This is a genomic window from Leptolyngbya sp. FACHB-321, from assembly GCF_014695975.1.
GTDB lineage: Bacteria > Cyanobacteriota > Cyanobacteriia > Leptolyngbyales > Leptolyngbyaceae > Stenomitos.
The window spans coordinates 1-57671 of the sequence record NZ_JACJPI010000012.1; the positions used below are offsets into that span (position 1 = coordinate 1).

General features: G+C 49.6%; 48 protein-coding genes, 1 tRNA gene and 1 CRISPR repeat array (1 of these 50 running past the window's edge). Of the genes, 18 read left to right on the forward strand and 31 right to left on the reverse strand.

Translation table 11 applies throughout. The features are described 5' to 3' along the window. Both H6F76_RS00875 and H6F76_RS00880 read right to left on the reverse strand, forming a co-directional pair. On the reverse strand, positions 1–3337 hold a 3337-nt coding region (locus H6F76_RS00875), incomplete at its 3' end, for a caspase family protein (RefSeq protein ID WP_190505129.1). Between the two features lie 91 nt (positions 3338–3428). Further along, the gene (locus H6F76_RS00880) at positions 3429–4766 is read right to left on the reverse strand and encodes a hypothetical protein (protein WP_190505131.1); all 1338 of its coding nucleotides are present in this window, start codon (positions 4764–4766) and stop codon (positions 3429–3431) included. 547 nt (positions 4767–5313) lie between these two features. On the opposite strand from H6F76_RS00880, the gene H6F76_RS30805 reads away from it, so the two are divergent. The 4 genes from H6F76_RS30805 (at position 5314) to H6F76_RS00895 (ending at position 8816) form a co-directional block, all read left to right on the forward strand. Further along, entirely contained in the window at positions 5314–5445 is a 132-nt protein-coding gene (locus H6F76_RS30805; RefSeq protein WP_277881164.1) for a hypothetical protein, read from the forward strand. 313 nt (positions 5446–5758) lie between these two features. Next, on the forward strand, positions 5759–7480 hold the full coding sequence (locus tag H6F76_RS00885; RefSeq protein WP_199321842.1) for a Mu transposase C-terminal domain-containing protein: 1722 nt from the start codon (positions 5759–5761) through the stop codon (positions 7478–7480). A gap of 2 nt (positions 7481–7482) precedes the next feature. Then, positions 7483–8313: a TniB family NTP-binding protein gene (locus H6F76_RS00890; RefSeq protein ID WP_190505133.1), complete on the forward strand. Its 831-nt coding sequence runs from the start codon at positions 7483–7485 to the stop codon at positions 8311–8313. A 14-nt stretch (positions 8314–8327) separates the two neighbouring features. Beyond that, positions 8328–8816: a TniQ family protein gene (locus H6F76_RS00895; RefSeq protein WP_242036460.1), complete on the forward strand. Its 489-nt coding sequence runs from the start codon at positions 8328–8330 to the stop codon at positions 8814–8816. Positions 8817–9184: 368 nt separating this feature from the next. Here the strand turns inward: H6F76_RS00895 and H6F76_RS31275 are convergent, their stop codons facing one another. From H6F76_RS31275 to H6F76_RS00910, 3 genes are read right to left on the reverse strand one after another with little or no spacing between them, the layout of a single operon-like run. Further along, on the reverse strand, positions 9185–10054 hold the full coding sequence (locus tag H6F76_RS31275; protein WP_190505136.1) for a DUF2400 family protein: 870 nt from the start codon (positions 10052–10054) through the stop codon (positions 9185–9187). Between the two features lie 13 nt (positions 10055–10067). Continuing rightward, complete coding sequence (locus H6F76_RS00905) at positions 10068–10514, reverse strand: DUF6884 domain-containing protein (RefSeq protein ID WP_347275964.1); 447 nt, start codon at positions 10512–10514, stop codon at positions 10068–10070. Next, the gene (locus tag H6F76_RS00910) at positions 10514–11179 is read right to left on the reverse strand and encodes a hypothetical protein (RefSeq protein ID WP_190505141.1); all 666 of its coding nucleotides are present in this window, start codon (positions 11177–11179) and stop codon (positions 10514–10516) included. The genes H6F76_RS00905 and H6F76_RS00910 overlap by 1 nt, the downstream gene beginning before the upstream one ends. A 318-nt stretch (positions 11180–11497) precedes the next feature. On the opposite strand from H6F76_RS00910, the gene H6F76_RS00915 reads away from it, so the two are divergent. After that, a complete protein-coding gene (locus H6F76_RS00915) occupies positions 11498–11668 on the forward strand; it encodes a hypothetical protein (RefSeq protein WP_190505143.1) in 171 nt (56 codons plus the stop codon). 55 nt (positions 11669–11723) lie between these two features. On the opposite strand, the gene H6F76_RS00920 is transcribed toward H6F76_RS00915, so the two are convergent. The 4 genes from H6F76_RS00920 to H6F76_RS00935 form a co-directional block, all read right to left on the reverse strand. Then, the gene (locus H6F76_RS00920) at positions 11724–12002 is read right to left on the reverse strand and encodes a DUF2584 family protein (RefSeq protein WP_190505145.1); all 279 of its coding nucleotides are present in this window, start codon (positions 12000–12002) and stop codon (positions 11724–11726) included. Between the two features lie 263 nt (positions 12003–12265). Next, complete coding sequence (locus H6F76_RS00925; RefSeq protein ID WP_190505147.1) at positions 12266–13315, reverse strand: PD-(D/E)XK nuclease family protein; 1050 nt, start codon at positions 13313–13315, stop codon at positions 12266–12268. Between the two features lie 17 nt (positions 13316–13332). Continuing rightward, positions 13333–14115 carry a hypothetical protein gene (locus tag H6F76_RS00930; RefSeq protein WP_206754309.1) on the reverse strand — a complete coding sequence of 261 codons (783 nt, stop codon included), beginning with the start codon at positions 14113–14115 and terminating at the stop codon, positions 13333–13335. Positions 14116–14159: 44 nt separating this feature from the next. After that, the gene (locus H6F76_RS00935) at positions 14160–15902 is read right to left on the reverse strand and encodes a restriction endonuclease subunit S (protein WP_190505151.1); all 1743 of its coding nucleotides are present in this window, start codon (positions 15900–15902) and stop codon (positions 14160–14162) included. A gap of 22 nt (positions 15903–15924) precedes the next feature. Between H6F76_RS00935 and H6F76_RS00940 the strand changes: the two genes are divergently transcribed. Continuing rightward, complete coding sequence (locus tag H6F76_RS00940; protein ID WP_190505153.1) at positions 15925–16140, forward strand: hypothetical protein; 216 nt, start codon at positions 15925–15927, stop codon at positions 16138–16140. Positions 16141–16189: 49 nt separating this feature from the next. Here the strand turns inward: H6F76_RS00940 and H6F76_RS00945 are convergent, their stop codons facing one another. The 5 genes from H6F76_RS00945 to H6F76_RS00965 form a co-directional block, all read right to left on the reverse strand. Then, positions 16190–17632 carry a class I SAM-dependent DNA methyltransferase gene (locus H6F76_RS00945; RefSeq protein ID WP_190505155.1) on the reverse strand — a complete coding sequence of 481 codons (1443 nt, stop codon included), beginning with the start codon at positions 17630–17632 and terminating at the stop codon, positions 16190–16192. Between the two features lie 307 nt (positions 17633–17939). Continuing rightward, on the reverse strand, positions 17940–18869 hold the full coding sequence (locus H6F76_RS00950; protein WP_190505157.1) for a DUF4435 domain-containing protein: 930 nt from the start codon (positions 18867–18869) through the stop codon (positions 17940–17942). A 2-nt stretch (positions 18870–18871) separates the two neighbouring features. Further along, on the reverse strand, positions 18872–20311 hold the full coding sequence (locus H6F76_RS00955; RefSeq protein ID WP_190505159.1) for an AAA family ATPase: 1440 nt from the start codon (positions 20309–20311) through the stop codon (positions 18872–18874). 74 nt (positions 20312–20385) lie between these two features. After that, positions 20386–22722 (reverse strand): DEAD/DEAH box helicase family protein, encoded by a 2337-nt coding sequence (locus H6F76_RS00960; RefSeq protein ID WP_190505161.1) that lies wholly within the window; start codon positions 22720–22722, stop codon positions 20386–20388. A gap of 174 nt (positions 22723–22896) precedes the next feature. Beyond that, a complete protein-coding gene (locus H6F76_RS00965; protein ID WP_206754310.1) occupies positions 22897–23385 on the reverse strand; it encodes a MerR family transcriptional regulator in 489 nt (162 codons plus the stop codon). Positions 23386–23448: 63 nt separating this feature from the next. Here H6F76_RS00965 and cas12k point away from each other — a divergent pair, with 63 nt between their 5' ends. Then, positions 23449–25347 carry a type V CRISPR-associated protein Cas12k gene (gene cas12k / locus H6F76_RS00970; RefSeq protein WP_190505165.1) on the forward strand — a complete coding sequence of 633 codons (1899 nt, stop codon included), beginning with the start codon at positions 23449–23451 and terminating at the stop codon, positions 25345–25347. A gap of 515 nt (positions 25348–25862) precedes the next feature. Further along, positions 25863–26548: direct repeats of the CRISPR family, unit length 36 nt; unit sequence TCGCAATCACCTGTCCTTTCTGAGGCAGGTTGAAAG. Between the two features lie 210 nt (positions 26549–26758). Here the strand turns inward: cas12k and H6F76_RS00975 are convergent. Both H6F76_RS00975 and H6F76_RS00980 read right to left on the reverse strand, forming a co-directional pair. Continuing rightward, a tRNA-Gly gene (locus H6F76_RS00975) sits at positions 26759–26829 on the reverse strand. A 118-nt stretch (positions 26830–26947) separates the two neighbouring features. Then, entirely contained in the window at positions 26948–27946 is a 999-nt protein-coding gene (locus tag H6F76_RS00980) for a hypothetical protein (RefSeq protein ID WP_190505167.1), read from the reverse strand. Positions 27947–28274: 328 nt separating this feature from the next. Here H6F76_RS00980 and H6F76_RS00985 point away from each other — a divergent pair, with 328 nt between their 5' ends. Further along, entirely contained in the window at positions 28275–29162 is an 888-nt protein-coding gene (locus H6F76_RS00985; RefSeq protein WP_190505169.1) for a glycoside hydrolase family 19 protein, read from the forward strand. 130 nt (positions 29163–29292) lie between these two features. Here H6F76_RS00985 and H6F76_RS00990 read toward each other — a convergent pair whose 3' ends face one another. Then, positions 29293–30408, reverse strand: a complete 1116-nt coding sequence (locus H6F76_RS00990; protein ID WP_190505171.1) for a DUF3747 domain-containing protein — start codon at positions 30406–30408, stop codon at positions 29293–29295. Positions 30409–30778: 370 nt separating this feature from the next. On the opposite strand from H6F76_RS00990, the gene H6F76_RS00995 reads away from it, so the two are divergent. Continuing rightward, positions 30779–32020, forward strand: a complete 1242-nt coding sequence (locus H6F76_RS00995) for an NAD(P)/FAD-dependent oxidoreductase (RefSeq protein WP_190505172.1) — start codon at positions 30779–30781, stop codon at positions 32018–32020. Here the strand turns inward: H6F76_RS00995 and H6F76_RS01000 are convergent. Further along, on the reverse strand, positions 32009–32152 hold the full coding sequence (locus tag H6F76_RS01000) for a DUF3096 domain-containing protein (protein ID WP_190446582.1): 144 nt from the start codon (positions 32150–32152) through the stop codon (positions 32009–32011). The genes H6F76_RS00995 and H6F76_RS01000 overlap by 12 nt on opposite strands. Positions 32153–32625: 473 nt before the next feature. Between H6F76_RS01000 and H6F76_RS01005 the strand changes: the two genes are divergently transcribed. From H6F76_RS01005 to H6F76_RS01015, 3 genes are all read left to right on the forward strand, one after another. After that, positions 32626–34080: an efflux RND transporter periplasmic adaptor subunit gene (locus H6F76_RS01005; RefSeq protein ID WP_190505173.1), complete on the forward strand. Its 1455-nt coding sequence runs from the start codon at positions 32626–32628 to the stop codon at positions 34078–34080. A 175-nt stretch (positions 34081–34255) separates the two neighbouring features. Beyond that, positions 34256–37675, forward strand: a complete 3420-nt coding sequence (locus H6F76_RS01010; RefSeq protein WP_190505174.1) for an efflux RND transporter permease subunit — start codon at positions 34256–34258, stop codon at positions 37673–37675. A gap of 404 nt (positions 37676–38079) precedes the next feature. Next, a complete protein-coding gene (locus tag H6F76_RS01015; protein ID WP_190505175.1) occupies positions 38080–39018 on the forward strand; it encodes a hypothetical protein in 939 nt (312 codons plus the stop codon). On the opposite strand, the gene H6F76_RS01020 is transcribed toward H6F76_RS01015, so the two are convergent. The 3 genes from H6F76_RS01020 to serA form a co-directional block, all read right to left on the reverse strand. Then, entirely contained in the window at positions 39019–40680 is a 1662-nt protein-coding gene (locus H6F76_RS01020; RefSeq protein WP_190505176.1) for a B12-binding domain-containing radical SAM protein, read from the reverse strand. A 285-nt stretch (positions 40681–40965) separates the two neighbouring features. Next, a complete protein-coding gene (gene prmA, locus H6F76_RS01025) occupies positions 40966–41856 on the reverse strand; it encodes a 50S ribosomal protein L11 methyltransferase (RefSeq protein ID WP_190505177.1) in 891 nt (296 codons plus the stop codon). Positions 41857–41950: 94 nt separating this feature from the next. Further along, the gene (gene serA, locus H6F76_RS01030) at positions 41951–43531 is read right to left on the reverse strand and encodes a phosphoglycerate dehydrogenase (RefSeq protein WP_190446552.1); all 1581 of its coding nucleotides are present in this window, start codon (positions 43529–43531) and stop codon (positions 41951–41953) included. Between the two features lie 270 nt (positions 43532–43801). Here serA and H6F76_RS01035 point away from each other — a divergent pair, with 270 nt between their 5' ends. Next, a complete protein-coding gene (locus H6F76_RS01035; RefSeq protein ID WP_190446551.1) occupies positions 43802–44317 on the forward strand; it encodes a hypothetical protein in 516 nt (171 codons plus the stop codon). A 248-nt stretch (positions 44318–44565) separates the two neighbouring features. Here H6F76_RS01035 and H6F76_RS01040 read toward each other — a convergent pair whose 3' ends face one another. The 7 genes from H6F76_RS01040 to H6F76_RS01070 form a co-directional block, all read right to left on the reverse strand. Next, on the reverse strand, positions 44566–44751 hold the full coding sequence (locus H6F76_RS01040) for a chlorophyll a/b-binding protein (RefSeq protein WP_190446550.1): 186 nt from the start codon (positions 44749–44751) through the stop codon (positions 44566–44568). Positions 44752–44985: 234 nt separating this feature from the next. Further along, positions 44986–45900, reverse strand: coding sequence for a DMT family transporter (locus H6F76_RS01045; protein ID WP_190505178.1), 915 nt, complete (start codon positions 45898–45900; stop codon positions 44986–44988). A gap of 48 nt (positions 45901–45948) precedes the next feature. After that, positions 45949–47382, reverse strand: coding sequence for an FAD-binding domain-containing protein (locus tag H6F76_RS01050; protein ID WP_190505179.1), 1434 nt, complete (start codon positions 47380–47382; stop codon positions 45949–45951). An 81-nt stretch (positions 47383–47463) separates the two neighbouring features. After that, positions 47464–48009 carry an NUDIX hydrolase gene (locus H6F76_RS01055; protein ID WP_190505180.1) on the reverse strand — a complete coding sequence of 182 codons (546 nt, stop codon included), beginning with the start codon at positions 48007–48009 and terminating at the stop codon, positions 47464–47466. A gap of 158 nt (positions 48010–48167) precedes the next feature. Continuing rightward, complete coding sequence (gene folK / locus H6F76_RS01060) at positions 48168–48671, reverse strand: 2-amino-4-hydroxy-6-hydroxymethyldihydropteridine diphosphokinase (protein ID WP_190505181.1); 504 nt, start codon at positions 48669–48671, stop codon at positions 48168–48170. 48 nt (positions 48672–48719) lie between these two features. Further along, a complete protein-coding gene (locus tag H6F76_RS01065) occupies positions 48720–48890 on the reverse strand; it encodes a hypothetical protein (RefSeq protein ID WP_190505305.1) in 171 nt (56 codons plus the stop codon). Positions 48891–48894: 4 nt separating this feature from the next. Continuing rightward, positions 48895–49095, reverse strand: coding sequence for a hypothetical protein (locus H6F76_RS01070; RefSeq protein WP_190446544.1), 201 nt, complete (start codon positions 49093–49095; stop codon positions 48895–48897). Positions 49096–49371: 276 nt separating this feature from the next. Here H6F76_RS01070 and H6F76_RS01075 point away from each other — a divergent pair, with 276 nt between their 5' ends. Then, positions 49372–49956 (forward strand): Crp/Fnr family transcriptional regulator, encoded by a 585-nt coding sequence (locus H6F76_RS01075; RefSeq protein WP_190446543.1) that lies wholly within the window; start codon positions 49372–49374, stop codon positions 49954–49956. A gap of 111 nt (positions 49957–50067) precedes the next feature. On the opposite strand, the gene H6F76_RS01080 is transcribed toward H6F76_RS01075, so the two are convergent. Beyond that, positions 50068–51384 (reverse strand): S-layer homology domain-containing protein, encoded by a 1317-nt coding sequence (locus H6F76_RS01080; RefSeq protein ID WP_190505182.1) that lies wholly within the window; start codon positions 51382–51384, stop codon positions 50068–50070. 367 nt (positions 51385–51751) lie between these two features. On the opposite strand from H6F76_RS01080, the gene H6F76_RS01085 reads away from it, so the two are divergent. Continuing rightward, on the forward strand, positions 51752–52579 hold the full coding sequence (locus tag H6F76_RS01085; RefSeq protein WP_190505183.1) for a M90 family metallopeptidase: 828 nt from the start codon (positions 51752–51754) through the stop codon (positions 52577–52579). 13 nt (positions 52580–52592) lie between these two features. Here H6F76_RS01085 and H6F76_RS01090 read toward each other — a convergent pair whose 3' ends face one another. After that, positions 52593–52997 carry a universal stress protein gene (locus H6F76_RS01090; RefSeq protein WP_190446540.1) on the reverse strand — a complete coding sequence of 135 codons (405 nt, stop codon included), beginning with the start codon at positions 52995–52997 and terminating at the stop codon, positions 52593–52595. Positions 52998–53064: 67 nt separating this feature from the next. Here H6F76_RS01090 and H6F76_RS01095 point away from each other — a divergent pair, with 67 nt between their 5' ends. Continuing rightward, complete coding sequence (locus H6F76_RS01095; protein WP_190446539.1) at positions 53065–54285, forward strand: phosphoglycerate kinase; 1221 nt, start codon at positions 53065–53067, stop codon at positions 54283–54285. Between the two features lie 235 nt (positions 54286–54520). On the opposite strand, the gene H6F76_RS01100 is transcribed toward H6F76_RS01095, so the two are convergent. Beyond that, positions 54521–55015 (reverse strand): hypothetical protein, encoded by a 495-nt coding sequence (locus tag H6F76_RS01100; protein ID WP_190505184.1) that lies wholly within the window; start codon positions 55013–55015, stop codon positions 54521–54523. Between the two features lie 442 nt (positions 55016–55457). Between H6F76_RS01100 and H6F76_RS01105 the strand changes: the two genes are divergently transcribed. Beyond that, positions 55458–56591, forward strand: a complete 1134-nt coding sequence (locus H6F76_RS01105; RefSeq protein WP_206754311.1) for a hypothetical protein — start codon at positions 55458–55460, stop codon at positions 56589–56591. 584 nt (positions 56592–57175) lie between these two features. Next, positions 57176–57671 carry the 5' portion of a hypothetical protein gene (locus H6F76_RS01110; protein ID WP_190446536.1) on the forward strand. Its footprint extends 284 nt past the window's final position, so only the first 496 of its 780 coding nucleotides appear in the window; its start codon is at positions 57176–57178; its stop codon lies off the right edge, out of view.

A 57671-nucleotide genomic window follows, 5' to 3' on the forward strand; every position in this document is an offset into this window, starting at 1 on the left:
CGGTATGACCCTCAAGGGTGCGCAGGAGGGTGCCGTCCAGGCTCCACACCCGGACCGTGTTGTCCCCACTACCGCTGATGATGGTCTGACCATCGCCGCTGAGCCCCACCGAGTAGACAGCGCCGGTATGACCCTCAAGGATGCGCAGGAGGGTGCCGTCCAGGCTCCACACCCGCACCGTCTCGTCCCCACTACCGCTGACGATGGTCTGACCATCGCCGCTGAGCCCCACCGATAAGACAGCGTCGGTATGACCCTCAAGGGTGTGCAGGAGGGTACCGTCCAGGCTCCACACCCGCACCGTTTTGTCCCCACTACCGCTGATGATGGTCTGACCATCGCCGCTGAGCCCCACCGCGTGGACAGCGCCGGTATGACCCTCAAGGGTGCGCAGGAGGGTGCCGTCCACGCTCCACACCCGCACCGTGTTGTCCACACTGCCGCTGACGATGGTCTGACCATCGCCGCTGAGCCCCACCGAGTAGACAGCGTCGGTATGACCCTCAAGGGTGCGCAGGAGGGTGCCGTCCAGGCTCCACACCCGGACCGTGTTGTCCCCACTACCGCTGATGATGGTCTGACCATCGCCGCTGAGCCCCACCGAGGAGACAGCGCCGGTATGACCCTCAAGGGTGCGCAGGAGGGTGCCATCCAGGCTCCACGCCCGCACCGTGTCGTCATGACTGCCGCTGATGATGGTCTGACCATCGCCGCTGAGCGCCACCGATAAGACAGCGTCGGTATGGCCTCCCAACAAGCGTATTTCGGGATCAGGATAATCATGAGCTACACATTTCCCCAACGCTTGCTGCACAGGTCCCAGTAGTTTCTGGGGTAAGCGCTCGCGGTTCTGACCCATGGCTCCGATCGCAAGTGTTAGGGCTTCTGTTTTGCGGCCTAATGACAGCTTTGTCTCGATATCGTTTACCTTAAGCCGTAGCTGAGCTTCGGTTAGCGCCTGCTGAAGTTCAACTGCTCGCTGCTTTTCAGCAGCATCTTGCTCATCAGCGTAGGCTTTGCTCCGGGTGTAAAACTCTACATCTTTAGTACTGCGGATATAGGGACATAAAACTTCCCAGCCAGCAGTCTCGACCTGAGCTAGCAACCCGCGCGTCAGATAATGGCGCTCATCCTTGCTTTCTGCTTCCCAAAGTTTACGCTGGTCTTCTATCCGTGCCCTCAGCCGCAACAGGTTTTGCGCCTCTTTGCGCCAAGCTCGAAAGAGCCCCCAACCCTCAATCAACGTCTCATGGGCCAAGTCTACAACCTGATTGTCTTCAACCCATTGCTGACGCTGGCCTTCACTTCGAGTCTCGAGTTGCTCTGCCGTTGGGCTTCGTTCGGGTGTCCCTGTTACTAAGAGTCGAGCATTGACCAGATCTCTAATTAGCTTGTCCAACTGCTTGCGTTCGGTAGCATGGGTCTCAGCCTTACCGGCAATCTCGAGCAAGCTGGCTTTGGGCTGCCGTTGCCGGGTGTCACTGATGCCTTCTCCGGGGCGAATCAGCCGCAAAAAGATCTGCTTGATCCATAGCCGTTCTTCATGAGAGCGCTCGTCAGTTTTAGCTGACCAATCTGAAAAGCGATACACCGCGTTAGCGTGACTATTGAGCGCGCGTTGCAAACCGCTCGTAGCTTTCGCTGACGTGCCAGTTTGAGTATCAGTAGTGGAGCCATCCGGCTCAGCCTCATCAAGGGTGTTGTAAGCTTCCAACGTCAACAGCTTGTTGTCGTCATCGTCCTCCTGCCGCTTTCCCCACAGTTGGGTGAGGGCAAACTCCAGTAGCGGCAACGCTCCAGGTTCGTTGCTGACCTCTAGCTCTAGCTGGTCAATCAGAGCTGGCTCAACGTCAAAGCCCTGCCGTACGGCTGGTTTTAGAATGGCAGCACGCAGCGCTTGCCCTCGTAAGGGCGGCATGTAGTAGGCATAGTCCTGGATTAGGTCTCGTAAGACCGGCTCGTTGAGGCAAGGCTCCAGGAAGTCAGCGCGTAGGGTGACGACTACATGCAGCAGGCTTCTTGCTGTAGTAATAATGTCAAGGAACGTTCTCTGGTTTTCCAGAGCCTTCTTCTGTAGAAGCGGGTTCTCAATTTGGCTGGTTAGGGTAAAGGTTTCTTCAAATTGGTCAATTAAGAGTAGGAACTTTTTAGCTTGAGGCAACTGTTCAAGCAACTGAGCGAAGTTTTCCTGGGTAGGGTCAAGCTCAAATAGTTGCAGCGACTCTTTTACCTGAGTCGCTTTTAAGTAAAGCTCAAGCTCTTTGGCAAGCAGGCTTTTAAGCGTACTCAGCGGATCGGCTCCTGGCTTCATACTCATCAGTATCCAATGGCTGTCTTGAGCTAATAGCCTTGGGAAAAGCCCTGCTTTGACTACTGAAGATTTGCCACTGCCAGAGGCACCAATGACGGAAACAAAAGCTGATTGCTTAAACAGAGCAATGACGTCGCTAACTACTGCTTCGCGACCAAAAAAGAACTCATGCGTGCTTTCGTCAAAGGCGTCTAACCCTTGATAGGGATCTTTTAATTTTGTTTTAAATGAATCAGTGTAAATTGGTTTCTGAACGTTTTTCTTCCCATCAGTAGAGGGATAATCCATCAGTACAATAGGCTGATAACGCTCTGAAATAATAATAGGATGCTGTGCATAACGGCTTTGATTCAACTTCTTTGAGATATGGTTGAATAGGTCATCAGCAGTTATTGTTCCAGAGTTACGATCGCTAAGTTTTTCGATTAGTGCGGCAGTAAATACTCCTTGTCCAACCCTGCCATCTACCTTCGATTCCTGATTTTGAAGCGAAGATGCAATGATGTAGTAGTTAAAGCCAGATTTCAACTGAAAGCTTGTCTTTAGGATTGCTTCGCTAACCGCATAGCCACTATGACAAGTATCCAACAGAAGTACTAGGCTACTGAGGTGGTTAGCATTAGCAATTAGATTGCCAAGCTCAGTAAAAGAAAGGCCATCCTCTTGACCAACTAGCTTTTCTTTCCTACTAAAAACCAGTTCGGAATTTGAAGTTGCAATGTAGCCTTTCTTATTTTCTTCCTCTGTTACTTGGTAGCCATGTCCAGAGAAGTAAAGGAGAACATCTTTATATTGCTCAGTAGATAGAAATCTTTTTAGCTGGGATTTAAGCGTATCTTTTGTGACGCTTCCAGTTAGCTGATCTTGGTCATCTACTTTATATTGGCTGTCTTCAAAGTCGGCAAAAAGGCTTTTAAGAGCCGCGACATCGTTACTTGATGCTGAATGATCAAAATTTGGCAGCATCTTATCGTCATAGTGATCGATGCCTACCAAAAAAGCTGCCCCTTTACCGCGTTCCACCATAACAGTTGCCTTAGCTTGAATACTATATGATTGCGATCGCTTGCTGTACCAACAGGTTGGGGGCTTTCAACCAGGCAAGCTGAATTCTTACTTAGATACCCATTGCTGCAACCCACACAGCATGAGCTACTTCTGGCTCATCAAATTCTCCATGCGCTCCTCCTAGTCCGGCTTCCTTCGGCTTCTTCCAGATATAGCGGCTACTTTCCAAGTTGTAGATTTGACCTGCCTCAAAGCTGTACTCCTGGTCACAGGGCAACATCTTCATTGGGTTTAGCGGAATGCCATCTCCCTGAATACCGAAGGCCCCAATGGCTCCATACTTGGGGAAGCCGTCAAAAGCTGCGGTTTTCATGGCTAGTCCGCTAGCCAAGGGGTATAACTTGCCTACAGCTGTGTCGTGCTCTGATAACGTGACCACAATAGGACCTGCCACTTTACCGTCTCGGATCACTGGATAGAAATAACCCGCATGTCCCCGCTCTTTCGGAATATCGGCACAATAGGTCCACATCGATACCGCTCCCTGAATCAGACAAAGGGAATTGACCGGTCGTGGCAGTACGCCCTGAGCTTTTGGACCCGCCAGAGTCGCTGACATCACAATACAGCCGAAGCTATGCCCCACCAGATGAAACCGCACCTGTTCAGAAGTAGCCTGCTGGAGCCGGGTCAGAAATTCAAAACCGGTACTCTCTCCAAACTTCCGAGCTAGGGCCTTCATCTTCCAGTACGACAAGGCCCGCAGCGGGGAAAACACTCGGCTGAGGATGAAACCACCGCCATTCAAAAGTCCGAAATCTGCACTATCGCCAATGATTTCAGTTTCAAGCTCGCTTTCCTCATAAATGCTCTCTGGGTTAAAGGGCTCCCGGTCATCTCCGGGAGCCGCGACAAGGCCTTCGCTGCCCAGATCGGTTTCTTGATCCAAGACTTTATAGGCTTCTACGGTTGCCTCTGAGAGTTCGTCAGGCTCCATATCATCCAGCGCCTCTGAAAAGATTGTCTTCAGCGCCTCTTGTGCTGGTTGGCTATCAGCAACATGCTCTGCATAGTGCGACACCATCAATTCGATAGCCGCTTCCTCAGTGGTTGCTTCAATCGATTCATCGCCCCAAGGTAAGCTCGGCCAGTGCAGACCGATGAGTAAGGGCTTAAACCCTGGTCGCAATTGCTTTATTCTCTCGATGTCAGCCGTATTGGCTGCCATGGCTTTAATCCAGCGATTGTACTGGTTGCGGGCCGCCGGAATATCGCCTTGCCAGCCGTGACTGAAGATGAAGACATCAGTTATAGGTTCCTGAGCTAGCACTTCCAGCACAGTCTGACTGAGTTTAGTGCCATCAGGCTCGTTACGTTCTTGACCTAAGGCATCAAAGTTGATCAGGTAGTAACGGAGCGAGGTATCAGGAACTAATTCAAACGGCATAGGTAAGACTCTAACAATTGGGGCACTGTGTCAAGCACACTGAGGTGAGCTAAAGGCGTGCTGGTTAATGATGCTCACAACTTCTGGCTCTTCCAATAAGTTTGGTGAAAGGAAGTGTGAGTGCTCACAGATATAGCTTCCCAAATAGGACACCATTGAGGAGGTTATAGGTATTCTCTCTGTTCTACGCTACTCAGAGGGAAAAATCTGGAATTTTTTTTGCGGAGTTGCAAACCTGGCGGCTTTTTGGGGGTCTGTAGAATCAGGTGCTTTGGGCTTTTGTGGTCATACATCATCACGATTCTGCATTACACCCTTAGTCCTTAAGCGATTCGTCAAACAAGCTTGCTGAGCCAACCACTCGCACAACCCAAAGGTTCCGTTAGAGAGGCGAACTAAACTAAGAACGCTTATTGCCAGGGCAGCCGCAAGGTAGGAGGTGGTGCGATCGACGTGCAAAACAGAATCATCTCTGGCCGCCCTAGTGAGTAAAGCGGCTGCCTTGGCCTTGGTCAAACAATTAGAGGCTAAGACTCAAGCATCAGAGATGTTGTCCCAATCAAAGGCTGAACTACAGGCGGTATTGGCGATCGTCCATGAGGAAGCGGTTTCAGAGTGGATCCAAACCATTAACGGCTGGCTTCAGGAGCACACGACACAGCAAGAGACTTCTTTTTGAGCTGACTCATTACCTGAAGCTGCCGTGGAGCCATTTATGTCTGGGAGTGCTGCTGGGAGGGTTTGAGGTGGAGCAACGTGGAGACTTTTATAGCCAGGATATTTGGGTAAAGTTTTCACTAGAGCCGTTCCCAAAGCTGGTGGACTAACCGGGTGGTTAATTGTGTTTTCTGCCGCCGTGAAGACGCTCCGTCCTTCTGTGGGCTAGCACGTGAAGATTGACCACTCAAACGCAAATTGATTGACACATTAGCTGTCACTTTTCCTGTCGTTGTGGTAAATTACTACAAACAAAACAGTACGTCAGTACTTCTATGCTGCATTACTCTACCCAAAGTGATCCGTTAGCAGAGATTACCGCTGCCCCTTCTCAACAAACAGTTGAATCAGCAACATCAAACACCATTGTCAGCGAACTGAATGCTGAGGCTCAACTGAAGTTAGTGGTGATCCAAAGTCTTATTGCACCGTGCGATCGCGCCACCTATGGACAAAAGCTGAGGGATGCGGCTGAAAAATTGGGCGTTTCCATGCGATCAGTTCAACGGCTAGTGAAACGGTGGGAGCAGGAAGGGCTGGCAGGCATCGCCCAAGATTCCAGAGCGGACAAAGGTAACTACCGCATTGGAGACTTCTGGGAGGGCTTTATCATCAAGACCTACAAGGAAGGCAACAAGGGCAGCAAGCGCACGACACCTAAGCAAGTAGCTGTGAGGGTACAGGCGAAAGCGCGTGAGATTGGCGATGAGAAGCCGCCTCACTACCGCACAGTACTGCGGGTACTTAAACCGATCATGGAGAGACAGGAGCGAGCCAACAGCCTTCGTAGCCCAGGCTGGAAAGGCTCCACCCTCTCGGTAAAGACCCGTGAAGGCAAGGATATTGCGATTGAGTACAGCAATCACGTTTGGCAATGCGACCATACACGGGCAGATGTCTTGCTGGTAGACCAGTATGGCGCACTGCTAGGTCGCCCCTGGCTAACTACAGTCATTGATTCTTACTCTCGCTGCATTATGGGAATCAACCTGGGTTTTGATGCCCCTAGTTCCCAGATTGTGGCTTTAGCGCTGCGCCACGCGATTCAGCCTAAAAAATATGGGGCAGAGTACAAGCTGCACTGTGAATGGGGCACCTACGGCAAACCGCAACACTTTTATACTGATGGCGGGAAAGATTTTCGTTCCAACCATGTGCAGCAAATTGGGACTGATTTAGGTTTTGCCTGCCATTTGCGCGACCGCCCCTCTGAGGGCGGCATTGTTGAGCGTCCCTTCCGCACTTTGAATGACCAACTATTTTCGACGTTACCTGGCTACGTTGGCTCGAATGTACAGGAACGGCCAAAGGAGGCTGAAAAAGATGCCAGCTTGATGCTGCGCCAGCTAGAGCAGTTGATTGTGCGGTTTCTTTGCGATCAGTACAACCAGAGTATTGATGCTCGGATGGGTGACCAAACCCGCTTTCAACGTTGGGAAGCTGGTCTAGTGGATGTTCCTGATGTCATTGATGAGCGGCATCTGGACACTTGCCTGATGAAGGCATCAAGACGCACCATCCAGCGAGGTGGCTACTTACAGTTTGAGAACCTAATGTATCGCGGCGAATACTTGGCTGGCTATGGTGGGGAAAATGTATCACTACGCTTCGATCCGACAGACATTACAACCGTTTTGGTCTATCGGCAGGAAAACCAGCGAGAAGTTTTCCTGGCGCGTGCCCATGCTCAGGGGTTAGAAGCTGAGCACCTCTCCCTAGAAGAGGCAAAAGCGAGTAGTCGTCGCTTGCGCGAAGCAGGGAAGACGCTGAGCAATGAAGCGATTTTTTACAATGCTTTGGAGGAGGATGCCTCTGTCAAAAAGAAAAGCCGTAAAGAGCGCCAGCAGGAAGAACAGAAGCAAGCGCGCTCGCAACCCGGAAAATCTGTTGAACAGACGACACTTCAACCACCAGAGCCTCAACCGGAGATCGCGATCGATTTAGGTTTGGCAGACTTTACGCCCATTGATTTCGATGACCTCAAAGGAGAGTGGTAAACATGGTGCAGGCAAAGGAGTGGGCAGAAGTCTTGGGTGAGTTTCAGCCCACCGAAGCTCAATTAAAAGTTGAAACTGATCGTCTCCGCAAAAAGACCATCATGCCCTTGGAACAGGTCAGTCGATTGCACAACTGGTTGGATGGCAAGCGCAAGTCGAGGCAGTCCTGCCGGGTCGTAGGCGAGTCCAGAACAGGTAAATCAGTGGCCTGTGAAGCCTACTTCTATCGCCATAGACCGCAGCAAGAACCGGGCAAAAAACCGCTTGTTCCAGTTGTTTATATCCAGCCCCCTCAAAAATGTGGGGCGAAGGATTTGTTTAAGGAAATTATTGAGTTCTTAAAGCACCGGGCAACGAAAGGAACCATATCAGACTTTCGGGGCAGAGCAATGGAAATATTGCAAGCTTGTGAGGTAGAAATCCTGATTATTGATGAAGCTGATCGCCTCAAACCCGAAACCTTTGCTGACGTAAGAGACATTTACGACAAACTTGCAATTTCAGTGGTTTTGGTCGGCACTGATCGTCTGGATGCGGTCATCAAGTGTGATGAGCAAGTCTATAACCGTTTTCGTGCTTGTCACCGTTTTGGCAAGCTATCCGGTGAGGAATTCGCCAAAACGGTTGCTATCTGGGAACAGCAAATCCTGAAGCTGCCAGTTGCCTCCAACTTAACCAGTAAGGAGATGCTACGCATTGTAACCACAGGGACGGAAGGCTATATCGGGCGCATGGATGAAATTCTGCGAGAGGCTGCTATTCGATCGCTTTCAGCAGGTTTCAAGAAGGTGGAGAAGAAAATCCTTGAGGAGGTCGCCAAAGAGTACAAGTAATGGTGGAAGCTGACATGCAACCTTGGCTCTTCCAGATTGAACCCTACGAAGGGGAAAGTTTGAGCCACTTCTTAGGCCGCTTCCGCCGACCCAATCACCTGACTCCTAGTGGATTAGGACAGTTGGCAGGGATTGGGGCAGTTGTTGCTCGATGGGAACGATTCCATTTAAACCCGCCTCCAAGCCAGAAGGAATTAGAGGCGTTAGCGAAAGTTGTTGGGGTTAGTGCAGATCGATTAGCAGAAATGCTGCCACCAAAGGGAATTGGGATGCAGTGGGCACCCCTTCGGCTCTGTGGGGCTTGCTATGGCGAAGCGCCCTGCCATCAGATGGAGTGGCAGTATAAATCAGTTTGGAAGTGCGATCGCCACCATTTAAAACTTCTCTGCAAATGTTCTAAGTGTGAGGCTCCCTTCAAAATGCCTGCACTGTGGGAGGATGGCAACTGCCATCGTTGCCTAACACCCTTTTCTGCAATGGCCTTACACCAAAAAGCTGTGTGAGCGGTGCTTGCCTCTATCTACTCGCTGTGAATTGTAGGGTGAGAGAGGTTTGAGACGCCTACCGGAGCAAAAGGTTTAGAGGCATTAGCGCAGGAATTAGGGTTCCGTTCCAAGAGTGAACTGGTTGATCACATTGGTCGCCGTCTCCTTGCAGTTTCTCCTGTCGGGTTGACCTAGGAGGATAGGCATGAGATATCCAAAAGTCCTCAATCAGCAAATAGCCTTTGCCGGAGATGAACTCGCAGGACAGAAAGTTTATGAGGGGAGACAGAGAGCGATCGTCGCCTTGAGCTAGAGCAACAGCTTGAGATTTGGCAGTCTTTAAGAGCAAGGAGAGAGCTGTTTCCCAGTCAGCCAACGAGTAAGCATCAGGTCTTGCCCGGACAGTTCATCAGTTCTTTGATAGGACATTGATAGCAGCCTACGATTTTCCAGCAGCGGTGCCTATCTTCTCCTCGCCCAAATCGTCTGCCATAGCAAAATAAAGCGTAATCAACACGAGCAGGATCATCTGGAAATAGCCAGCGAGCGATCGCAGTTACGCTTTCGACATTACTAGCAGTCGAAGCTAGGGCATCTCCTTCCTTCTCGAACTCGATTCCTTTCGCCTTAATCCTTGCCAGCAAGGGCGTTTTTTTATACAAATCTAAAAATGCCTTGCCCGTATTCACGTCCAAAGGAACTCGCAAATCTGCTGTATTTAAGGGAGGATTCCAGATGCCAATGTCGGGATAGGGGCGCACCATCCAGCGCATAAACATCCATGCTTTTTTACGGGCACCTGTAGGCTTGTTTCCCATCCAAGCGATGTTTGTTGCCAACTTCTCAACAGCAGCAACAGTATCTGTTTGCTGGCGGCCCCGATGGACTAAGCCACCATGTCGTTGGGTTACCTGAATTAGTTGAGTGACTGAGTTCAAAATTTGAGGCAATTCCGAACTGATTTTCCAATTGCTTGGTTTCGGAAGTGCTAGAGCCTGTGCCTTCCTATCATGAGGTAAGTCGCAAAAGCGCAGCAAATCGTCGCCCAGTATCTCGTGAAGACTGCGAACAAAATCGCGTACACCCTCTGCTGCTGTTCCCTGATTGACACTGGCAACAATCAGAAGGTAGGCAATGCCTTCGTCACTATCAAGTGGGTATGGCACAGTATCAGGGTGCTCAAACTGCACATCGCGAATCTGGTTGAAATGACCGACAAATTCTCGCAGGTGATCAAGAGTCGTATCGATATTCACAGTAAGTGGCCTGTCAGGGGAGTTTATCTGTCGAATGGGATTTGAACCAAGCGAGCTGTTGACCAATTCCCAAACGGGCTAGCGGAGTGTTGAAGCTATAGCCAGCTGCTCGCAATCCTGGAAGTAAGTATTCGCGGTACTTTTGTCCTGCATAAATCTGGAAAACTGTGGTTTGATCGCAACCAAGTTCTGAGATTTGCCTTAGTACTCGTGAAGCCCATTCACGACGATCGCTGACAGGCATTTTGTTGAGTGTTTTTTCGTACGGTTGAATGAGCGCAGTGGGAGACAGTAAGCCATAGTTGGCTGAAAGAATGTACCAGTCCACCCCCTGTTGCTCAATGTATGACCTTGCCTTTCGGAACCAATCAGATGTATAAAGTTCTTTCGCAGAACTGAGCTGATTGCGCTTCTGTTTAACGCAGGATACGAGGGCAATACAGGATAAAGCTTTTTCCATTACTTGCGATTTACCCCTTCTTCATTCAGTAGAGAATCTGGGAATAGTTGGCTAGCGATCGCGATCAATTGGTATTCCAGAGAAGTGAGACGGGTTGCTCCCAAATCCTTCCAGATTCCAATGCAATCTGTTTTCCAAGCATGAATCCAAAAATAAGTCGATTGCTTGAGGAGCGGTTGAGTGGATGGAACAGTCTCAAACAAGCGTTTAGCCCATCTTTTGTATTTAGGACTCGCTTTTTCGGGTGGATGATCTGGGCAAACAGCAGCACTGAGATCGCCAATGTGATATGCATAAGCATCCCCCCACCGACAAAACTTGCCTTTATTGGAGGCAATTTGAGCGATGTTGGCAGACAGATTGTTACCTTGCTTGCCATATTTTTCCGATTTACCGATATAGAGGGGAATAGCTTGATGGTCATCGCGCCAAAACATCATGTAAATCAGCCCTTCGTACTCAGTGCTACCAACCTGAAAGTCTAGAAGAACTTTGTTCACTTCTTGAATAACCAGAGAGTCCATTTCGCTAGAGCGACAGAGTAGAAGGCGCTGGTTTTGGCCAAAAGCTGCTGTTTTAACGATCTGCCCCGATGTCTCAAACAGAGGAACACTGGATTCAAGAATTTGGTGTTCGGCACAGAATTCGTCCCATAGCTTCCTCATACATCTTCTTCTTAAAAGGTTTCAACTTTAGAGTGCCCAGATTCAATTTGTCTCTGCTTACCTGTTAGCAACTTAAGCTGCAAAGCCTTTGACGATTGCTCCTAACCCTGTGATGGTATTTTTCGCTTCCATGAGCAAATTTTGAGGGTGAACTTAGGTGGCTCATCGCTACAGCAAAAGGCGGCTTATGAGTCGCAGATGGAGCAGATTCGGGTTTCAGTGGCTCGAACGAAGGTGGCTTTGGTGGAGCCGCTTGGGTAACGGCTGGAAGAGCGACTACAATGACCTGCTAGCAACCATCAGAAACCTACGATCGCCATGTCTTCTCTTGACCGTCAGCAATCCGATCGCCTTTTGCAGCACATCACTGGGGTTGAACAACTGTTAACTGAAGTGAACGAGGAGGGAGCGGAGGAGGTTCTGGATGAACTTTATATGCTGATTACCAAGCTCTTTGAGCAGTTTCCACAGCTCGATAAGGATGAGTAAGGGCAGGTTTACCGATCGAATATGTGCTTTGTTAAAGACGCTGATGAACCTGCCCCTACAACCCTCCCGATTCTTTGACAGGAAAGGGGGTGGGATAAATTCTGTCGATTTTAAACTCTAAACTGGTGACTTTTTGCTCCCAGGTCAGTTTAGTAATGACGACATCGGCGTAAGCAACCCATGCTTCATCGACTAAAGCAATAGGCACGTCTATTGGAAAAATCCTGTAACGTTCTTTTTGAGCCTGATAGGTTTTGCCCTGCTCTAATTGAACGGGATAGCCTTGAGAGGGCGTGAGCTTCAGAATACTATTGACTATACAGGGCATTCCCATCGTTTCAGGCTCTTTTGATAGTTAAACAGCTAAAACCTGTCGTGCGGCGACTTCCATCATGGTGGCGGTGCTGTAGCGGATGGCTTTAAGTTTGGCTTCCAGGGCATCGGAGAGGAAGAGGAGGGAATCGACTTTAGCGACAATCCGCGTCTATTGGGGATGCACTCAGAAACTAGAACAACAGCTTGAGATTTGGGAGACTTTACAAGCAAGGGTGGAGCAGTTTTCTAATTTGGTAGCTGAGTAGTGGTTGTGCCTCATGATTAAGGGACTTGTGTAGCTGCAATTTTATCAATCCACTCTTGAGTCACTGCCTGAATAGTAGTTAGTGGTTCCTTGTAAGGATATGTTGTAATGTGCTCTAACCTGTCTCCGCTGTTGGAGTTCTGTTTGAGAGGAATTTGAAGGTTGTTGAAGAGCGTGCGTGCGCTTTCAAGATCCCCCTTTCTGTCATATCCCGCAATTTTCCAACCTTCTACTGTTAGGACGCAGTCTATAGCGACTACAAAGCTATTTGGTAGATAAATGTCATGAACTAAAACATCTAAAAGTGCTCGTTCTTTACGGTAGTACCATTGCTTAATCTCTACAGGTTTGTTCTGATAGTCGATCAGGCTTCCCAATTCAGATACTTTTTTACGTAGCTCTGCCTTAAATTTGTTAACCTCTTCCAACAGAGCAACAATTTCGCTACCTCTCTCGTTGAACAGGTTGAACATGCTTTCGTCCATTACTGACCCCCTCATTAGGTTTTCGATCGTCTCTATAAAGTCGGTAAGTGAAATCAGGAATTTGGTATTGGCTCCGACGAGATAATCGCCCATCAGTGGACGAAGTTTGGAGAAGAAATCGGCATACCGGATGGGAATGAAGCCATGCAGATTTTGGTCTTCTACGGGATAGAGGCTGAGGAGAAACATGGTCAACTTGCGATGAGAGCGCTGCTGTTGCAGGAAGGCTGCGTAGTCGTGAAATGGATTCACGGCTGAGTGGTAGATCTTATTCTCGATCGCAATCAGGTGCGTGTCTGATTGAATCAGGATGTCGATACGGTTTCCGGCTTTGGTTACAACTTCCCGCTCAACGGTAACGTTCGACTGTGGCTCGTAATCAGACGCTAGAGACATTAGTGCCTTCAGGCATAGGTCAGATAAGCCGTGAGGGGCATCAGGTTGAAAATAAAATGCCAGGATGTTGCTACAGACGTTTTCATAATGGGGATAGCCTGCAATCTCCATAAAGGTTGGGTCTTTGATCGGAGATGACAGGCTTTTGAAGGCATCTAGTAGTTGGTGGAACTGGTCAGTTTTCACAGTCGCTATCCTAAACATTACTGGGAACGCGCCAAAGCCCTATCAATCTCGAACATCACGATCGCTGTTTGAAAGACCACACGTCGTCCATCTTCCCAAACGAGGGGTTTACCCTCCTTCTGTGCACCGTGTTCCTGACGTTGAATGAGGTCGCTGACTGTCCCCCAGTAGGGTAGCAGTGCGTCTAGGAAGGGTTTTTCTGTTTGACCAAGGCTTTCCTTCTTCAAATTCAACACGCGCCTAATTCGAATGACAGTTTTGGCTTTATCAACACTGCTTTCGCTAAGCTGATATTGGCGAATAATAGAATCAGCAAATTCTTGCATTGCTTCTCGGCACAGGTGTCCAATTACCGTAAGCTGTTGCTCTGAGTCACTTTTCCATAGCATCTCTTCAGCATCAAGCCATTTTTTGTATGCTTTTGGGTGTTTCTCCTGAAATTGGCTAGTACTAAAGTAGCTTCTGACTTCAGTTTCAACTCTGTGAAGGGGTTGAGTAATACGTTGCTTCAAATACTCGTAATACTTGAAGCCTTTAGGCGTTATTTCAAACTCGAACTTTCCTTTCCCTGTTCGGGGCTGCGACAAAGTAAGCAACTCTTCCGTCAAAAGAAATGGAACGTTGCTTTTGTAAGTTTTGATAGGTGGTCTAGCAAATCCAGGATGAGAGATAACTGTATCATTCCCGGACTCCATAGCCCAGAAGCTCTCCCGCTTGTTTTGTGGAACATTCCGGCCAGCCTCAACTAGTAATACAAGCAGTTCTTCTTGTTCAGGTTCTAACAAGATGTTCTCAAACAATGGTGTAGCTCCACTTCAACAAGTTTGAATCGTTCAATAGGTTGCTACACTGCCAAAACTTGCCGTGCTGCAACTTCGATCAGGGTAGCGCTGCTGTCTCGTGCAGCTTTAAGTTTGGCTTCCAAGGCATCGCAGAGGGAGAGGAGGGACTCGACTTTGGCGACAATTCGTTTTTGTTCAGCAAGGGGCGGAAGTGGTAGCAGAAGGTTTGAAATCTCAGTACTATTAATATTTTTCACCCCAGAAGTTGTACGAATAGGAAACTCTATTTGTTCCCGTATAAATGAGGTACTTAGAGCGAGATGTAAATATTTGGCTAATATGTATTCAGGGAATAATCTAACCCTTACCAGGTATCCTGCATAGGCATATCCACTTACGCTTCTATCAATCAAAGCCGTCCTGCCTATCAAAGTCTTACTTCCATTCGACCTAATCATTAAAAGATCATTTTCTATAAGACTTAGCTCTCGAATTTCTGCATCAGTTAGCGTGGTAAATTTCAAGTCATCGATTGTAATCTCTCCAGCATTTACATCGATGTTAGGAATTCTCAAAACTGGGATTCCAGGCACATCATAATCACACTTTTTAGATGTACCGTATTTGATGCTGTGAAGAATACTTCCCAACCTTACATGGAGCCAGCTTGAGGGTAAAGTGTGTGTTTCACCTTCTAAATCAACAGCATTAACTTCTATTTTTCTGATTTTTTTTGCCTTTATTAACTCCTTGATGGCAGCTTGTACTTTTTTAAGCAGTACTGAAGCTGGTTCGTCATTTGGATTTTGAAGGACGAGTTTTCCTTGAACGGCTAATTGTAGGATTGCCTGACGGAGTTTTGGGATGGTTTCGGGGATGCTGTAGAGCAGGTCGAAGTTGTTGCAGATGCGTTGCCAGCGGTGCTGGAAGTCATTGGGGTTTTGGGCGGTGAGGAGTTGGGAAATTGCGCCCTCGTTCATTTTGAGTAGGCTTTCTTGTCGCTGTTGCTGCCGCTTTTCAATTTCGTCACAGAGGATGAGGAGGCGATCGCACTTCTCCACAATCCGCTCCTGTTCTGCCAATGGTGGAAGGGGCAAGAAAACTTTAACTAGATGTGACGAACCAAAGTTTGGCTGCATACCCTGAAGCTGAGTTAACATCTGGTTTGTAAAGATGTTGCAATCCAAGAAATAGCGTAAGTAGTTGTTATTGCATTCTTTTAGCCAAAATCTCATTCTAATAGTACTGGTATTGACTATTACCCTGTAACCTGGATTTTTGAAGAATGCTGTCTTCCCCCAGCTATTTCCAGAACTAGCAAAAAGCAAGTCTCCATCCTCAATTAAGAAATGGCTATATTTTTGACTGAACTCTTCTTCAGAAATATGTTTGTCCGAATTTTCTAAAACTAATTTTCCTTTCACTATATTTTTGACATTAAGCAGTTTCACTCCAGTATCCCTAAACTGCCAATTCCTAATTCCTGGTCCTTCTTGAGAAAAGACAACATCATTGAATCTAGACCACTCCCAAGCTTGAGGTAGTTGATATGGAATTTCGTCCTCCTTAATTGGAGGCATGAGGTTATTCTTTCTAATCTTTGAGTTTGAAATAAAATTGTCTCGCTCAATTCTAGATTTCTCTACTAATACTGAAGCAGGCTCATCAGTAGAATTTTGAGTTGTAAGTTTTCCCCGTACAGCCAATTGCAAAACAATTTCCCGTAATTTAGCAACGGCATTCGGGGAATCAGTCAGCAGAGCAAAGTTGTCAAAGAAAGTGTTGGGGATCATGCTGGAAATCAAGGCAATGGGGTAGAAACAAACGATGACAATTCGTGTGAGCGTCCTCGAAGTCGTGTTTCAGTTTAGCGAACTTCTCGATCGCGTCAAGCAGGGCGAAGAAGTCATTCCAATCGGTTTGAGAGCCTACCTATTCAGAACAACCATGTTCTACGCGTTGCTCAATTGTCTGACCTTCACCGTGATTACTTCGATCGTATTTTGGTCGCTCAAAGCGGGGTTGAGCAAATGCCGATTCTAACCACCCATACTTTAATTCGTCAGTATTCAGTCACGACAATTTGGCAAGGCTACTCCTGACGCTCCAACGATGCCTTCAACTCAAACTTCAGCTTACTCCGCACCTCATCCAACTCTGCGAGAAGTGCCTGGTGCGCCTCTAGCATCTCATCCAGATCTGCGTGCGCCACATCCACCCGATGCGGATTCTTAATGTCCAGGTTGTAGTTGTTCGCCTTGATCGTTTCTACCGACACCTTCCAGGCAAACTCAGTCTCCTCCCGGTTTTCCCACCAGGCTTGCTCTGGCTCAAATTCCTCAAACCGGATTGGTTTCGTCTTGTTATAGGACTTGTACCCGGTTGGATAGGGATGCTCGTAGTACCAGACCTCTATTGTCGGCTCTCCCTTCGTGAAAAACAGCAGGTTCGTCTTGATGCCCGTGTAGGGGTTAAATACGCCATTGGGTAACCGAACGATCGTGTGCAGGTTGCACTCTTGCAGCAGCTTTTCCTTAATCCGCGTCTTCACACCCTCGCCAAACAGGGTGCCGTCAGGTAGGACGATCGCCCCTCTGCCACCATCCTCTAGCAGATGCATAATCAGCACCAGGAACAAGTCTGCCGTTTCCCGTGTCCGGAAAGAGTCAAAGTTGCTCTCAATCCCGTCTTCCTCCATGCCACCAAAAGGTGGGTTAGTCAGAATCACCTGCACTTTGTCTTGACGGGAATAGTTCTTCAGAGGCTTCGCAAGGGTGTTGTCATGCTTGACGGGAGGCACATCCACCCCATGCAGTAGCAGGTTGGTGATACAGAGCAGATGCGGTAGCGGTTTCTTTTCAAAGCCTTTTAGCGATCGTTGCAGCGTCTCCTCATCCTCTGCCGTCTTCACGTAGTTCTTGCGAATATGCTCTAGTGCACAGGTGAGGAAGCCCCCCGTTCCGCAGGCAGGGTCAAACACCGTCTCGCCCAATTTGGGATCGGTCATCGTCACCATGAACTGTGTCACCGCACGGGGCGTATAGTACTCACCCGCATTGCCTGCATTCTGCAAGTCCTTGAGAATCTTCTCGTAAATCTCGCCAAACAAGTGACGGTCTTTCGCCGAGTTAAAGTCCACCTCATTCAGCTTGTTAATCACCTGCCGCAAGAGGGTGCCATTCTTCATGTAGTTGTAGGCATCCTCAAACACATCCCGTACAACCTTCGCGCGTGGATCGGTTCCAGGTCCGATTGGTAGTTCCTTCAGCGTCTTAAACAGGACATTATCCACAAAGTCCAACAGGGTTTCCCCGGTCATCCCTTCCGCATCCGTCGCCCAGTTCCGCCAGCGCAACCCTTCCGGGATGGGTGAGTGATACGCATCCCGCATCAACTCATATTCTTCCTCCTGGGCATCAAACACCTTTAGGAATAGCATCCACACCAGTTGGCTAATGCGCTGAGCATCACCATCCACCCCGGCATCCTTACGCATGATGTCCTGAATGGTCTTGATAGTGGTGCCGATGGACATAATACTTCGGTTTTGAAATGGTTCACGGTTGCTGTTGAATTGTATCCTAAAGCTGAGGGAATAACTGGCAAAATTCGGTGGACAAAGAGTAAAAATATGGTAAGCCGTGATTGTGCAGTGACTAATCTCAGCAGTAAAGAAAAAACATCAAAGGTAGCCTACTACTTAAGCTTAATGTCCGTGGGAAGTGGCTTCTTATCATAAAAAAGAATAGACAATAAATATAGAACTTGATGTCCTAATCTGCAGTCAATTGCTTATATATTTCAACTTATTAACCATGATCAACTTATAAAAAACTGTTTGCTCACACAGCTTTTAATCGTGCTGTTAAATACTCATTCAATTCTTTAGGACATGCTAAACGGGGAGCGAGTATCTCAACAGCGTTTCCAAAATTAATATATGACCGGATTTTTATTCGCTTAAGGCTTCCATCATCCTTAATTTCCTGCTCAAGCTGACTCAAAAAAAATAATAAGCACCAGAGTTCTTGTTTGCCCCTCAGCCAAACCTTTGTTGGTAAAGTTTCTAGTTCGTTCTTTGCCAAGGTGATAGCTGCAGCAGGTGGTGGATTGTCAACTTTACATTCCCGCGCTAGGTGAGTCGAGATATCAGGGTTCCAATTCAGTACAAGTTCGTAATTGAAAGCTATAGAAAGTATTGAAGGTCCAATATTTTCATTTTGTGGTTTTTCACCCAATCGACGAGTGGCAACAATCCATGCCATCCATGGAAGGAAAACATCACGATATGTTTGTTGGAACTTGCTAAAATTTCGGCAAGCAACTTCGGTAGCCCCGCTAGATGAATCCAATCCCCAAATATCAGTTAAAATTACCGCTACAGCTTCTTCTGAGACGAGGAAGTTTTCTATAGAATAGTATGAGGTCACAAACAAACTCTGCTGTGTTTTGGTTCCCTCAGTTTTGCCTACTAAATCATCATGGTCTTTGTCAACGAAAAACATTAATTTTGGATTGTTTGGAAATCGTTCTTCTAAATACTTCCACGCATCTAATACATCCTTCTTTCGTCCTAATACTGTTGTCGTGACAGCCAAATTTGCTTCATCAGCCATTCTGCTAACGTGCACTCTGATAAAAGAAGGATCATCTCGCCCCTCAAGAAAAATATAAATCTTTCTGGCATTTGGATTGAAGCTAGTGAGAAATAGATTGATTTTTGCTCGTGATGACTGTGGCGCAGACTTCAGAGCATCTAAGAATGATGGCATCTTCAGTTCTCCCGAACAAACTCACTGATGGAATGTGCGTATTCAGCTAATGAATTATCAAATACAAAGGGAGAGTGTGTAACAGCAATAAGCCCTGAACACTTTCCTGTCTCTTTTAAGTCTTGAAGAAAACGACGCTGCCATGGTACTGAGATAGATAATTCTGGCTCATCAATAACAACAAAGTACTTTTGATAGCTACCCAGAAATACATGAGAGAATAATGAGACAATTTGCTTTTCTCCTGAGGAAAGACCGTAGAGAGGCACTTTGCGGCTATTCTTTATATCATTTCGATTAATGATTAATTCAAATGCTGTGGGATTGAATTCAAGTTTTTTATTACTTAGGTATTGATTTATTAATTCGACTAGCTTGCGTACGGGGATCTCACGTTCCTGCTGATTTTTATGAAGCACAACTAGGTTAGTAAGAAAATGAGCGGAAATACGTTGCTCAACATTTAAAGTTTGATTTGATTTTGCGTTTTCAAGAAGGTTTCTAAGTTCTCGTCGATCATCTTCCGAGAGTATTTCTTCTCCAATCCGGGATAGCATTAAATCAACAGTTTCAGCAACTTCATTTGTGGCTAGTGAAGAAGCATCAACATCTTTATAAAGACCTTGGAGAATATTGTGTAGATAGGATCCTGTAAATCGATTGAGTTCACTTCTAAATTCTTGATCTAAAGTGGTGAGGCTTGATTTGAATGCTTCAGCCACATCAGTCATGCCAAACTCAACTAATTCAATATAAGAAGCCTGCTTCCTGATTTTACGATTTCTCAAGTAGGAAGATGATGTTTCTTCAAGATTTAGATCGGGGAAAACATCACTAAGTTCCTTCTCAATTCTACGATAGGTTGGTAAGAATAGAACTTGTTCGTCTTCATTTGAACCTATTAACTCAGCAAGTTCTTTTGGCCCCAAATATTGTTCACCATCTACATGCTCACCATCTACGCGATTTCTACGATTAAACATTGAACCTGTCTGCGCCACTTCAGCTATGGCAGAAAAAGCTACTCGATGAATTGAACCCAAAATAGGTTTTGTTAGGTTTCTTAGTTCTTCACGTCCCTGTGAAGTAGACCAATATTCTGGAGTGTTTTCAGAAAGTATATTTAATAGAGAATCCAATACGCTCTTAGATAAATTTCGCTTCAAATAACCTAGAGCACTACTTCTTTTTTGAGTACTAGGCAATTGTTCCTTATCAAGGCGATATTTTTTATCGTCAATTGTGATTGTACATACTTGAAATGGAAGTTCGCTGAGGCGATCCCATTGGGCAGTGAGTGCATAATAAATTAAATTAATTAATGTACTTTTTCCAGAGCCATTTTCGCCAACAAGAATTAATGTGTTGTCTTTAATAGGAACATTTAATTTGTAGGTATTAAAGAGCCCTTGTACTTGAACCCGTTTTAGGTTGATAGACATCTTTATTCCCTCAATTGATTGGTAAACTAACAACCAGGCCCCAACTTAACAAAGTTCATTTCTATCGCCTTACTCTAAGCTACCCTATAGAGCTCTGTCGTCATTTCCTGTACTGCCTGAAAGTACGCTTGCCTGCTGCCAAACAGCTTAATGATCTCCATTGGCGTACCGTAGCGGTTCATTGGCTGAACCTTCAGAACGTTAATATTCTCAATGTTTTCAATGCCTTCGTCGGCATATTTATTTAGAAGGGCATCCAAAACGTCTCTGACTTGCTCTCCATATTTCGTAAAGTAATCGCGCTTACGAACCTCTTCTGCCCGCTCTCTGCGGCTCAAGGGCGGCTGATCAAACGCTACATGACAAATCAGGTCAAACGAATCAAAGTCTTTGCCGACTTCCTCTGCTAATGCCTCTAGCAGAATACCTTGTCTCTCTAATGCCCTCAAAATCTCTTGCTTCTGCGCTGCCTCACTCCAGCGCTTCAGAAAGGCATCCAGCGATGCAAACTCCTGTCGCATGGTCTTACGAGTAAAGTCCTTAATCGATTCAGTGATCAACCTGCCATCAGGACTGTAGTACTGCACTCGTTCCCTTACAATCTCTGCCCCTTCCGTCGCCACCACATACTTTATGCGTCTATTGCTGCCAGTTGTGGGACCAATGATCACCACGTCTTCTCCACCCTCTTCAACGGGTGGAACGATCGGCTCTCCCGTTTTCGGTTCATAAATCTGCACCGGATCACCATCAAACTCAGGGTCGTAGAACCGTTCTGTTGCCTGCTTGAAGTCCATGATGGTGAAGTACAGCTTGTGATACTCCTCGTTGATGCGAGTGCCCCGCCCAATAATTTGCTTAAACTCGGTTGGTGATTCGATACGGCGATCGAGCACAATCAACTTGCAGGTTTGAGCATCGATTCCTGTAGTCATCAGCCTGGAAGTTGTGACAATAACTGGATGGGTTTCGTAAGGCGCGATGAAGTTATCCAGCTCTGCCTTGCCCTCATTCTCATCGCCCGTAATTCGCATGATGTACTTACGATTCTGGGCAACCAGCGCCGCATTCTCGTTCACCAGCGCCTTCCGCATCCGTTCCGCATGGTCGACATCCTCACAAAAGACGATCGTCTTCATGTAAGGATCACCGCTCTCCTGCAAAAACTGGGTAATGCGCTGGGCGACTAGTTCATCTCGCGGTTCAAAAACAATGGTGCGATTGATGTCCTTCTGGTTGTAGATCCGGTCTTCGATTTCCCGCCCATATTTGTCCTTTTCCCCTGGCTGTGGTCGCCATCCTTCCAGATCTTTGTCAATGTCTATCCTTACCACTTTGTAGGGAGCAAGGAACCCGTCTTCAATACCCTGCTTCAGGGAGTAGGTGTAGAGCGATTCCCCAAAGTATTCGATGTTGGAAATCTCTTTTGTCTCTCTGGGTGTTGCCGTCAAACCAATCTGAGTCGCTGACTCAAAATACTCCAGGATCTCTCGCCATGCCGAATCCTCTGCCGCGCTGCCCCGGTGACACTCATCAATAATCACCAGGTCAAAGAAGTTGCGGGAAAACTGTTTGTAAATGTCTTGCGCTTCTGTTGTTCCAGAAACAGCTTGATACAGTGATAGATAAATCTCAAACGACTTATCTGCTTGCCGTTTGGTAATTTTGGTCATTGCCGAGCCGAACGGCTTGAAATCATTCGTCTTCGTCTGGTCAATCAGAATATTGCGGTCAGCGAGAAAGAGAATGCGTTTTTTCGCCCCTGAGCGCCACAACCGCCAGATGATTTGAAATGCTGTGAAGGTTTTGCCCGTTCCGGTTGCCATAACCAGCAGGATACGGTTCTGCCCTTTAGCGATCGCCTCGATCGTCCTGTTAATAGCGTTGAGCTGGTAATACCGAGGTTCCTTCCCACTCCCATCAAAGTAATATTCCTGGGCAACGATTGGCTCAATCCCTGGCTCAATCCCTTTCCAGGCACAGTAGCGCTGCCATAGTTGCTCCGGTGAGGGAAACTCATTCAGGGCGAGTTCTCGCTCGGTTTGGGCAGCATTGCCTGTGCGATCGTGCTCCAGAAAAGCATCCCCATTAGAACTGTAAACAAAAGGAATGCCCATAATCTCAGCATAGGTGAGCGCCTGCTGCATCCCGTCGCCGATGCCGTGGTTGTTGTCCTTCGCCTCCACAACCGCCAAAGGAATATTGGGCTTGTAGTAGAGAATGTAGTCTGCTCGCTTGGACTCTCCGCGGCTGATTAACTTGCCTTTTGGGTTAACCCGCCCCTTCGTAAACGTCACCTCTTCCCGCATCTGGGTCTGAACATTCCATCCAGCCCCTACGATGCCTGGAGTAAGGTACTTCGTGCAAATGTCTCGTTCACTCAAGGAGCGTCTATCAATTTCTTCTGACATAAATTAAGTCCTACCGATGATAGACAAGCTGCTTCGGTTGGCGTTTGTTACATGCTGCGCCACAACCAAAAAAAACACCCTCTTGGCAATCAAGAACATATCCGACGTACTTAATTTCGAGGCGGTCTACTCTCAGAGTTCCCGTTTCTCAACCCTGATTAGCGACTAAACAATCTAACTGGGGGTGCCAACCAATTGAAGCCTTTTTTCCAACCGTTTGCCCAGTGCCTCGATCTGAATGGGGACGATCGCTCGTCCATCCTGAATCGCTGCGATCGCTTTCTGTTCATCAAATTCTGTGCAGCGTAGCGCTTCCTCTGCAGCACTTTGCCAGAGCATAAATCGTCTTTCACCCTTGTTATGCAGCGGATGCTCGAAGAGCTTTGGGTCCACGGCTCTCAGAAAGTTTAGAGCTGACTGGCAAACTTCAAAGCTCAAACCGAGCGAAAGCAAATATTCCATCAGCGTTAGTGCTAATAAGTCCGTTAAAGAATAATAGACGTTGCGCCCTTTACCCGTCGTGTTCACAGCCGGCACAACGATCTCCTGCTCACGCCAATACTGCAATTGCCGCCGAGAGCAGCGTGTGATCTCAGCCGCTTCCGTGCTTGTAAAAAATTGTCCTTCCATACGATCCATCGTACAAAAAGAAACAAAAAACACTTTATCCTCTTGAAAACATAATGTTTTTATAGTACTTTAGTTCTACTCAATGGAATAAACCTTATGAGTCAGATCACGATTCAATGTCGTCTGGTTGCTGATGCAGCGACTCGGCAAGCACTCTGGAGTTTGATGGCAGAGAGCAATACCCCCTTAATCAATGAAATCTTGGAGCAGATGAGCCAGCATTCAGATTTTGAGATCTGGCGGCAAAGGGGGAAGCATCCAACAGCAGTTGTAAGCCAACTTTGCCAACCACTAAAAACCGATGCCCGTTTCACAGGGCAACCTGCACGACTCTACACTTCTGCTATTCACATGGCAGATTACATTTATAAGTCTTGGCTCAAAATTCAGCAGCACCTTCAGCGAAGGGTCGATGGCAAACTGCGCTGGCTGGAGATGCTCAAAAGCGATGAAGCCTTGGCTCAAGAGAGTGGTGTCGAACTCGCCAACCTTCGCGATCGTGCTGCTGCGCTTCTAACTCAGCTCCAGCCAGCCGCATCCTCAGACAAGCCAGCCCAGAATCAAGGCGAGAAGAGCAAAAAGAAGGCAAATTTATCAGACCGCAGTGTAGCCAGTCAGCTTTTTGACCGTTACAAAGATGCAAAATCGGTGTTCGAGCGCTGTGCGATCGCCTTCTTGCTCAAAAACGGTTGCAAAGTGCCACAGCAGGAAGAAGACTCACAGAAGTTTGTTCAGCGTCGCCGTAAGGTTGAGATTCAAGTCCAGCGGCTGCAAGAGCAAATTGACGGTCGTATACCGCATGGACGTGACCTGACTGGACAGAATTGGCTTGATACGCTTGAAACAGCTACTCAAACCGTTCCAAGAGACAATGCTGAGGCTAAACGCTGGCAAGACCGATTGTTGACTAAACCGAGCGTGCTGCCGTTCCCGCTCATCTTCGAGACCAATGAAGACTTAGTTTGGGAAAAAAACGTTAAGGGTCGGCTCTGCGTCCACTTCAACGGTTTTAGTGACCATACCTTTGTAATCTACTGCGATCAACGCCAGCTTTCCTGGTTCCAACGGTTCTTAGAAGACCAGGAAACAAAAAGAGCCAGCAAAAATCAGCATTCTAGCGGTCTTTTTACCCTCCGCTCTGCTCGTCTAGGATGGCAGGAAGGCGAAGGGAAAGGAGACCCTTGGGATGTATATCGGCTGACCCTCTACTGCACTATAGACACGCGGCTCTGGACAGCTGAAGGTACAGAGCAAGTCCGTCAAGAAAAGGCAGCAGACGTTACTAAGAAAATCACTCAAATGGAGAGTAAGGGCGACCTTCTGGCAACCCAGCAAGCGTATGTCAAGCGCCTGAACTCTACCCTGACTCGGATCAACACACCGTTCGATCGCCCCAGCAAACCGCTCTACAAGGGGCTGTCTCACGTTGTCGTCGGGCTGAGTCTGGGTCTAGAAAAGCCTGCCACGATCGTTGTTTGGGATGCCCAAGCCAATCAGGTGCTTGCCCAGTATGGGATTCGGCAACTGCTCGGTGAAAACTACAGACTCCTCAACCGGAGACGTTCGGAACAGCAGAAAACAGCTCATCAACGCCACAAGGCTCAAAAGCGATCAGCCCCTAATCAATTTGGAGAATCGGAGTTGGGGCAGTACGTTGATCGACTACTAGCGCAAGCAATCGTGGCGATCGCTAAAACTTACCGTGCTGGCAGTCTCGCCCTACCCAAGTTGGGAGACGTTCGAGCCATCGTCGAAGCCGAGATTAAAGCCAGGGCTGAGCAAAAAAGTCCGGGCTATTTAGAAGGACAACAGAAATATGCTAAGCAGTATCGTGCTAGCGTTCACCGTTGGAGCTACGGCAGACTCCTTGAGAGCATTCGTAGCCAAGCTAACAAACTCGGCATTGCTGTTGAAGAAGTAAAACAGCCTCTGGTCGGCAGGCTAGAAGAGAAGGCTAGAGCTATAGCGATCGCGGCTTACCAAGCCCGTGCTTAAAAGGGGCTGTAGCTAAAACTTGCACCTTGAAAACTGAATGATTCCAACAGCGCCGCGACGTAGGCTGCTTGCAGTCTACGTTCGTGCAAATGAGGGTTAGTTTGGCTGTCGTTAGACAGTCTTGCTTTCTGACCCTGGTAGCTGCTCACCCTGATGCCGTCGGATGAGAGACTTCGGTTTCTTAAACGAGATTAAGTCATAGTTGAGGCGTTAGTCTGCTTCAATTATGGCGTCGGTGCGCTCCCGGCAACAAGGGCGCGGATGTACTGCTGTAGTAGCTACCAAACCACCCCCAACCAAGGGGGAACCCGCTTCTATTCTTCCTTTCAGCGATCTGCAAAGACATAATTCTTTGCTGTGATCCGCGCAAAGGCTCAAATCCCTTTGCTGAGTCGGTTTCATGATTCTGGACTAGCTCTAAATTGTGAAAGCTCAGGTTTGGAGAAGGGTAGGTAATGCGAGCCGCGCAAGACCTTCTGAAACTTCTGCCTAGAGTGGGTTTTGGTTGGCTGCCGTCGCAATCACCTGTCCTTTCTGAGGCAGGTTGAAAGGCAACTCCCTGGATTGTAGTTTTGCACCCCACCTATCATCGTCGCAATCACCTGTCCTTTCTGAGGCAGGTTGAAAGCGCTTTTTTGACTTCTTCAGTGACACTTTTTTCCAGGTCGCAATCACCTGTCCTTTCTGAGGCAGGTTGAAAGTTCGTATCAGTTGAACTAGACAATAGACGGATGAGTCGCAATCACCTGTCCTTTCTGAGGCAGGTTGAAAGGCGGGCAAATGAAGGTTATACAGGCGATCGCACCTGTCGTCGCAATCACCTGTCCTTTCTGAGGCAGGTTGAAAGGTGATAGAGGACTTCAAAAGTCAAGCCTTCAATGGTCGCAATCACCTGTCCTTTCTGAGGCAGGTTGAAAGATGAACGCTAAGTGCATTGTTGTGCCTCAATTTGAATCGCAATCACCTGTCCTTTCTGAGGCAGGTTGAAAGAGGCGAATTATACTTCTTGCTCTCTAAGAACTAAGATCGCAATCACCTGTCCTTTCTGAGGCAGGTTGAAAGACAGCCAACGTTGCAGCAGTCAGCGCCACCCCAAAGGTCGCAATCACCTGTCCTTTCTGAGGCAGGTGAAAAGAGACAAAGTATCCTGACGCAGAGCGCCGCTAAGAAGTCACCTGTCCCTTCGAGACAGGTTGAAAGGACCAAAAATTGAAACTGGTATTGATGAAGTGGGTTGAAAGGTAAAACTTTAGCCTTCATAAGTTATGGAGGTGCTTTTATATACGGTTAGACGACATCAATTTGTCACTACCACTTAAAAGACACTAATTTGTCTCGACGACAAGAGTTAGTCACTAACGACACTAGTCTGTCACCGATGACATTTAATTAGTCACTGTACAAGTTTCAAAGCGGGCGGCGGGAATCGAACCCGCATTATTAGCTTGGAAGGCTAAAGTTTTACCACTAAACTACGCCCGCAAAAGCAATATGCTCGAAGCATTTACAACGGTAACATATTTTCAAGGGAAACACCCAATTGAAGTAGTCATTTGAAGAGCCATTTAAGCGATCGCTCAATTTAAGCTGATGGTTGTGTCTAAGGTAGAGCTAGCTCTGCGTCCACAATCAAGTTTGACTGTGGAGGTATCAACGGCTTGCCGTTTAAGTTGTCTTGAGCTGGCTTAAACTGCCATTGCTTAAAGATCTGTTCGGCAAGGTCATTCAGGGTTTCGGGGTCGATCGCACTACTTGAAGAGCGTAGCGCCGTTTTGCTTACGTCCAACATCAACCCGTTGTTATCAATGACAAGAGCCGCTTCTAGACGAATCGTTTGCCCAGCAAGTGCTGACGGGTAGTTGATCAAGATATTTTTTTGAAGGTCGATCGGCTGTGCTAGTTGCTCTGGAACATCCACCAACGGTGGACGGGGATTAGAGACTGTAACTGCAACGCTTGCTCCTTGTGGCAACTGGGCTATTCGTTGACCCTCCACAGGCTGCTCTGATGCTGCTGGCGGTAGCGTGTTGTTAGACGGATTGGGGTCAGAACCTGGCACTGCCCCTTGAGGTGTATTGGTCGTTGGTGGGGGTGTCTCTTGCGAAGGGAGGGTTTGATTTGGTGGGTTTGACTGAGGTGGAGTAGGGGTCGTTGGAGCGTTACGTGGCTGCGGCACTGGAGGTGCAATCGGCTCAGGCTGTGGTTGCTGAATGGGCGCGGGCACCCGATTCCGTCTTGTTATCTGGGGTACGAATGGCTGCTCTACTGGTGGAGGAACGAAATCTGATGACTGCGGCAGTGCAGGCGGTTGTGCTTGTGTAGTGGCGGGGGTGCTAGCCGAAGGCGTGACAGGACGAGCCGCGATCGTCGAGTTGGGTGCCTCCACTCGTTCGACCACCGTATTCGGATCAACAAACTCAACTGCAATTGGTTTTAGATCTAACTGCACTTTTGCAGTCTGAGTAGCTGCAAGACTAGCAAGGATAAACAGCACCAGATGGATGAGCACCGATCCTAGCGCTAGCGACAGCCATAGAGTTGGAGGGTCTGCGGAGCGCCGCACTTCGGTGAGTGAGTGTTGGTCAGCAGGATTGGTCATCACGCCATGCTAAAAAGCCAATTGATCGCTGCTCAAGCTGGAGACTGCAAGATACAACAGGATCACTCATGATCCTAGCTCACTGCTGACCGTGCGAAAGCAGCAGACTGCAATTGTGCCGACCTTCGCTAGGGAGGGAGCCTTGCCATCATGTTGATTCATAAAGCTGTAGTGAAAAAACTGGCGATCGCAGGCATCTATTAGGAATAATTAGCCTAAAGATTAAAAACGTCGCGAGACTGTTTAAGGCGCTGCATGCGTCGGACGATCGCAGCGTCATGACATTGCTGTGTCAAGTTTAGCCAGTACTACAAGGAGGGGTTCAGTGATGACGCAAATTGCTATCTGGAGAATCCAGGCGTTTATGCGTCTGGCATCGTTAATGAGCAAGCTGCAAGGAAGTGCTAGCAAGACTGATGAGCTAGCAGATAGCTTAGTGCGCGCTTTGAGTGGTTTGCCGTCCCGCCCTGCCGATAAGCCTCCGTATCTCAGTTTATTTTCAGTTGCAGATATCAAAGCGGGTCGCAAAGCAGCAGCGAATCGGTTGCAAGAGCTGTCTAGCAAGCTGCAAGGAGACGTGAATGAGCAAGATGAACTGGTGGATGATCTGCTGCGATCGCTGAGCAATTTGCCCGACCGCCCGTCTGACAAACAGCCTTATGCATCGCTGTTTCCTCCCAGTACAATGCGGCTGCTTACGGCACAGCAGTTTTTAGCAATCGCCCCCGAAGCCAGCACCAGCAGGATAAATGCTCTTGCGCCCCACTTAAACCGCACAATGGTCGAGTTTGATGTATCTACACCACTGCGGCAGGCACACTTTCTAGCGCAAATTGCTCACGAGTCCGATCGTTTTAATGCGCTCGAAGAGTATGCCTCTGGTGAAGATTATGAGTGGCGTGACGATCTAGGTAATATCTATAGTGGTGATGGTGTGCGCTTCAAAGGCAGAGGGCTAATTCAGGTAACAGGTCGCACAAACTATGGGTTATGTGGGAAGGCGTTGGGTATCGATTTAATCAACAATCCTACAAAATTAGCATCCCCTGATCTGGCAAGCCGTAGCGCTGGCTGGTTTTGGGCAAGCAATCAGCTGAATGGTGATGCGGACCATGACGACGTGAGAACTGTTACCAGAGTCATCAATGGCGGCTATAACGGGCTGGACGATCGCATACAGCTTCTCAAAGCCGCAAAACGCGTTCTTAAAGTGTGAGCGTCTCAAAAATTTGAGCGGTTCAAACGTGCGTTCCAAACGTTAGACGAATCTGGTAAGGCAGTTTCAAGCGTGCGTTTCTAGCAGAGTCGCGCACCTGCTAGAAACGCTGGGCTTAAAAACACTGGGCTTAGAACGCGATCGTTGGCACTACAAAGTTTCCAGGCTTGCTGGTAGCAGGCTTCGGCAAGTTTGATGCAGACGAGGGCTGAGTAACAGACGGCTGCTTAACCGGAGGCTGAACTACAGGCGCAACAGGCACAGGTGGCTGTACTGCTTGACTAGGGGCAGTTTGAATCGGCTGAGCAGCCGCAGCAGGTAACGGTACACGAATCGGTCTACCTGTGAGGGGCGATCGAGTCGGTAGAGCAGGTGGTCTAACGGTAGGCTCTGGTGCTCTGTTCCCAGACACTGGAATCGTTATTGGAATCGTGACTGGAATCGTTGCCGATGGGGTTGTTACTGGCAGCGGACGAACGGGAGTCGGGCGACTTGAACCTGTTGCAATAGTTGGTTCTGGCAGCGGCACAGCAATGGGCACCGACGGGCTAGCAGGTTGGGATACGGAGGGAGCTACACCTGGTGCAAACACAATCTCAGGGCGAACAGGATTGGGGCGAGACGCGATTGGCGCGATTGGCTGTGTTGCTGGCAAGGGGCGTGTTGCTGGAAGCGGCGTTGGAGCAGCGGCGATCGCGCTATTCAACGGTTGGTCATTGGTCAGGTAAAAGTGACCCAACTGCTTGTTGTTGTAGACTCGGCGCGTGATTCGCCAGCCAGGATTAAGTTGAAGTTTCGCAAAACCATTGGTCACGCCGCCTGCTCGACCGATAGGGATTTCAGTGGCATTGCGAGCGACCGATGGCACACCAACTAACAGCAAATCACCATCGCGTCGCACCACACGTAGACTGTATTGCAGTCCCAAATCCTGGTCGCCCATCCGAATTGAATAGCCATTGGCATCGGTACTGCGTCCGCAAATGCCTGTAAAGTCAAAGCTAGTCAACAACGGGTCGATCGTGGTTGGGCTGCTGCCACTCTCACTCCAACAGGCACGACGGTTCGATACTTGCTCAACGATCACCAATTGATGGGCATTGTTACCATAGGGTGAAGCGACCAAAAGCAGTTTGTTGGGATCTAAATCTACCTTACTAAAAAGAGCAGCAGCAGCAGGTTTGATAGCAGTCAGGGAACTTAAAGCCAGGGTTGCCAAAGCAACCATTTTGAGTCGAGTCATCATGTCTGTTTGCCCAGGGATGAAGGTAGTTACTGCTTCCCTGTCCGCAGGAAGAGGTAACTGTTCCGGATAAACCAAAATGGCACTGTGTCAATTTTTCGACTGGCGTAAAAAAGATGACAAATCCTTACAGAGCAATGGTTTTCGGGAACTCTTGCATACTTTTGTGGTCAATCAAGCATTTCGACAAAGCGATGTTTGTGCCCGACCAATACCCCTTGGAGTGAGCCAGCGTTTACCCCTTCAATAGACGCTTTAATAGACGTTGATCGATCACCTGCTTTTGAACATTGGATGACTTGTTGTTAAACGTTTTATCCTTAAGCCTGAAGCTCTCATCCTTTAGCCCTCATCCTTTCATTCCGCCTCTGTTATGTCGTCTGATCCAGTGTCTGTTGTCGTTGTCGGTGGTGGTGCGGCTGGCTTTTTTGGAGCGATCGCCTGTGCTAGCCAGCATCCCCATAGCCGAGTCACGCTACTGGAGGCGGCACGTCAACCCCTAGCCAAGGTGAGTATTTCCGGCGGCGGACGCTGCAATGTAACTCATGCGTGCTTTGATCCAGCACTTTTGGTACAACACTATCCCAGAGGCGGCAAAGCGCTGCGGAGTCCCTTCAGCCGCTTTCAGGCGCGGGATACGGTGGAATGGTTTGAGTCACATGGTGTCACGCTGAAAACTGAGGCAGATGGACGTATGTTTCCTATCACTGACGACTCAGCAACGATCGTCACCTGCCTGATGCAGACGGCAAAAGCAATGGGTGTAAAACTTTGGCAGGGAGCCGCTGTAAAAGATGTTTCTCGGCAGGAGCATGGCTTTGCTGTGACGGTGAAAGCGGGTGAAACGCTCACGTGCGATCGTCTCCTGCTTGCTACTGGCAGCAGCCCCCAGGGTTTTGCGATCGCTCGTGCGTTTGGTCATGCGATCGAACCACCCGTGCCGTCTCTGTTTACCTTCAATATTGCTGATCCACGCTTACATGATCTGGCAGGCGTATCAGTGCCAATGGCGCACTTACGGCTGCAAACAGGCGAAAAAAGCTCTTTGGAGCAAACGGGACCGTTGCTGATCACCCACTGGGGTTTAAGTGGTCCGGCGGTACTGAAACTGTCTGCCTGGGGTGCCAGGGTGCTGCATGATAGCCGCTATCAAGCGACCTTACTGGTAAACTGGTTGCCGCAGTCTAACCCAGAGGCATTGCGTCAACAGCTTTTAGCCGTGAAGTCGCAGCTACCGAAGCGGGCGATCATCACCAGTTGCCCCGTACTGATACCGCGCCGCTTGTGGGAGCGGTTGACTAGCTATGTTGGTATCGCTGCCGAAACACGTTGGGCAGACCTATCAAACAAAACGCTGAACTCGTTGATTCAGGAGCTGACCCGTGGAGAATATACGATCAGCGGCAAAGGAACATTTAAAGAAGAATTTGTCACCTGTGGTGGCGTTCGCTTGAAGGAAGTCGATTTCAAAACGATGGAGAGCCGTTGCTGCCCCGGACTCCACTTTGCAGGCGAGATTCTAGATATCGACGGTGTAACGGGCGGCTTCAACTTTCAGAGCGCCTGGACGACTGGCTGGATTGCGGGTCAGGCAATGGGAGCGCTAAATCCTTAAATTAAACACCTGCACTAAGCCCGTCAGGATGAGATAGATTGCCACAATCAAATTGAGCAGGCGGGGAATTGCCAGAATCAGAATGCCTGCTAAAAGGGCAACAATGCCACTGAGCCGAAAGTTGACTTGAATGTCAGCCGCTTGCTGGGCAAGGAAGAGGTAGTCCAACACAGCATTTGCCTCTCAGTAAAGGGTTTAAGTACAAAGATGCTTCCACAGTACTCTAAGCATCTCGTATCAGGATGTATCTCAGGAGGCAAAGGGCGATCGTCCTTAAAGCACCAACAGCACTGCTTGAACGCCATTGCCATTCGCCCCTGTATAAGTGTCATTCATCAGCTTTTATCGAGAAGTGTAAAGTCTCTTGTGTGATAGGCAAGAAAATCTAAAGTTATTTGAACCAAATCCTGATCAAGCTGGTCTAACTGTGTGGGTTCCAACGCTAAAGGCCTCTAAGCAGCTTGCGGCGTGAGAATTACAAACAGACATCTGCACAAGATCACTCAATTTGCAGACTGCCTTGCTCCCAAAAATCTTTACAATTCGACATAATGTCGCTACATAGCTCACTTCTGTTCATCCGCTGCACATAGTACAAAAGGCTCATGATTTCAGTAACTTCGTCCTCTGTCCCCTTCGCACCTAAAGCAGTGTTGTTACACAAGGCAAAGCCAACCTCGATCGCTCGGTGGGCAGTGGCAGTGGGAGCGGCACTTGCTGTTTCGGGCTGTGGTCTGCTGCCAAAGGGCGACAATGCTGATGCTCAAACACGCCCGTCCGGTAATGCTCAAGGTCAAAGGACAGCGGCAGTTGATGTAGCGATCGCGGCAACGGCTCCTCTAGAAGCAGCAAGAGAGTATACAGGCACTACTCAACCCTTGCAGGAAGTAGCGATTCGCGCTCAGGCAGAAGGTCAACTCCAGGCATTGAATGTCGATGTGGGCGATCGCGTCCAGCGAGGGCAAACCCTGGCACGGATTGATGACTCCATTCTGACGGCTGCAACCGCCGAAGCAGAAGCCGAACTGGCATCCCGGCGAACAGAAATTAGCCAGCTTCAAACCCAAGTCAGCGATGCCCAGACGCAGGTGGAGCAGGCGCGGCTGCAACTTCAGCAAGCAGAGTCAGATGCGGCTCGTTACCAACGTCTCGCCAGAGATGGTGCTGTCACACAACAGCAGGCAGAACAATCGCGCACGCAGGCGAGAACAGCAGCGCAGGTCTTGCGATCGAGCCAGGAACGGGTGCGAAACCAGCAACAGGCGATCGCAGCAGCACAGGGTCGGGTTGTGGCGCAGCAGGCAGTCGTTGCCCAGCAGCAAGAGCGGCGATCGTATGCCGTGCTGACTGCGCCCATTAGTGGGGCAGTGCTAATGCGATCAACTGAGGCAGGCAATGTCGTACAAGTTGGCAATGAACTGCTGCGGCTAGGTGACTTTAGCCAAGCAAAGGTGACAGTGCAGGTTTCGGAACTCGATCTGACTGATGTTCGGTTAAGTGGTGCGGCGAACGTGCGGTTAGATGCTTTTCCCAACGAACGGTTTGCCGGTAGGGTGACGCGAGTATCGCCAGCCGCTAACCCCACCTCTCGTCTAGTGCCTGTTGAAGTAACCATTCCCAACCCAGCAGGTAAAGTAGGCAGCGGGCTGCTAGCACGGGTGAGCTTTATGCAAACAACGACCGATCGCATTGTTGTACCACTTGCTGCTGTGCAGGACGATCGAGCTAGAGGTCAACAATCCAGCCAGAAACCTGAGTCGACTGATCGACAAGCGAATCAGCAGCCTAGACAGCGAGGGTCAAACGCAGGAGTCGCTACCTCTAGGCAGCCAGAAAATGGTGACGCAAAGCCTAAGCAAACAAAAGGCACCCTGTTTGTTGTGGCAGGCGAGGGCGAACAGGCGAAAGTTGCTGCACGATCAGTCACCTTAGGCGAACAGCTAGACGGTAAAGTCCAAATTCTTGCGGGACTAAAACCGGGCGATCGCTTTGTTGCACGCACCAGTAAGCCCCTCAAAGATGGTGACTCAGTGCGCTTGAGCATCCTGTCAGCAAAGTAACGTCTAACGAGACCCGTCTGAATGCAGCGACGTAAAGAGACCCAACTTCTTTGTTCGGTCTTGCTTACTAGCTGCACTTTAAGACAGAAGGCGGGCATCTGACAGAATCCCGACCTCTGCATCCCTTTGCCTCCTCTAACTGCCTACACCTGCTCCTTCACCATCCCTAGCCCTCATGCAAGCTCCTTCCTCGTCTGGCTTTAGCCTCAGTACGCTCTCGATTCGGCAGCATATTGGCACCTTAATGCTGACGCTAACCGTTATTGTCGTTGGCATCTTTTTCATTACTCAACTGCCGGTTGATCTACTGCCTTCCATTACCTATCCCCGTATTGGGGTGCGTCTGGTGGCACCAGGCATCTCACCAGAGGTGGCGATCGACGAGATCACCCGACCGCTTGAAGAGGCGCTGTCAACTACTGATGGAGTAGTGCAAATCTATTCGCAAACGCGAGAAGGGCAGGTCAACCTGGATCTGTACTTCAAACCTGGTAGCAATGTGGATCAAGCGCTCAATGATACAACGGCAGCGTTTAACCGCAGTCGGGGTCAGCTACCCGACACGATCGAAGATCCGCGTCTCTTCAAAGCTGATCCCTCTCAGTTGCCAGTTTACGAAATGGCGCTTACGTCGCCATCATTGCGCGATGTCGATTTGCGCGTGTTTGCTGATGAAGAACTGTCGCGTGAATTGGGTGTTGTCGCGGGCGTCGCTTCGGCAGATGTTTCGGGCGGTGTCGTGGAAGAAGTGCAGGTCAACATTGACCTAAATCGCCTGCAAGCGCTAGGCATTGGCTTGACCGATGTATTAGATGAACTGGAGCAGCGCAACCAGGATATCTCCGGTGGACGCATCTTGGGCGAAAACGCGGAACCTTTAACGCGAGCAGTCGGACGTTTTCAGAATGCGGCTGAGATTCGAGATTTGTCGTTTGCAGCAGGTGGGCAGCAGTCAGGTGGTAGCAGCCAGCAGACAGGTAGCAGTCAGCAATCAGGAGGTAGCGGTCAGCAGTCAGCGGTCAGCAGTCAGCCATCAAATTCAACTCAAAACTCAACGACTTCAACCCAAAACTCTTCTTCCCCTGCTCAACGTGTGTATTTGAGAGATTTTGCAGAAGTAATTGACGGCACTGAAGAGGAGCGGGTGCTGGTCAATCTCAATCGGCAAAAAGCGATCAAAATTAGCGTGCAAAAACAGCCAGATGCTAATACGGTGTCGGTAGTGGATGCGGTGAAGCAACGGCTGGAAGAGTTACGACAGTCGGGGTTAATTCCAGCCGACATGATTATCACACCCACATTGGATGAATCAAAGTTCATTCGCAACTCTCTGGCAGATGTGATTAATTCAGGGCTTTCTGGTGCATTGTTGGCGGCGATCGCCGTTTTCATCTTTCTAGGGTCGCTCCGGCAGACGTTCATTATTGCGCTAACGATTCCGCTCTGTACACTAGCGGCAGCGATCGTCATGAAGCTTTGCGGCTTCTCGCTCAACATTTTTAGCCTGGGTGGGTTGGCAATTAGTGTCGGGCAAGCAATTGACACCTCCGTTGTAATTCTTGAAAACATCAGTAAACGGGTGGAACCACTCAAACTGGATGGACTCGATCGCCACAACGGCAACGGACATCACAATGGCAATGGGCATCACAACGGGAACGGGAATGGACACGGAAATGGAAGTGGACGGCGCGATCGTGCCCGTGCTCTGATCACAGCTGTTGAAGAAAGCAGCCGCGAAGTCGAATCGTCGCTCGTGGCTTCGACGGCCGCAAACCTGGTGTCGGTCTTGCCCTTTATCCTTGTGGGTGGCTTCATCTCGCTGCTGTTCAACGAACTTATTCTCACAATTTGCTTTGCTGTTGCCGCTTCACTCGTAGTGGCAATTACCGTTGTGCCAATGCTCTCGGCGCGTCTCTTTGCCATTGAGTGGTCGAGTGGATTGAATCGGCTGTGGCTGCTAAGGGCGTTTAACCAACGGTTGGATGGTCTCACCCGTTCCTACGGCAATACATTGGCGAAGGTTATTCGTCGTCGGGCGATCGTCATTATTACAGCATTCATTGTTTTGGGAGGCAGCGGTGTTGTGATGGCGGGTCAGATTCCGCAAGAGATTCTGCCCCGCATTAGCACCGGACAGGCAAATGTCAACGTTCAATTTCCACCCGGCACCTCGCTAGAAACCAATCGGCGCGTGATGGCAGCAGTAGACGATGTGCTGCTAAAACAACCAGAAACAGAGTATGTCTTCACCACCGCAGGGGGGTCGCTGTTTGGCAACTCCGTCTCGGCAAATCCATCACGTAGTACAGGCAACGTAACGCTCAAAGAGGGGAGTGACGTGGAGGAGTTTACCGAACGGGTAACGCGAGAAATGAATCAGCTTAATCTGGCAGGTGTGCGGGTACGGGTTTCGGCAGGTTCTGTCCGCGGTTTGACGTTGAACAACTCACCTTTACGGGGCGCTGAAGTGGATGTCGTGCTGCAAGGAGAAGACGCGAATGTGCTGCGGCAGGCAGGTCGGCAAGTGCTGTCAGCGTTGGATGAACAAGTGAAGCTATCAGCGTTTCGTCCCGATGCGGACGATCGCCAACCCGAAGTGCAAATTCGTCCCGACTGGGAACGCGCTAATGCCCTTGGTTTAACAACTCAGGAGATCGGCAACACGATCCAAACGGCGATCGAAGGTTCTGTGCCCACCCAACTTCAGCGGAGTGAGCGCCTGGTCGATGTGCGAGTGCAGTTGAATCAGGACTTGCTCACACGACCCTCCCAGTTAGCGCAACTTCCGTTGTTTGTTGATAACAATGCTCTAGTGAGGCTGAGCGACGTTGCCAAGATTGAAGAAGGGCAGGCTCCGGGTGAGATCCAACGCATCAACCAGCGTAGTGTTTTTCTGATTGCAGGCAACCTAAACAAAGGAGCCAGTTTAGGCGCGGCGCTAGAGGAAGTGCAGCAGATTGTCTCGAAACTGGACTTACCCGATGGCGTGACGGTGCTACCGAGCTATGCCGGACAAACCAATAAAGAACTCCAGAGTGCGCTGGTAGTGCTAGGCGGACTCGCTGCCTTTCTGGTCTTCGTCGTTATGGCGGTGCAGTACAACTCTGTAATCGATCCGCTCGTCATTATTTTGACGGTGCCGTTGGCGCTGGCGGGCGGCATTTTGGGTCTGTTTGTGACGCAAACCGCGATCGGTATTACCGTTGTGGTTGGTGCCGTACTGCTCGTCGGGATTGTAGTCAACAACGCCATCATCATGGTGGAAACGGCAAACCAGATTCGTGAGGAAGAGGGACTTAATCGTGCCACTGCCATCCTGAAAGCTGCTCCCCAACGCCTGCGTCCGATCCTTATGACTACGATCACGACCGTTTTAGGACTGTTTCCCTTAGCGTTGGGTATCGGCGAAGGATCAGAGTTCTTGCAGCCGCTGGGTGTGGTTGTCTTCTCTGGTCTAACGCTGGCAACCATGCTGACGCTGTTTATCATCCCCTGCTTCTATGTCCTGCTGCACGACATCTTTAAGCGGGATATGGGACTTGGACAGTTGGTGACGCGGACGCGATCACTGGTGCTGTCTGGACGAAAGTAATCGTTGCGGCAATGCAATAACGACAACCTGCGTCTAAGCGAGCCGTCAGCCACGGCTCAATTAACCCCTTAGGGGTAAGGCTCGATCGTGAAACTGCTCAACCCCAAGTAATAGCTGTGCCTGTTAAGAGGAAGTTAACCTCGCCTTACGACAGAGGGCACTTTAAAGCACAATCGTTAACATAAGTTCATAAGCATAAAAACTTGCAGTCAACCAGCCTTGAAGTCACCTTCAAAAGAGGCAGTGTTGTCACAAAGTCGGCAGCTTAATCTTCCGTTGCCGCTTTGTCTTTCAATCTAATTCCCAGCGATCGATTCCCTAAAACCACTCTTTTAGGAAACGGTTCCTATGGAAGTTATTGTGCAAAAAGTTGAATGCTACCAGCTAAACAGAAGCTTAATATCATGGTTAATAGTAGCAGCTTTGATCTAGTAGACAATCATCCGTTTACAGAGATTTACCATCTATTTGACCGCTTTAGAAACGGCGTTTGGTTGGTTGGTATTCCATCCTGGCTTTTTGGAGCGTTCGATCGGGTTACGGCTGCGTTTGCGGATGGATATGTTTCTGCCATTGAGTTTATCCATTTTGTCACTGCCATCTTATTCCTCATGGGTTGGTTGTACTTAAGACCCAAACCAGATGCTGGTTCTGAAGCAACTCTGCTTCAACAATATCCTTTAACTGGGTTAGAAAAGACCTATTTAGAAACAGCGCAGTCGCGGATGGCTGAACTGCAAGATCAGCACATGATTCATCAGGAATATGTGTTGCCCTTCTCCTATGTTTGCCAGATTTATCATTTGCTCAACCTGAAACATTTAGAAAGCGTTCACAGTTTCAGCCTTAACAATCTACGTGTCATCCAAGTCAACCAGATGCAGCCTACTGACATTGGTGGCAGCATCAAATTTCAAACTACGTTAGATTCTCCCTTTAATGCTTTGAGGATCTGGCGGCAACCTGTGGTTGAAGTTGATTTGACGCTTCATACTCCTTTTACTGTTGAGTTAAGTATTCCTGTGTATAGCGGGAAGCGTATGACTGTGATGTTCAATGCCATTCCACTAAACCAAACGCAGCACAAGCTGTTTATTGACATCTACAGCGATCTGAAGTGGTATAAACCACTGCTGCAACTGTTGCTTCATGCTGCCTCTTGTTTAACCCTTTTTGAAGATCTTCCTTATTTGCAAAAATTGGCAAACCGAAAGATTCATCGTCTGGTACAGCTAGACCGCATTCCAAACAGTGAAACCATGTGGCTTTTTAAGCGGTTTGCTGCTCTTTATGGTTCGACGATCGCCCCGACTCAAGTGATCGAACCAGCCGAGCAGCATTGATTAGCGTGCAAGGCTGCTAACGCGAAACCGTTGTGCTGCTTTTACTTTTTGAGCGTAGAAGGAAGCCGCCTGTTCACCCCGACTGCACTCCTGAGCAAAGGTAATCAGGTGATGCGCCACCAGCCCAATGTGGATCAGATTTTCAATTTTGCCTGTTTTAAACTTGGGTCCCGCCATATTCCAGAATGTTTTGCGGTAGTTGCTAAGTACGCCAATCCGCAGAATGAGATTTGCCATAATCCACAACCCTGTGCGGATATTCTTTTTGGATAAGCGGGCTGGACTTAAAGGAGGCTTAATGCGGTTAGCAAAGGTGTGTTCTACGTTGTATGCAAACCGCTGGTAGAGAAAGTCGGGGTCGTAAGCGGTTGTGATGCAGTGTCGCCACATCTCTACTACCTCGTTATAGGGCATAAGAAACTCTACGTTTGACTCCCGCTGTTCATCAAAGTTAAGCCGTCCTTCCTCCTCTAACCTGCGCCATAAGGGAGTACGTGGTAACGCATGCAGCAGATTGATGGTCAGCATAGGGATATTGGACAGGCGAATGAATTCTAGAATGCGATCGCCCGTATCTGGCGTATCTGTATCCAGCCCAATGATGATGCCTGATACAACTTCCATCCCATAGCTGTTGAGAGTTTTGATTGCTTCCAGAATGGACATCCCGCCCATTAGGTTTTGCTGCTTCGAGATGGACTTCAGCGCATCCGTCTCGGGCGTTTCAATGCCGCAGAAGACTGTGCAGAAGTAGGCTTCGCGCATCATTGCCAGCAGTTCTTTGTTCTGCGCCAGGTTCAGCGTTGCTTCGCAGGCAAACTGAATGGGGTAGCCGTTGCGCTTTTGCCAGTCGATCAAATGTGGCAGTAGCTTGAGAGCGGCACGGCGGTCGCCCACAAAGTTATCATCCACAAAATACACAGCTCTCAGCCCACCTGAAGCCAGCATCGCGTCCAGTTCTGCCACAATCTGTTCTGGCTCTTTGAGCCGAGGATTGCGCCCATACAGCTCAGGAATGTCGCAAAACTCGCAGCGGTAGGGGCACCCGCTAGAATACTGCACGTTGCCGATGAAATATTTATCCAGGTTGACCAGGTGATAGGCAGGAATGGGAAACTCGTTGAGCGGCAGTCGCTCGGTGGTTTCAAAGCGGATTTGCTGAGATGGGCGATCGCGATGCAAGTCCATATACTCAATCATGCGATTGGTCGCATCGCCCAATTCTCCAATGTGCAGCAGGTCAAAATCAGGATAGTAGTCTGGGCAGCCCGAAACCGAAGGACCACCGATCGCGGTTAGCTTGCCATAGCGGTGTGCCATCTCGTTAATCTGATTGATCTGCGATCGTTGAATGTGCATCCCACTCACAATCACGGCATCTGCCCAGCGATAATCAGCCGGTTTCGCAGACCGGATATTTTCGTCAACAAACCGAACGTCCCAGTCTTGGGGCAAGTAGGCTGCTACCACCAAAATGCCCTGTGGCGGCATAAACGCTTTCACACGACCCAGTAACGGATAGGCATTGTTGAACGTCCCAAAAGAAGGGCTGTACTTGGGAAACACGCAAAGAATGCGGCGCTGATTCTGGGGAACATAGCGTGGCTTTCCAGGCACACTTTCAGGAACGGGTTGCTCGAAATCCTTGAGTACAGCAGTCATCAGGCATCCTCACCAGTTTTCACCTTGATGATCACTGTAAAGATGATGATAGAAAATTTCAAGGGTTGAGGGGCGAGAAAGTCGTCTATTTGGAGGTTTGTGCCCTACCAAGCAATGTCCGCGATCACTCCATGTGGTTTGAAACGTGAAGGGAAACAGAACAACGAAAGCTAGTTTCGTGAAGACAGTGCCATGTCTTTACGAAACTATGCCAGAAGCAATCGCCTTTACAGCTTGTGAAGTTTGCAGGCAATGCCATGCATGAACGAGCGCGTGATCATGCTTCTACGTTCGTCGTACGTTCATGCAGCACCAGTCCTGACGTTTCCAGAGAGCCGCGACTACCCAGCCATTCTCTTCGAGGGTATCAGCAACGGGTTTTGCTTGATCGAGCAGAATGCCGCTAAAGATGCCCCAGGTATGAGGATGGACGATCGCAGTCATCTGCGGAATCAGGTCGATAATCACTTCGGCAAGAATATTGCAGACAATGCCGTCTACAGGTGCGTTAATAAGCTCGGCAACGCGATCGACACTGCCTGCTTCGATCAATAAATGTTCTGCTGCAATCCCGTTGAGATCGCGGCTTTCTCGGGCGGCTTTCACCGCAAGTGGATCAGTGTCCACGGCATAACCTTGCTTCGCACCCAGCAGCATGGCACCGATCGATAAAATGCCAGAGCCACAGCCAATATCGGCAATGACTAAATCTTTGACATCACCGCCCAGACGCATTTCGAGCGATTCCAAACAAAGCTGCGTGGTAGCATGATCCCCCGTGCCAAAGGCAACCCCTGGCTCAAGTTTCAGAACGATACGATCGGACTGCTCTGGCGCGGGTAGCCAGGCAGGATTAATGAGGAAGCGATCGCCAATTTCTTGCGGTTGCCAGTGTTCTTTCCAGGTGCTTGACCAATCCTCTTCGTCAATGAGATCCCACTGTACTGCTGGAATAGGCAACCCAACGCACAGTGCGTCTTGCCGCAACGCTAGGGCTAAGGCTGCCAGATCAAGAAGCTGCGCCTGCTCTTGTGGCAAATAAGCACCAATCAGGCAAGAATGCCCCTTCACTTCGCTGGACGAGCCGCGACAGCCGAACAGCTCTAGCCGCCAAAAGATCGTTTCTTCCAGGTCGGTGTCGCAAAGAATTTGAATGTTCCACCAGCTATTTGCCATAAGAGCGGTCAGCGATTAGCTTTATTGCCGTATTTTTCTCGTTGCCCATACCGTATACATGACTGAATGACGGCTGATTGCTGACGGCTAGTGGCTATAACGTTACTGTATAAGCATCCCGAATCCCTGGCACCTTCAAAATCTCAGCCAGAATATCGTCAGGCAGTGGGTCATCGATGCTTAATACCATCACCGCATCACCGCGTACGATCTTGCGCCCCACTTGCATACTGGCAATGTTGACATTAAAGCTGCCTAAAAGGGAGCCGATTTTGCCAATGATGCCTGGCATATCGCGGTGTAGGGTAAACAGCATATAGCGGTTCGGCGGCACGTTAACTGGAAACTCATCCACACTGGTAATGCGAATCTCTGAATCGCCCAGCAATGCACCTGTGACGGAATGCTCGCCCAGTGAACCTTTAGCAGAAAGATGGAGCGATCCCGTATAGTCCTTAATTGACGCATCGCGAGTTTCGATGACACGAATGCCACGCTCTTTAGCCTCCAGGCTGGCATTGACGTAGTTGACCCGTTCTTGCAGAGCATGAGACAGCAACCCTTTGAGCGCCGCTACTACAATCGGCTGACTTTGATTGGTTGCCAGTTCCCCTTGCAGGCGCACCGTGAGCGCTTCGACTCGTCCACCTGCCAGTTGCGCGACCAAATTGCCTAATGTTTCTGCTAGTTGCAAGTAAGGGCGTAGTTGCTCCAGCAGATCGGGGCGTAGTCCGGGAATGTTGACCGCCGATCGCGCAGGCAAGCCCAGTAGCACATCGCGGATTTGCTCGGCTACGTCGATCGCCACATTCACCTGTGCTTCTTCCGTCGAAGCGCCTAAATGTGGCGTCATCACCATTTCTTTACCTAGGGAGCGCAACGGTGATTCACCAAGTGGCTCCTGCTCGTACACATCCAACGCTGCTCCAGCGATTTTGCCCTCTTGCAACGCCTGTGCCAGCGCCGCTTCGTCAATGATGCCACCACGGGCGCAGTTGATAATGCGTGCGGTCGGCTTCATTCGAGCGATTGCCGCTGCATTGATCAAATGGGTAGTTTCTGCTGTTTTGGGAATATGTAGCGTAATGTAGTCTGCCTGTTGCAGCAGCACATCCATTTCAACAATCCGGCAACCTAACTGTTCTGCCCGTTCATGGGAAATGAAGGGGTCGTATGCCAGCAACTTCATGCCCATCGCCCGTGCGACGGTGGCAACGTGAGCACCAATCTTGCCCAGCCCCACGATCCCCAACGTTTTTTTGTAGACTTCAACGCCTGTGAAATGCTTGCGATCCCACTTGTCGGCTTTTACAGACTGGTTTGCAGCGGGAATATAGCGCGACATTGCCATCATCATGGCTAGCGTATGCTCGGCAGCGGCGATCGTGTTTCCTTCCGGCGAATTCACGACCACAATGCCTTTGCGTGTGGCTGCTAGCACATCTACATTGTCAACGCCAACGCCAGCTCGTCCAATAATTTTAAGTTGATTGCCTGCCTCAATGACTGCTTGAGTCACGCGAGTACCAGAGCGAATCATCAACGCATCGTAGTCAGGGATGATGCGGATCAGGTCATCAGGCGACAAATCCGTTTTTACGTCAACCTGGGCAACTTGGGATAGGATGTCGATCCCCACCTGATCGATTGGGTCAGAAACAAGAACTTTAGGCATAGCAAACAGCCAGGATTAGACGCAGAGCGCTCTAGAACAACAGGTACTTTTGGTCTTAGCCACCACCGCAAAAGACTCGGTAAGAAGGAAGAAGAAGATATTCACCTTACTCCCTTAAGATGAAGATGGCTAACGAAGCAGACCATCTAGAGTACGCCATTTTGAGGCTTGCTTTGCCGAAACCGCTTGATTTTTTTAATTCGATCGTGGAAGCCGTTAGCGGTCAGCCATGATGATGTTCAACTCACTTGTGTCCGTTTACTTACTCTCATGAATTATCTCGTTGCCGTTTTGAGCGATCGCATTAAGGCAGAAGAAGCTTACTCAGCCCTAGAAAGCCAGGGTTTACCGATGACCAAGATCGCCATTTTGGGTAAGGGCTATAAAAGTGCTGATGAATATGGGTTGCTTGACCCTAATGAGCAGGCAAGCAAGCAAGTGAAGCTACTGGCAATTTGGCTTGTGCCCTTTGGCTTTGCTGCTGGCTATGTTTTTAACCTCATTACCAAAATTGATACCTTTCCATGGGCGGGGGAATTTGGTAGCCATGTCATTGGTGGCTTGCTTGGTGCGGCATCAGGTGGGTTGGGAAGCATTTTTGTGGGTGGTGGTGTTGGGTTAATCTCAGGTAGCGGCGATGCCCTACCCTACCGCAATCGCCTCAATGCTGGAAAGTATCTGCTTGTAGTCAAAGGCTCAGAAGCCCTTACCCGTCAGGCAACCACTATTTTGCGGCAGTATGATCCTGAAAGCATACAAGGCTATGTCGATACATCAGACTCATGAACGATCGCGTAGCGACTGCTTCATGACCATCCTATGACTAAGGTGATGTGCGGCTGATTTGCCCTTATCCTTTGCTTCAATAACGTTGGGCTAGGCTCTCCTTCCCCAAGCAAAGAGCAGTGATTGAAAAGACAATAGCTGCCGTTTTGACCCGTGCATTCAGTCAAAACAGCAGCTATGGAAGGAGATTATTGATTAACGATGATTAATTAGTCAAACTAACCAAGAAACGAAAGCATTCGATCGGCTTACAGTAGACCCCAGAAATGTAGAACACCTTGACCAGAGTAGAGTTCAATTAGTAGAGCAGCAGAGAAGCCGATCATTGCAAGACGACCATTCCACAATTCAGCTTGAGGAGTGAAGCCAAACTTCCAAGCGTTGCGATCGGTTTCTACAACAACAGGCGTAGTCACTTTTGTGGCGTTAGTCATGGTTATTGCTCCAATTACTTTAGATTGACAAAGGTTACGGATCAACGAACTAGCGCTATCAGGGGAAGTGGAAAAACCACCAGTGAAGCTTCGTTAAACTCTGTGAACTAATATAACGAAAGATTTCAAAAACGGCTAGTAATTGCCCGCAGATCTTTCCAAAGAGGCAGGAATATGTATGGAAAGTAAGGTAAAGCTTTCAGGCTTTATCCTCCCTCTCGTTTCCATGCTCCCTTACTTCCAACTCAAGAGCAGCCAGATGCCAACGAGGGCTATAAGTACGCCGACAATCGCCCGTGGGCTAACTTTTTCGCCAAGGGCGATCGCTAGAGGAATGACGAACAGAGGGCTGGTGGTGCTGAGTGCTTGGGCTATGCCAGCCGCCGTGTATTTCAGCGAAATTTGTTGGAGCCAGATCGCTAGATAGGTGCTAGCAAACGCTGTGCCCGTGAGAATGAACAGAAAGCGGGGCGATCGTAGAAGCTTCAAATCCTGATTCAATGTCTGAGCAGAGCGTTGCTGCACCAGTAGCCAGAGCAGCAGCACCAAGCCACCTGCTACTAAACGAATGAACGCACTCCACAGGGGGTCGATCGTGGTGCCTGCCAGTGCCGCTCTCGATAGCACTGCACCACTCGCTTGACCTAGGGCTGCCAGCAAGCCAAACCCAGTCCCTCGCCACAGTTGGGGTTGAGTTGCAGCTTCAGTTGTGCGCTCGACCACAACCCACGCCACACCAGCGATCGTCAGCGCAATGCCAAGCCATGCCCCCACCGTAAGACGTTCTTGCAAGAAAACCAGCGCCATAACAGCCGCTAGCGGTGGCGCGATCGATTCCAGTGCCAGCGTCCGTCGTGCGCCGAGGCAGTTAAGTGCCTCGAAGTAAGCGGTATCGCCAAAGCCAATGCCAACGACTCCGCTGAGGCAGAGCAATCCCAATGCCGTAGGGCTAACGTGCGGTAACAGTTTGCCTTGCAGCAAGAGGGTCAGGAGCAAGAAGCCGATCGCAATCAGTCCCTTAATCAGATTCAGTCGGAGGGGCGACAACTGTTGTCCAAGGCTAATGTAAACAACTGAGGCGATCGCCCAAATGAGTGCGGCACTTAAGGCTGCTAGTTCACCACGAAAGGTCGTTAAAAGGGAAGACATGGCAAAAGCGGTTCACGTTGTGTCATGGTAGCGCCGCGATCGCTATCTTCATTGCGCTCTTTGCTGCTGATAAAGTGCTTTGAATCGCTTTTGCTGCTCGTTGTGATCAACGATCGGAGCCGGATAACCGCAGCGATCGCGATCCAGAGGCAGAATGTTACCTGTCACTAAATCTTCCGTCTCAATGCTGCGGAGTTCTGGTAGCCATTGGCGGATATATTCAGCTTCCGAGTCAAACTTCTTTGTTTGGCTAGCAGGGTTAAAGATGCGGAGCGGCTTCGGGTCCATGCCGCTGGAGGCGCTCCATTGCCAACCGCCATTATTGGCGGACAGGTCGCCATCATACAGCCGTTGCATAAAGTACTTCTCGCCCAGCTTGACATCGATCATCAGATCCTTCGTCAAAAAGCTGGCAACGATCATCCGGCAACGGTTGTGCATCCAGCCAAGCTCGTTCATCTGACGCATGGCAGCATCAACGATCGGGTAGCCTGTTTTGCCTTCGCACCATGCCTTGAAATGTTCTGGGTTATTGTCCCACGGAAAGTTTTGGAATGGTTTGCGATACGCGCCATCTGCCAACTGTGGGAAAAAGTACATGACAGTCTGGTAAAACTCTCGCCATGCGAGTTCCTGCCGCCAAACGCGAATGCCGTCCTTTGCCTCATCGCTACGAGACTGCTCCATCGCTTCCGTTGTTTTTGCCCACACCGTACGAACACCGATCGCGCCAAACTTGAGCGCTGCGCTGAGATGAGAGGTGCCTTCGGGATTGAACGGAAAATTGCGCTGTTCCTGATAGTCTACGATGGAGTGATCGCAAAACGTTTCTAAACGTTCCTGTGCAGCGGCTTCTCCTGGTTCCAGCAGCAGCGGGTTATCCCACACGAAACCCAGGTCTTTAGCTGTTGGTAGCGCGATCGCACCTGCGTTCTGTGCGACTGTTTGCTCCTGCTCTGTCAGCCCGATCGTTGCCTCTAGCTCCTTCGCTGGTTCGGCTTTCGGTTTGCTGCTCCAGTTGCGCCAAAAAGGTGAGTAGACCGTGTAAGGATCGCCATTGCCTGTGCGAATTTCGTCTGGTGCGTGGAGAAGCTGATCCCAGAAATTTCGGAACGAGATACCAGCCTGCTGGAGGGCTTCTTGAACCGCACGATCGCGCTTCTGCGAGTATGGCTCTACGTCTAAATTCCAGAATACTGCCTTCGCCTTCAGCGCCGTTGCTAGCCCAGGAATGGCACTCTGCGGGTCAGCCTTTAAGATCAGCAACTGACTGCCCGCTTGAGCATAGCGCTGCTGCAATGACTGCAAACAGCCCATCATGTAGTTGATTTTGGCAGGCGCAACTTCATCCCGCTGCAACAGGTTGGGGTCAAGGCAAAACACACCTACAACGTTCTGGCTTTTCTCACGAGCCGCTGCCAGTCCAATATTGTCCGAAAGGCGTAGATCGCGACGGTGCCAAAAGAGAATGAGATCAGACATAAATAGCTAATAGTTTTTGGTTTTTAGTTTTTAGCTGTTGATTACTAGCGTGGTCACTTACTAACAACTCATCACCAACCGCTATAGAAACGGTCGCGCTAAGACAAAGCTGCAAATTGTTTTTGCGTCGGTGATGTCGCCAGTCTGGATAGCTTTTTCGACTTGGGCGATCGTCATCATCACGGTTTCAATATCTTCGTCGGCATCCTGGCTCGGTGGATTTTCGAGCCGTGTCAAATCCTGCGCTAGATAGGCATGGATGCTCTCATCTGAGTAGCCTGGAGCTACGAAAAATTCGCCTAGTTTTTGCCAGCGATCAGCGTGATAGCCCGTCTCTTCTTCAATTTCACGCTGGATCGTTGCCTCGGGCGTTTCACCTGGCTCCACCGTACCCGCCGGAAATTCTAGCAGCCGTCCCTGTATGGCAAAGCGATACTGCTTTACCAGAATCAACGTGCCCTCTGCTGTCACAGGTACAGCCAGCGCACCGCCCGGATGCCGAATGCACTCCCATTCTCCTTGCGTTTGATTAGGCAAGCGATAACGGCTCGACTCAAAGGAAAATTTGCGCCCTTGATAGAGCAAGCGTTGTTTGAGCAGTTGGGGTGGTTCGCGACCGAGGGGCATAAGGGGAAAGGGAGTGGGGAGTAGGGAGTGGGGAGTGGGGGAAAGAAGAGGAAGCGGGGGGCAGAGGGAGCACGGGGGAGTTCTGAGTTAAGAGTTTTGAGGTTATTCTGCCTCCTGCCTCCTGCCCTCTGCCCTTTGCCTTCTGCCTCCTGCCTTCCCTAAGCAAGTCTGACTTCTGAACAGTCTACCGTTTGTACTAGTTGTGCGATCGATTTTCCTGAAATTGGCTCAATCCAATGAGGCGCAATCTCTGCTAGCGGCACCAGCACAAATGCCCGCTCGGTCATATGCGGATGGGGAATTTGTAGGGTGGGCGTGTTGAGTATGACTGCATCAAACAGCAACAAATCCAGGTCGAGCGTTCTGGCACTCCAGCGTTCTCGGCGGATACGACCAAAATTAGCCTCGATTCGCAGCAAGGCTTCTAGCAATGGCTGGGGTGACAAGGTGACGGTGAGCAGCGCACAGCCGTTGAGATAGTCAGGTTGCGGTGGTCCAACGGCTTTGGTCTGATACCACTGCGATCGTGCCTCTAGCGCAACCCCCGGAGTCTGTGCCAAAGCTTTCAGCGCTGCTTCTAGTATCGTCAGCGAATCACCCAGGTTGCTACCCAGCGCGATCGCACAACGAGCCGACGCTACCGTCTCCGTGCTCTCCGACATCGCCAAACCCTTTCCAAAACCCACTCCTTCTTCCCTACTCTCTATGCTTTAACGCACGATCGTTAAAATTGCGGTCAAAAGACTCAGCAAAATGAGTACCCACAGCACCGAACCGGGGATGAAGGTTAGTAGTCCAATGCCACGCAGAATCCAGACCAGTACTGTCATCGACAGCACTGCCAGAAACGCCACCATGCTTGGCTTCATCGATCGTCCCATGACTCTAGCGCCTCTGACTGTTGCGAAGTCCGCCCAGAATACCGATGCCAGCAGCCAGCAGCAGCATTGCCCAAATGGCGTAGTTAGGTAGCGTCGTCAATATGCCAAGACCCTTTAGCACAATGAGTACCGCTGTCAGCACCAGCATGACGCCAACAATATAGAGAATGATGGAAACACCAACATTATTCGGGCTGCCACTCACAGACTCATCTCCTCAAACCGCTACGGCACCTAACCATTGTGGCACGTAGAGGGAAGGGGAAGTTTTGAGTTCTAAGTTTTGAGCTATGAGTTGACTTTGCCGCTGACTGTCTGGCAATCGATCATTACCCTCACCCTCAGCTTGCACCGTTTTCTAGCATCAAAACCTTCTGTAGGGCGGTCGCAATATGCCTCAACGCAATATGCCTTAACACTATTCAACTTGACATTGACCTAAACTACACTTAATCTATCGAGATGTAGTAATTAGAGTCCTATGTCCATCTCCTTGCTCTATCCCACACAGCTTTCCGACGTGACACAGACGTTCTCGCCACGATCGCTGTTGCCGCTACGACAGCAAAGCATCTGGAAGATTGAGGCAGGAGTGGTGCGGACAATTACCTGGCTAGAAGATGGCACGATCGCTGCAACGGGCTTGTGGGGACCAGGTGATCTCGTAGGCAAAGCGCTCTCCAAAATGGAGTCATACCAGATCGAATGCCTGACAACAGTTGAAGTTTCTCTGCTCCCTGTCAGCCGCCTATACGAAGAAACGGAGGCGTTGATCAGCAATCTTCAGCAAAGTGAAGCCTTTTCGCTTATTCGCAGCTACCGCAAAATTGATGCGATGGTGCTCAAGCTGCTCAGTTGGCTTGCCAAAAAGTTCGGGCGTGAGGTCGAAGCCGGACATCTCATCGATCTCCGTTTGACGCACCAGGATCTTGCTGAAATGCTAGGCACCACACGAGTGACGATTACTCGCACTCTCAGCCAGTTTGAACAACAAGGTTTGATCGATCGCTTGCCCCTGCGTCGCATTGTGCTAAAAGAAAGCGACTTCTGGCATTACGAGATTTAAGCGATCGCTCACTTCCTACGTTGAATCCATAATCAAAAGCCCAACATCGATCATGATGTTGGGCTTCTTGCTTTCAAGGCAATCAGTAAGAGTCAGACTGCCAAGAGCCAATTATGGATTGGCGTAGAAATCGTTGCTGACCACTAGGCGGAGATCGGCGGAGGGATCAATCACAATCAGGTTCGGTGTGGTTGGCGTTTGGGGTGCGGGTTGCCCACCTGTGACACTTGACAGAATGTTACCCAGATCAAGCTTTTGTCCCAGGATAGTTGCGAGGACAGCACTGGTTGCCGCAGAGGTTGCCGCATCCTTAAGCGTGCCAGGGTTGGTATTTTGGGTCACGGGTTGCCCGGTGACGACCTGTGATCGCGCACTGAAGGGATACGATTTATTGTCGATCGACACCCGTTGAGCGATAAACTGCGTGCCCAAGATTTGACCATTGCTGCTGACCGGAATCAGTTGACCCACAATCTCACTATCTTTAGGAACAACGACTTGACCCTGAGCATTTTTAAGATCATCAACTACTCGTAGAGCCAGGTTATTGATCGTCTCACCAGGAGTCACCACAATCTTTTGTGAACCGAGATAACGGATGTTGACGGGTGTCCCCTGGGGCACTAGATAACGAGGATTTAAGGCAGTTGAGGTCGGTGTTGGGGTAGGAGTGCTGCCTGTAGTCGGTGTGGTCGGTGTAGTGCCAGTCGTTGGTGCGGTGCCGTTCAAACGGGCAATGTAGTTGTTTGCACCTTCGCTTGTGGCAATCGGTGGAAGTTTGCCTTGATTTACCAACGTTTGGTAGATATAAGCTGCAACATCCGCACGAGTCGCGGTTTCGTTAGGGTTAAGAAAGCTGACGTTAGGATAATTGACCACCACATTCCGCTCTGCCGCTGCTGCAACGCCACCTTTTGCATAGGCGGGAATTTCACCGCTATCTCTGAATGACGTTAGCGTTGTATCGGCAGCACGGGTCGGCGTGAAGTTCAAACCGCTGGAGAGAGCAACTAAAACCTGTACTTTCGGAATTTGCTGTTCGGGTTTGAAAGCACCATCGGGATAGCCGCTCATAAAGCCCGTTTCATACGCTTTGCCGATCGCGGGTGCTGCCCAGTAAGAACTGGGGACATCAGCAAAGCCGCGTGAGACGCGCACTGTATTGTTGCTAAACGCGTTTTTGACGATCGCTGCAAACTGAGCACGGGTTACAGGAGCATCGGGCTTGAACGTACGATCGGGAAAGCCTGCGATAATCTGCCGCTCAGCCAGGGTTTCGATGAAGGGTCGCGCCCAGTGAGAGCTAGTATCTGTAAAATTGGCGGCGGCGGCTGGAGCCGAAACGATAAATGGTGCAATGGCACTTGAGGTCACACCCAATGCCAACAGTACTGCACCTGTTGAAGACCAAGGACGAACACTAGACATAAAAAAACTCCGTAAACGCTTGAGCGATACTGACGAATTACACGTATTGAGCGATAGCAAAAAATCGTTTTCCTTGTGAGCAATGTCTACACGCTCAACAAAGGTTGGTGATGCAACCGTGGTTTGCGTGTAACCTGATGACCCGGTTTCGATAGCAAAGCCATTGATCACTTAGCTCTTTTGACCATAAAGATCGAGGTTTTGTTCCCAGGAATTCTATATTAGGGCGGCTGGCTGGTTCTGAAATGCCCCTAAAGTAAGGAGAAGTCAACCCGACTCTTTACTCAAGGCTGACTCAGGCAGATCGTTCTGCTGCACTTTGCAGTTGGGTGATCTAGACTGCCTGAACGGTAGGGTCAACGTTGCTATGGTCAAAACGGTTTTATTTTTGTGTGGGCTGGCGATCATCATCGGGTTGATTTTGGCAGCACCACTCTTCACCAGGCTGCGACGAAAGCGGTTGCGCGATCGTCCCTTTCCTCCCAGTTGGCAACACATTCTCGATCGTCACCTCCCCTTTTACGAGCAGCTACCAGCACCACTGCCCAAACGGTTACGTGGTTATATCCAGGTCTTTCTGGCAGAGAAGCGCTTCATCGGCTGCAGTGGCTTGAACTTGACGGATGAAATGAGAGTGACGATCGCCGCACAGGCGTGTCTGCTAGTGCTGCATCAAGAACGGTTTTACCCCACGCTGAAGGCGATTTATGTCTATCCAGCAGCCTTCCTGGTCAACACAAAACAATCCCTTGGCACTTACGTCTTAGAAGAAAAAGTCGCGCGGCGGGGCGAATCATGGGAGCAAGGCATCGTAGTGCTGTCGTGGGCAGATATTCAACATGATGTCGCGCATTGGCACGATGGCAACAATGTCGTCCTGCACGAATTTGCCCATCAGTTAGATCAAGAAGATGGACGTACAGATGGAGTGCCGCTGCTAGAGCATCAAGCCGATCGCGTCACCTGGGCACAGGTTTTTAGTCAGGCATATTTAGCCTTACAGCAGGATGTAAAACGCGGCACCAAAACCGTGATGGACGAGTACGGCGCAACGAATCCAGCAGAGTTCTTTGCTGTTGCCACCGAGACGTTTTTTGAAAAAGCCGCATTGATGCAGCGCCATCACCCAGAACTCTATACAATGCTCCAACGCTTTTACCGCTTAGATCCCGTGAGTTGGAGACAGCCACACTAGCAATGCGATTGCCCTACGGCACAATCAACACCGGGCAGGGCGACAAGTTGATCACACGATTGGTAACGCTATCTGATACGCCTTCGTCGGTCAGCCCCAAGCCACGGCAGCCCATCACGATTAAGTCGGCAGCAATTTCGTCCGCCACGTCGCAGATGGTAAAGGCAGGTTTGCCTTCACGCTCGATCGCCTCCGCTTCTATGCCCTGCTGCGAAAAGAGCGATCGAGCGGTCGTTAGCAGTTGGGCGATCGCCTCAGGGGACGACATCGCATCGGTGGTGCCATCTTCGGCAGGTGGCTCGACAACAGAGAGCAAAATCAAGCGGCTGTTGTGCGTTTTTACCACTCCAGCTACTGTCTCAGCGGCTTGCTGAGATTCTCGACTACGGTCAATGGGAAAGAGTACAGTCTTAAACATGGTATGCCTTACCGAAGGTACGTACTTCGGTACAATAGGTAAAAAGACTCATTTAGGAGGTTCTTCAGTGTCCAAAAAGACCTTAGCCAGTTTATCATCCTCTGATTTGTCCAGTAAGCGCGTCTTCGTGCGGGTAGATTTTAATGTGCCGTTAGATGAGCAAGGCAACATTACAGACGATACGCGCATTCGTGCAGCGCTGCCTACCATCCAATCTTTGACCGAAAAAGGCGCGAAGGTTATTCTGGCAAGCCACTTTGGTCGTCCCAAAGGCGACGATTATGCCGCTCGTGTCACTGACAAGTTTCGTCTGACACCCGTTGCTGCACGTTTGTCTGACCTGTTGGGCAAGCCAGTGGTCAAAACGGATGACTGTATTGGTGATGATGTTGCCGCTAAAGTTGCAGGATTGAACGATGGCGACGTGTTGCTGCTGGAAAACGTCCGCTTCCACCCCGGTGAAGAGAAGAACGATCCTGAGTTTGCCAAGCAACTGGCTTCTGTGGCTGACCTGTACGTGAATGATGCGTTTGGTACTGCCCACCGTGCCCATGCTTCAACCGAAGGCGTAACGCATTACTTGAAGCCGTCTGTGGCGGGTTTGCTGATTGAAAAAGAACTGAAATTTCTGCAAGAAGCGATCGAGCATCCCCAGCGTCCGTTAGCGGCGATCGTGGGTGGCTCCAAAGTGTCGAGCAAAATCACCGTCATTGAAACCCTGCTAGATAAGGTTGATAAGCTGCTGATCGGCGGCGGCATGATCTTCACCTTCTACAAAGCACGCGGTCTTAGCGTTGGCAAATCGCTGGTCGAAGAAGACAAGCTGGAACTGGCAAAAGCGCTGGAAGCCAAAGCAAAAGAGAAAGGCGTTGATCTACTCTTGCCCACTGATGTAGTTGTGGCTGACAACTTTTCTGCCGATGCCAATGCTCAAACCGTCAGCGTCGAAAATATTCCCGATGGCTGGATGGGATTGGATATTGGACCCGATGCTGTGAAGGTGTTTCAGGACGCACTGTCAACGTGCAAATCTGTAATCTGGAACGGTCCCATGGGCGTGTTTGAGTTTGACAAGTTTGCTGTCGGTACAGAGGCGATCGCCCATACCCTTGCAGGTCTGACCAAAACAGGAACTACGACCATTATTGGTGGTGGCGACTCGGTGGCAGCTGTCGAAAAAGTCGGTGTTGCCGAGCAAATGAGCCACATTTCTACAGGTGGTGGTGCCAGTCTGGAACTGCTTGAAGGCAAAGAACTGCCCGGTATTGCAGCGCTGGACGATGCGTAGGACGATCGGCTAGAGGCGTAGGGACGCTATTGGTATCGGTAACGTCCCTATTGCCACAGACTTTAAACAAAGGAGCCACAGTTTCTTGTGGGTAAGTGAAAAGGTGAAGGGATGAAAGGGTACGGCTTAGGCAGTCGGGAATGGCTGTAACTTTCATCGCTTTCAGTCGTCTCAGTCATCAATGCCTGCGGACTCTGATCCGGCTTAGGTAAGACTGTATTAAGTATTAAGATTATTAGGCGATCGCTAGCTCTGCGACTGGTTCACTAGGCGCAGTAAACAGCTTGGCAAGGTTTTCAGGCTGCATAAACTCAACATATTTAGTAGCCATCTTAGGCGGCAGCAATTCTATTAGCAGCTTGTTTTCCACCCAAAATTCCAGCACATCAAAGAAGCCATCACGATCGCAACGCACTATCCGCCAGCCTTCACGAGCAGCAATGCGCTCAATCTCCTCCTGGCTCGCTGGTACTGAAAGCGCCACATGGGTAGCAGTAAACGGTGAGGCAAAGGCATTGCTAGAAAAGGTGACTGCTTCCGCACCAAACCCTGGCATTAGCTCTGTCTCTGCGGGATAGACCTCAATCATGGTGCCGTGGTCATCCAGAGCGATCGCCATGAAGCTGCCAGGATGAGGTGGAAAAGGGGCAACTGTGCCATGCAAAACTTCTGCCAAAACGCGAGCTACACGGCTAGGGTTTTCAGCAGTCATAGAGAAATGGTGCAGCATAAGTGTCTCCTTACAGAATGAATTGTTAAATGGGCTACTTTTTATGACTCTGCTTGAGCCGCTCGTTTTACGGAAAGGAGAGCCAGATAGCTGCCAAAGTCACCCGATCGTAGGAGGTTGCCTCCCCCAACTGGATGAACCAGCACAAAAAACGCTTCTCTACGCTAGTGGTTGGTTTGGGAGACGGGTCTGAACAATCCATGCTTAACTTCACGACGGTTTGAGGGTAAAACTCGCTCCTATAGACGCCTGCTATGCTCGTAATTCGGTATCACATTTCACGAGCGCTAATTGAACCAGCATTTTGTCAAGTACCTTAAGAAAGGTTTAAGATTGCTCCAACATCATCCCAAGTGATCTTTGTCTCTGTTGCCCTCAAGTGACAGACTACTGGCAAGGTAAAATACAGTAGAACATTTGCTTGATGTATCAACCTGCTACTTTGAGAAATTCCTCTGCCCAAGCTACCCTTCCTGAACTGTCTCAATACAATCGCGCTACTTCTGTTGCGACAGCACGATCGGTAGCAACGATGCGCTCATTGGCTGCGACGCGAGCGATCGCAACACTGCAAGTGATGCCAGTGCGACCAGTGCGCCAACCAGCGCGATCACGAGACTCAAGAAGGCTGATCCTACTGATTCAGGCTGGGTGGGTAGGAGTAGCACTCCTCATCGTCGCTTGCTTGCCCGCCTGGAAAGCTGATTTTGACCAGCGAGTGCAGCAAAAGACAGGCACAACCGCAACGGCACCCAAGCAGGAGCCAGTCCCAGCTATCAGTCCTTGGTCTAGCGATCCATCTGGCATACAACAGTGGCTCTTTGTGGGCGGTTTCGATTCGCTGGTAGCACGTACCGTTGGTCATGCCGAAGGCACCCGCACTCCAGATGGCAGAAAGACACGTGCCTACTATGGGCATACCGATCCAGGTAACAGCGTCTGGAACCTGGGTAGCTTTTCCTTTCAGCATTGTCGTGAGGCTCGCTATAACTGCTCAACCCCCGAACAGGCAGACGAGCACCAGTTACAGCGCTTGCAGTCGCAGTATGCCGCTTTGCAGCGACAAGCCACCGCTGCCAAACTCTCGCTGACCCTGCCAGAAACACTCAACGGCATTGATCTAGCAAACCAAGCGCCACTAGCAGCGTTGGGCGATCAGGGCTATATCGATCGCCTAGTGCAAGCAAAGCAGAAAGGCTTAGGCGGACAGGAAGCCATCTTGGAGGCTCGCGTGTGGAGCTACTGGCATCCTAAAAAAAATCGCTGGGATGCCTCTGGGCTGGGTAACACCGAAAGCAATATTCGCCACGATCAAAAGCGGCGCTTGCTGGCGATCGCTCGTGCTATGACGATCGCGCAACAGCAGCAAGCAGGTTTAACTGATAGCCAGCGTAGCCTCAACGTCCTGAAGTTGCAGCCAGAAACTGTGAATCCTTACGCTTTTGACAGTCAGCGATCGGACTATCTCTGGTGGGATGCAGGCTACTGGGATGCCAAACTTCACCAACAGCCGCAACTTCCTCCTGGTAATGAACCTGCCTACGATCAGGGTTTTGCCAATGGCTCCCATCCATAAGCGCTAAAACAATCATCTGTGCTAAAAGAGGTCAAAGTCCTTGAGCTACTTCAGCCTCTTTGCTTTAAGGTTCTGAAGCAGTACAAAAGTGGGCATCGTTTGTCTGAGCTAAGATTCTGACGATCACACGTTGTAGCTTCAAAAGAGAAGCTTTTGTAGCTTTCGAGTGACTCATGCGGGCGCATCCAATTCATACCCAACTTTTAAGAATTGCGTTTAAAAAGCTGGTGAAAGGTAATTGGTCACTTTATCTAGGCAGGCGGCATTTACTTCTGCAAAACAGTTATACCAACACTTTTGTGGTGGCAGAGAAGCAAGTATCCCCTGTAACTGCCGCTGGCTCTAATGCAGCGATACCATAGTGCGCACAACGCAACAGCTAGGAATTAAATTGTGTGCATTTGCAGCAAAAACTGGTATTACTAGACGTATGCCACAGACCGCTAGTTTGTCGATCGCATCGGAAAGAGTGTCAAGCATTTTTTTGCTAAGAAATTGCTGGCGCTTTAGGCAAAAGCATCACTAAAAGGTTTGTACAGGCTACAATCAATCTCGGAAGTTGTCGCAATCTTAGGTCAAGACGTGTGAGTGGCACTACAGCATTTTTAGGTGGAACTGTATTTGCCGGGCTTTTAGCATTTTTACTGTTGAAAGGCGAAACTCCAGGTTCCGCTGTTTTTTCGGGCAGTAAGACGCTGCCAACGCCAACCGAGCTACCATCGGTCACTGTTTCACAACTTCCCCAACCATCAACGGCTGACCCGCTTGCAGTCTATAATGCCGAGCAGCAAAAGAAAGAAGCCGAGCAGTTGAAGGCGCAGCTAGAGAAACAAGTTTCAGAGACTGATCAGTTAAAAGCCAAAGTAGAAAGCCAAAGTAAGAATTCTGATCAGTATAAAGCCCTGCTAGAGGCTCAGACGAACGATGCTAATCAGTTCAAGGCGCAGCTAGAGAAGCAAGCAGTTGAATTTCAGCAATCCAAAACACAGCTTGAGAAGCAGCAAATCGAAACGGAGCAGCTTAAGTCTCAGCTTCGGAATCAACAACTAATTGTAGAGAGCCTCACCACTCAACTTAAGG

Bases quoted from the DNA above. Each gene is read 5' to 3' on its own strand.
- H6F76_RS00880 (WP_190505131.1), bottom strand. From the start codon at position 4,766: ATGCCGTTTGAATTAGTTCCTGATACCTCGCTCCGTTACTACCTGATC.
- H6F76_RS30805 (WP_277881164.1), top strand. From the start codon at position 5,314: ATGTTGTCCCAATCAAAGGCTGAACTACAGGCGGTATTGGCGATCGTC.
- H6F76_RS00885 (WP_199321842.1), top strand. From the start codon at position 5,759: ATGCTGCATTACTCTACCCAAAGTGATCCGTTAGCAGAGATTACCGCT.
- H6F76_RS00890 (WP_190505133.1), top strand. From the start codon at position 7,483: ATGGTGCAGGCAAAGGAGTGGGCAGAAGTCTTGGGTGAGTTTCAGCCC.
- H6F76_RS00895 (WP_242036460.1), top strand. From the start codon at position 8,328: ATGCAACCTTGGCTCTTCCAGATTGAACCCTACGAAGGGGAAAGTTTG.
- H6F76_RS00905 (WP_347275964.1), bottom strand. From the start codon at position 10,514: ATGGAAAAAGCTTTATCCTGTATTGCCCTCGTATCCTGCGTTAAACAG.
- H6F76_RS00910 (WP_190505141.1), bottom strand. From the start codon at position 11,179: ATGAGGAAGCTATGGGACGAATTCTGTGCCGAACACCAAATTCTTGAA.
- H6F76_RS00915 (WP_190505143.1), top strand. From the start codon at position 11,498: ATGTCTTCTCTTGACCGTCAGCAATCCGATCGCCTTTTGCAGCACATC.
- H6F76_RS00920 (WP_190505145.1), bottom strand. From the start codon at position 12,002: ATGGGAATGCCCTGTATAGTCAATAGTATTCTGAAGCTCACGCCCTCT.
- H6F76_RS00940 (WP_190505153.1), top strand. From the start codon at position 15,925: ATGACAATTCGTGTGAGCGTCCTCGAAGTCGTGTTTCAGTTTAGCGAA.
- H6F76_RS00945 (WP_190505155.1), bottom strand. From the start codon at position 17,632: ATGTCCATCGGCACCACTATCAAGACCATTCAGGACATCATGCGTAAG.
- H6F76_RS00950 (WP_190505157.1), bottom strand. From the start codon at position 18,869: ATGCCATCATTCTTAGATGCTCTGAAGTCTGCGCCACAGTCATCACGA.
- H6F76_RS00955 (WP_190505159.1), bottom strand. From the start codon at position 20,311: ATGTCTATCAACCTAAAACGGGTTCAAGTACAAGGGCTCTTTAATACC.
- H6F76_RS00960 (WP_190505161.1), bottom strand. From the start codon at position 22,722: ATGTCAGAAGAAATTGATAGACGCTCCTTGAGTGAACGAGACATTTGC.
- cas12k (WP_190505165.1), top strand. From the start codon at position 23,449: ATGAGTCAGATCACGATTCAATGTCGTCTGGTTGCTGATGCAGCGACT.
- H6F76_RS00980 (WP_190505167.1), bottom strand. From the start codon at position 27,946: ATGACCAATCCTGCTGACCAACACTCACTCACCGAAGTGCGGCGCTCC.
- H6F76_RS00985 (WP_190505169.1), top strand. From the start codon at position 28,275: ATGACGCAAATTGCTATCTGGAGAATCCAGGCGTTTATGCGTCTGGCA.
- H6F76_RS00990 (WP_190505171.1), bottom strand. From the start codon at position 30,408: ATGATGACTCGACTCAAAATGGTTGCTTTGGCAACCCTGGCTTTAAGT.
- H6F76_RS00995 (WP_190505172.1), top strand. From the start codon at position 30,779: ATGTCGTCTGATCCAGTGTCTGTTGTCGTTGTCGGTGGTGGTGCGGCT.
- H6F76_RS01005 (WP_190505173.1), top strand. From the start codon at position 32,626: ATGATTTCAGTAACTTCGTCCTCTGTCCCCTTCGCACCTAAAGCAGTG.
- H6F76_RS01010 (WP_190505174.1), top strand. From the start codon at position 34,256: ATGCAAGCTCCTTCCTCGTCTGGCTTTAGCCTCAGTACGCTCTCGATT.
- H6F76_RS01015 (WP_190505175.1), top strand. From the start codon at position 38,080: ATGGTTAATAGTAGCAGCTTTGATCTAGTAGACAATCATCCGTTTACA.
- H6F76_RS01020 (WP_190505176.1), bottom strand. From the start codon at position 40,680: ATGACTGCTGTACTCAAGGATTTCGAGCAACCCGTTCCTGAAAGTGTG.
- prmA (WP_190505177.1), bottom strand. From the start codon at position 41,856: ATGGCAAATAGCTGGTGGAACATTCAAATTCTTTGCGACACCGACCTG.
- serA (WP_190446552.1), bottom strand. From the start codon at position 43,531: ATGCCTAAAGTTCTTGTTTCTGACCCAATCGATCAGGTGGGGATCGAC.
- H6F76_RS01035 (WP_190446551.1), top strand. From the start codon at position 43,802: ATGAATTATCTCGTTGCCGTTTTGAGCGATCGCATTAAGGCAGAAGAA.
- H6F76_RS01040 (WP_190446550.1), bottom strand. From the start codon at position 44,751: ATGACTAACGCCACAAAAGTGACTACGCCTGTTGTTGTAGAAACCGAT.
- H6F76_RS01045 (WP_190505178.1), bottom strand. From the start codon at position 45,900: ATGTCTTCCCTTTTAACGACCTTTCGTGGTGAACTAGCAGCCTTAAGT.
- H6F76_RS01050 (WP_190505179.1), bottom strand. From the start codon at position 47,382: ATGTCTGATCTCATTCTCTTTTGGCACCGTCGCGATCTACGCCTTTCG.
- H6F76_RS01055 (WP_190505180.1), bottom strand. From the start codon at position 48,009: ATGCCCCTCGGTCGCGAACCACCCCAACTGCTCAAACAACGCTTGCTC.
- folK (WP_190505181.1), bottom strand. From the start codon at position 48,671: ATGTCGGAGAGCACGGAGACGGTAGCGTCGGCTCGTTGTGCGATCGCG.
- H6F76_RS01065 (WP_190505305.1), bottom strand. From the start codon at position 48,890: ATGGGACGATCGATGAAGCCAAGCATGGTGGCGTTTCTGGCAGTGCTG.
- H6F76_RS01075 (WP_190446543.1), top strand. From the start codon at position 49,372: ATGTCCATCTCCTTGCTCTATCCCACACAGCTTTCCGACGTGACACAG.
- H6F76_RS01080 (WP_190505182.1), bottom strand. From the start codon at position 51,384: ATGTCTAGTGTTCGTCCTTGGTCTTCAACAGGTGCAGTACTGTTGGCA.
- H6F76_RS01085 (WP_190505183.1), top strand. From the start codon at position 51,752: ATGGTCAAAACGGTTTTATTTTTGTGTGGGCTGGCGATCATCATCGGG.
- H6F76_RS01090 (WP_190446540.1), bottom strand. From the start codon at position 52,997: ATGTTTAAGACTGTACTCTTTCCCATTGACCGTAGTCGAGAATCTCAG.
- H6F76_RS01100 (WP_190505184.1), bottom strand. From the start codon at position 55,015: ATGCTGCACCATTTCTCTATGACTGCTGAAAACCCTAGCCGTGTAGCT.